The 57,369-nt window shown below is 66.8% G+C and carries 50 protein-coding genes and 1 riboswitch (2 of these 51 running past the window's edge); of the genes, 18 read left to right on the top strand and 32 right to left on the bottom strand.

The window, feature by feature from the left end; all coding sequences use genetic code 11:
• Positions 1-81: the 3' end of a phosphate ABC transporter permease PstA gene (pstA, locus tag CURSPS6_RS01845; protein ID WP_030013685.1), read on the top strand. Its footprint begins 1,032 nt before the window's first position; only the last 81 of its 1,113 coding nucleotides appear in the window; the start codon falls outside the window, past its left edge; its stop codon occupies positions 79-81.
• Between the two features lie 28 nt (positions 82-109).
• The gene (pstB, locus tag CURSPS6_RS01840; protein ID WP_030013683.1) at positions 110-889 is read left to right on the top strand and encodes a phosphate ABC transporter ATP-binding protein PstB; all 780 of its coding nucleotides are present in this window, start codon (positions 110-112) and stop codon (positions 887-889) included.
• Between the two features lie 125 nt (positions 890-1,014).
• On the opposite strand, the gene CURSPS6_RS01835 is transcribed toward pstB, so the two are convergent.
• The 3 genes from CURSPS6_RS01835 to CURSPS6_RS01825 form a co-directional block, all read right to left on the bottom strand.
• Positions 1,015-2,025 (bottom strand): inorganic phosphate transporter, encoded by a 1,011-nt coding sequence (locus tag CURSPS6_RS01835; RefSeq protein ID WP_051687519.1) that lies wholly within the window; start codon positions 2,023-2,025, stop codon positions 1,015-1,017.
• A 1-nt stretch (position 2,026) separates the two neighbouring features.
• Positions 2,027-2,644: a DUF47 domain-containing protein gene (locus CURSPS6_RS01830; RefSeq protein WP_030013680.1), complete on the bottom strand. Its 618-nt coding sequence runs from the start codon at positions 2,642-2,644 to the stop codon at positions 2,027-2,029.
• Between the two features lie 398 nt (positions 2,645-3,042).
• The gene (locus CURSPS6_RS01825; RefSeq protein WP_082469932.1) at positions 3,043-3,663 is read right to left on the bottom strand and encodes a hypothetical protein; all 621 of its coding nucleotides are present in this window, start codon (positions 3,661-3,663) and stop codon (positions 3,043-3,045) included.
• Between the two features lie 190 nt (positions 3,664-3,853).
• Between CURSPS6_RS01825 and CURSPS6_RS12255 the strand changes: the two genes are divergently transcribed.
• A complete protein-coding gene (locus tag CURSPS6_RS12255; protein WP_160319767.1) occupies positions 3,854-4,504 on the top strand; it encodes a DsbA family protein in 651 nt (216 codons plus the stop codon).
• A gap of 177 nt (positions 4,505-4,681) precedes the next feature.
• Here CURSPS6_RS12255 and CURSPS6_RS12610 read toward each other — a convergent pair whose 3' ends face one another.
• On the bottom strand, positions 4,682-5,293 hold the full coding sequence (locus CURSPS6_RS12610; protein WP_051687517.1) for a TetR/AcrR family transcriptional regulator: 612 nt from the start codon (positions 5,291-5,293) through the stop codon (positions 4,682-4,684).
• Between the two features lie 66 nt (positions 5,294-5,359).
• On the opposite strand from CURSPS6_RS12610, the gene CURSPS6_RS01810 reads away from it, so the two are divergent.
• The gene (locus tag CURSPS6_RS01810; RefSeq protein WP_152978025.1) at positions 5,360-6,592 is read left to right on the top strand and encodes an ABC transporter permease; all 1,233 of its coding nucleotides are present in this window, start codon (positions 5,360-5,362) and stop codon (positions 6,590-6,592) included.
• A 160-nt stretch (positions 6,593-6,752) separates the two neighbouring features.
• On the opposite strand, the gene CURSPS6_RS01805 is transcribed toward CURSPS6_RS01810, so the two are convergent.
• Positions 6,753-8,138, bottom strand: a complete 1,386-nt coding sequence (locus CURSPS6_RS01805) for an NAD-dependent succinate-semialdehyde dehydrogenase (RefSeq protein ID WP_030013669.1) — start codon at positions 8,136-8,138, stop codon at positions 6,753-6,755.
• Between the two features lie 33 nt (positions 8,139-8,171).
• The gene (gene thiE / locus CURSPS6_RS01800; RefSeq protein ID WP_051687515.1) at positions 8,172-8,936 is read right to left on the bottom strand and encodes a thiamine phosphate synthase; all 765 of its coding nucleotides are present in this window, start codon (positions 8,934-8,936) and stop codon (positions 8,172-8,174) included.
• 52 nt (positions 8,937-8,988) lie between these two features.
• Positions 8,989-9,095: riboswitch (TPP riboswitch) on the top strand.
• On the opposite strand from thiE, the gene thiO reads away from it, so the two are divergent.
• From thiO to CURSPS6_RS01780, 4 genes are all read left to right on the top strand, one after another.
• Positions 9,089-10,327 carry a glycine oxidase ThiO gene (thiO, locus tag CURSPS6_RS01795; RefSeq protein ID WP_051687514.1) on the top strand — a complete coding sequence of 413 codons (1,239 nt, stop codon included), beginning with the start codon at positions 9,089-9,091 and terminating at the stop codon, positions 10,325-10,327. (Overlaps the previous riboswitch by 7 nt.)
• On the top strand, positions 10,308-10,547 hold the full coding sequence (gene thiS / locus CURSPS6_RS01790; protein ID WP_030013664.1) for a sulfur carrier protein ThiS: 240 nt from the start codon (positions 10,308-10,310) through the stop codon (positions 10,545-10,547). The genes thiO and thiS overlap by 20 nt, the downstream gene beginning before the upstream one ends.
• An 11-nt stretch (positions 10,548-10,558) precedes the next feature.
• The gene (locus CURSPS6_RS01785; RefSeq protein WP_051687513.1) at positions 10,559-11,398 is read left to right on the top strand and encodes a thiazole synthase; all 840 of its coding nucleotides are present in this window, start codon (positions 10,559-10,561) and stop codon (positions 11,396-11,398) included.
• Positions 11,395-12,549: a ThiF family adenylyltransferase gene (locus tag CURSPS6_RS01780; protein WP_030013661.1), complete on the top strand. Its 1,155-nt coding sequence runs from the start codon at positions 11,395-11,397 to the stop codon at positions 12,547-12,549. The genes CURSPS6_RS01785 and CURSPS6_RS01780 overlap by 4 nt, the downstream gene beginning before the upstream one ends.
• On the opposite strand, the gene CURSPS6_RS01775 is transcribed toward CURSPS6_RS01780, so the two are convergent.
• Positions 12,533-14,236 carry a TIGR03767 family metallophosphoesterase gene (locus CURSPS6_RS01775; protein ID WP_030013660.1) on the bottom strand — a complete coding sequence of 568 codons (1,704 nt, stop codon included), beginning with the start codon at positions 14,234-14,236 and terminating at the stop codon, positions 12,533-12,535. The two genes, CURSPS6_RS01780 and CURSPS6_RS01775, sit on opposite strands and share 17 nt — an antisense overlap.
• 626 nt (positions 14,237-14,862) lie before the next feature.
• Here CURSPS6_RS01775 and CURSPS6_RS01770 point away from each other — a divergent pair.
• Positions 14,863-15,540 (top strand): hypothetical protein, encoded by a 678-nt coding sequence (locus CURSPS6_RS01770; RefSeq protein WP_030013658.1) that lies wholly within the window; start codon positions 14,863-14,865, stop codon positions 15,538-15,540.
• A 32-nt stretch (positions 15,541-15,572) separates the two neighbouring features.
• The gene (locus CURSPS6_RS01765; RefSeq protein ID WP_030013657.1) at positions 15,573-16,151 is read left to right on the top strand and encodes a hypothetical protein; all 579 of its coding nucleotides are present in this window, start codon (positions 15,573-15,575) and stop codon (positions 16,149-16,151) included.
• A 95-nt stretch (positions 16,152-16,246) separates the two neighbouring features.
• On the opposite strand, the gene CURSPS6_RS01760 is transcribed toward CURSPS6_RS01765, so the two are convergent.
• Complete coding sequence (locus CURSPS6_RS01760) at positions 16,247-16,456, bottom strand: hypothetical protein (protein ID WP_030013656.1); 210 nt, start codon at positions 16,454-16,456, stop codon at positions 16,247-16,249.
• 121 nt (positions 16,457-16,577) lie between these two features.
• Here CURSPS6_RS01760 and CURSPS6_RS01755 point away from each other — a divergent pair, with 121 nt between their 5' ends.
• On the top strand, positions 16,578-17,876 hold the full coding sequence (locus CURSPS6_RS01755; RefSeq protein WP_082469930.1) for an Nramp family divalent metal transporter: 1,299 nt from the start codon (positions 16,578-16,580) through the stop codon (positions 17,874-17,876).
• Positions 17,877-17,961: 85 nt separating this feature from the next.
• Positions 17,962-19,917: a DUF6541 family protein gene (locus CURSPS6_RS01750; RefSeq protein WP_152978023.1), complete on the top strand. Its 1,956-nt coding sequence runs from the start codon at positions 17,962-17,964 to the stop codon at positions 19,915-19,917.
• 29 nt (positions 19,918-19,946) lie between these two features.
• Here CURSPS6_RS01750 and CURSPS6_RS01745 read toward each other — a convergent pair whose 3' ends face one another.
• Together CURSPS6_RS01745 and CURSPS6_RS01740 are read right to left on the bottom strand one after the other, a co-directional pair.
• On the bottom strand, positions 19,947-20,495 hold the full coding sequence (locus tag CURSPS6_RS01745; RefSeq protein ID WP_051687512.1) for a CE1759 family FMN reductase: 549 nt from the start codon (positions 20,493-20,495) through the stop codon (positions 19,947-19,949).
• A 60-nt stretch (positions 20,496-20,555) separates the two neighbouring features.
• Positions 20,556-20,951 carry a VOC family protein gene (locus CURSPS6_RS01740; RefSeq protein ID WP_030013649.1) on the bottom strand — a complete coding sequence of 132 codons (396 nt, stop codon included), beginning with the start codon at positions 20,949-20,951 and terminating at the stop codon, positions 20,556-20,558.
• 155 nt (positions 20,952-21,106) lie between these two features.
• On the opposite strand from CURSPS6_RS01740, the gene CURSPS6_RS01735 reads away from it, so the two are divergent.
• A complete protein-coding gene (locus CURSPS6_RS01735) occupies positions 21,107-22,555 on the top strand; it encodes an APC family permease (protein WP_030013647.1) in 1,449 nt (482 codons plus the stop codon).
• 78 nt (positions 22,556-22,633) lie between these two features.
• On the opposite strand, the gene CURSPS6_RS01730 is transcribed toward CURSPS6_RS01735, so the two are convergent.
• Positions 22,634-23,443 (bottom strand): class F sortase, encoded by an 810-nt coding sequence (locus CURSPS6_RS01730; protein ID WP_030013646.1) that lies wholly within the window; start codon positions 23,441-23,443, stop codon positions 22,634-22,636.
• The gene (locus CURSPS6_RS01725) at positions 23,440-26,580 is read right to left on the bottom strand and encodes an LPXTG cell wall anchor domain-containing protein (protein WP_030013645.1); all 3,141 of its coding nucleotides are present in this window, start codon (positions 26,578-26,580) and stop codon (positions 23,440-23,442) included. Before CURSPS6_RS01725 ends, CURSPS6_RS01730 begins: the two co-directional genes overlap by 4 nt.
• A gap of 314 nt (positions 26,581-26,894) precedes the next feature.
• On the opposite strand from CURSPS6_RS01725, the gene CURSPS6_RS01720 reads away from it, so the two are divergent.
• Entirely contained in the window at positions 26,895-27,935 is a 1,041-nt protein-coding gene (locus CURSPS6_RS01720; protein ID WP_051687511.1) for an alpha/beta hydrolase family protein, read from the top strand.
• Between the two features lie 9 nt (positions 27,936-27,944).
• On the opposite strand, the gene CURSPS6_RS01715 is transcribed toward CURSPS6_RS01720, so the two are convergent.
• Positions 27,945-28,520 (bottom strand): GNAT family N-acetyltransferase, encoded by a 576-nt coding sequence (locus tag CURSPS6_RS01715; RefSeq protein WP_030013641.1) that lies wholly within the window; start codon positions 28,518-28,520, stop codon positions 27,945-27,947.
• A gap of 276 nt (positions 28,521-28,796) precedes the next feature.
• Here CURSPS6_RS01715 and CURSPS6_RS01710 point away from each other — a divergent pair, with 276 nt between their 5' ends.
• Both CURSPS6_RS01710 and CURSPS6_RS01705 read left to right on the top strand, forming a co-directional pair.
• A complete protein-coding gene (locus CURSPS6_RS01710; protein ID WP_030013640.1) occupies positions 28,797-30,353 on the top strand; it encodes a sulfatase-like hydrolase/transferase in 1,557 nt (518 codons plus the stop codon).
• A gap of 132 nt (positions 30,354-30,485) precedes the next feature.
• Positions 30,486-31,466, top strand: a complete 981-nt coding sequence (locus CURSPS6_RS01705; RefSeq protein ID WP_152978021.1) for an alpha/beta hydrolase — start codon at positions 30,486-30,488, stop codon at positions 31,464-31,466.
• A gap of 139 nt (positions 31,467-31,605) precedes the next feature.
• Here CURSPS6_RS01705 and CURSPS6_RS01700 read toward each other — a convergent pair whose 3' ends face one another.
• The 10 genes from CURSPS6_RS01700 to CURSPS6_RS01655 form a co-directional block, all read right to left on the bottom strand.
• A complete protein-coding gene (locus CURSPS6_RS01700; RefSeq protein ID WP_030013638.1) occupies positions 31,606-32,073 on the bottom strand; it encodes a peroxiredoxin in 468 nt (155 codons plus the stop codon).
• A gap of 59 nt (positions 32,074-32,132) precedes the next feature.
• Entirely contained in the window at positions 32,133-33,521 is a 1,389-nt protein-coding gene (gene allB / locus CURSPS6_RS01695) for an allantoinase AllB (RefSeq protein WP_051687539.1), read from the bottom strand.
• 394 nt (positions 33,522-33,915) lie between these two features.
• On the bottom strand, positions 33,916-35,082 hold the full coding sequence (locus CURSPS6_RS01690; protein ID WP_030013636.1) for a glycerate kinase: 1,167 nt from the start codon (positions 35,080-35,082) through the stop codon (positions 33,916-33,918).
• A gap of 88 nt (positions 35,083-35,170) precedes the next feature.
• A complete protein-coding gene (gene gcl, locus CURSPS6_RS01685) occupies positions 35,171-36,946 on the bottom strand; it encodes a glyoxylate carboligase (protein WP_030013635.1) in 1,776 nt (591 codons plus the stop codon).
• 41 nt (positions 36,947-36,987) lie between these two features.
• Positions 36,988-37,872, bottom strand: a complete 885-nt coding sequence (locus CURSPS6_RS01680; protein ID WP_030013633.1) for a 2-hydroxy-3-oxopropionate reductase — start codon at positions 37,870-37,872, stop codon at positions 36,988-36,990.
• A gap of 67 nt (positions 37,873-37,939) precedes the next feature.
• Entirely contained in the window at positions 37,940-38,725 is a 786-nt protein-coding gene (locus CURSPS6_RS01675) for a hydroxypyruvate isomerase family protein (RefSeq protein WP_030013631.1), read from the bottom strand.
• A 266-nt stretch (positions 38,726-38,991) separates the two neighbouring features.
• Entirely contained in the window at positions 38,992-39,834 is an 843-nt protein-coding gene (locus tag CURSPS6_RS01670; RefSeq protein ID WP_030013630.1) for a bifunctional allantoicase/(S)-ureidoglycine aminohydrolase, read from the bottom strand.
• Complete coding sequence (locus tag CURSPS6_RS01665; RefSeq protein ID WP_030013629.1) at positions 39,831-41,225, bottom strand: DUF6986 family protein; 1,395 nt, start codon at positions 41,223-41,225, stop codon at positions 39,831-39,833. Before CURSPS6_RS01665 ends, CURSPS6_RS01670 begins: the two co-directional genes overlap by 4 nt.
• On the bottom strand, positions 41,222-42,829 hold the full coding sequence (aceB, locus tag CURSPS6_RS01660) for a malate synthase A (RefSeq protein WP_030013627.1): 1,608 nt from the start codon (positions 42,827-42,829) through the stop codon (positions 41,222-41,224). Before aceB ends, CURSPS6_RS01665 begins: the two co-directional genes overlap by 4 nt.
• Positions 42,830-42,879: 50 nt before the next feature.
• Complete coding sequence (locus CURSPS6_RS01655) at positions 42,880-44,274, bottom strand: NAD-dependent malic enzyme (protein WP_030013625.1); 1,395 nt, start codon at positions 44,272-44,274, stop codon at positions 42,880-42,882.
• 263 nt (positions 44,275-44,537) lie between these two features.
• Here CURSPS6_RS01655 and CURSPS6_RS01650 point away from each other — a divergent pair, with 263 nt between their 5' ends.
• Positions 44,538-45,299, top strand: a complete 762-nt coding sequence (locus CURSPS6_RS01650) for an IclR family transcriptional regulator (protein WP_030013624.1) — start codon at positions 44,538-44,540, stop codon at positions 45,297-45,299.
• Positions 45,300-45,386: 87 nt separating this feature from the next.
• Here the strand turns inward: CURSPS6_RS01650 and pucL are convergent, their stop codons facing one another.
• The 6 genes from pucL to CURSPS6_RS01620 form a co-directional block, all read right to left on the bottom strand.
• Positions 45,387-46,271, bottom strand: coding sequence for a factor-independent urate hydroxylase (gene pucL, locus CURSPS6_RS01645; protein ID WP_030013621.1), 885 nt, complete (start codon positions 46,269-46,271; stop codon positions 45,387-45,389).
• Positions 46,272-46,349: 78 nt separating this feature from the next.
• Positions 46,350-46,676, bottom strand: coding sequence for a hydroxyisourate hydrolase (uraH, locus tag CURSPS6_RS01640; RefSeq protein WP_030013620.1), 327 nt, complete (start codon positions 46,674-46,676; stop codon positions 46,350-46,352).
• The gene (uraD, locus tag CURSPS6_RS01635) at positions 46,673-47,167 is read right to left on the bottom strand and encodes a 2-oxo-4-hydroxy-4-carboxy-5-ureidoimidazoline decarboxylase (RefSeq protein WP_030013619.1); all 495 of its coding nucleotides are present in this window, start codon (positions 47,165-47,167) and stop codon (positions 46,673-46,675) included. The genes uraH and uraD overlap by 4 nt, the downstream gene beginning before the upstream one ends.
• 204 nt (positions 47,168-47,371) lie before the next feature.
• Positions 47,372-49,066 carry an FAD-dependent oxidoreductase gene (locus CURSPS6_RS01630; protein ID WP_030013617.1) on the bottom strand — a complete coding sequence of 565 codons (1,695 nt, stop codon included), beginning with the start codon at positions 49,064-49,066 and terminating at the stop codon, positions 47,372-47,374.
• A 24-nt stretch (positions 49,067-49,090) separates the two neighbouring features.
• Positions 49,091-50,932: a Na+/H+ antiporter gene (locus CURSPS6_RS01625; protein ID WP_321164009.1), complete on the bottom strand. Its 1,842-nt coding sequence runs from the start codon at positions 50,930-50,932 to the stop codon at positions 49,091-49,093.
• A gap of 207 nt (positions 50,933-51,139) precedes the next feature.
• Entirely contained in the window at positions 51,140-52,222 is a 1,083-nt protein-coding gene (locus CURSPS6_RS01620; RefSeq protein WP_051687510.1) for an esterase-like activity of phytase family protein, read from the bottom strand.
• A 291-nt stretch (positions 52,223-52,513) separates the two neighbouring features.
• Between CURSPS6_RS01620 and CURSPS6_RS01615 the strand changes: the two genes are divergently transcribed.
• Positions 52,514-53,767 (top strand): MFS transporter, encoded by a 1,254-nt coding sequence (locus CURSPS6_RS01615; RefSeq protein ID WP_051687509.1) that lies wholly within the window; start codon positions 52,514-52,516, stop codon positions 53,765-53,767.
• Positions 53,768-53,865: 98 nt separating this feature from the next.
• Here the strand turns inward: CURSPS6_RS01615 and CURSPS6_RS01610 are convergent, their stop codons facing one another.
• The 3 genes from CURSPS6_RS01610 to CURSPS6_RS01600 all read right to left on the bottom strand — a co-directional run.
• Complete coding sequence (locus CURSPS6_RS01610; protein WP_051687508.1) at positions 53,866-55,338, bottom strand: esterase-like activity of phytase family protein; 1,473 nt, start codon at positions 55,336-55,338, stop codon at positions 53,866-53,868.
• A 147-nt stretch (positions 55,339-55,485) separates the two neighbouring features.
• Positions 55,486-56,637, bottom strand: a complete 1,152-nt coding sequence (locus CURSPS6_RS01605) for a M20 metallopeptidase family protein (RefSeq protein WP_030013611.1) — start codon at positions 56,635-56,637, stop codon at positions 55,486-55,488.
• Positions 56,634-57,369, bottom strand: the 3' portion of a protein-coding gene (locus CURSPS6_RS01600; RefSeq protein WP_030013610.1) for an amidohydrolase family protein. 401 nt of this gene lie beyond the right edge of the window; only the last 736 of its 1,137 coding nucleotides appear in the window; its start codon lies off the right edge, out of view; its stop codon occupies positions 56,634-56,636. The genes CURSPS6_RS01605 and CURSPS6_RS01600 overlap by 4 nt, the downstream gene beginning before the upstream one ends.

Raw genomic sequence — 57,369 nt, 5'->3', positions numbered from 1 at the left:
ATCCTGATCGTGATTGTGATGGTCTTGAACCTGATCGCACGCCTGATCTCCAAATTCTTTGCCCCCAAGACCGGCCGCTGAGCCCGTCGCCCCGAAGTAAAGGAAACTCATGTCCAAGCGCATCGACGTCGAGCATCTCAACGTCTACTACGGCGATTTCCTGGCCGTGGACGATATCTCCATCGCCATCGAGCCGCGATCCGTCACGGCGTTCATCGGCCCCTCGGGCTGTGGCAAATCGACGTTCCTCCGCACCCTCAACCGCATGCACGAGGTCATTCCCGGCGCCTATGTCGAGGGCAAGGTTAACCTCGACGGCGAGAACCTCTACGGAAAGAACGTGGATCCGGTCCGCGTCCGTTCGCAGATCGGCATGGTCTTCCAGCGGCCAAACCCGTTCCCCACGATGTCGATTCGCGACAACGTGCTCGCCGGGGTCAAGCTGAATTCCCGCCGCATCTCCAAGAGCGATGCGGATGACCTCGTGGAGTCCTCGTTGCGCGGGGCCAACCTGTGGGAAGAGGTCAAGGACCGGCTGGAGAAGCCGGGATCCGGTCTCTCCGGCGGCCAGCAGCAGCGTCTCTGCATCGCCCGCAGCATCGCGGTTCGCCCCGATGTGATCCTGATGGACGAGCCCTGCTCGGCTCTCGACCCGATCTCGACCCTGGCGGTCGAGGACCTGATCAACGAGCTCAAGGAGGAGTACACGGTCGTCATCGTGACGCACAATATGCAGCAGGCGGCCCGCGTCTCCGACAAGACCGCGTTCTTCAACATCGCCGGAACCGGCAAGCCCGGCAAGCTCATCGAGTACGCGCCGACGCAAGAGATCTTCAATAAGCCGCAGGAAAAGGCCACCGAGGATTACGTGTCCGGACGATTCGGCTAAACCCCTCGTCGTCACAAGGGCCCCCGGGCCTCACCCCCGCAAGGGTGAGGCCCGGGGGCCTTTCTTGCGTCGGGCTCCGGGGGAGTGGCGATCGCCACCGCCCGGTTCCGCCGGCAAACCTGAAATTACAAGATCGGCGAGAGCGCGAGGAAGAAGATCGCCGACCCGAGGGCCGATATCGGCAGGGTGAACACCCACGTGAGCACGAGGCGGGCGGCCATGTTGGCGCGAACGGCGTGGAATCGTTGATTCGATCCGGACCCCAGCACCGCGGAGGCGGTCAGATGGGAGGAAGAGAACGGGTCCTTCGCGACGGCCCCGGTCGCGAAAATCAGCAGGCCCGCGACCACTTGGGCGACCGCCCCGCGGAAGGGATCGAGCCGAACGAGCTGGTCGGTGATCGTATGGCCGATCCGCCAGCTACCGAGCAGGCTGCCGAGGACCATCATGATGCCGAGCACGATGCAGAACCAGAGAACGTGCGTTCCGGTGATGGTCTGACCGATCGACATGAACATCAGGGCGGCAATGACCACGACCCGGTGCCCGAAGTAGATGCCGTGGCCCAGGGAAATGACCGAGGCGCTCAGGGACAGCACGTAACGCGACTGGCGGTGAATGCTGTTGGGGCTGGTGTGTTGCAGAAGATGCACGAGCGGGATGACGAGCACCCACGCGAGCAGGAAGGCGATGAGGGGCGCGAGGACGAGGGGCAGGATCACCCGTCCGAGCATGTCCGCGGCCAGATCCAGGTAATTCCCCAGGTGGACGTGCTGAGTGGCCCAGAGGGCCCCGAAGACGGCTCCGACGAGGGCATTCGTCGAGGAGGACGGCATCCTGCGCCACCACGTGATCAGCTCCCACAGGATCACCATGAGCAGGGACGACGTCAGGACCCCCAGCCCCGTGGAATTGTGGGGGATCTTCAGCCACAGTTCGGTTGTCGAGCTCAGCGATACCGTGCCCACGACGAGGCCGAGAAGATTGAACAGGGCGTTGAGGAGCAACGCAACCCGCGGGGTCAACGACCGGGCCCGCACGGGTACCGCGATCGCGTTGGACGCGTCGTGGAAGCAGCCGATCACGGTGAATCCGAGAAGAAAAATCCCACACAGGGCGAACAGGGCGTAGGTCACCCTACGACTCCTGAACGAGGATGCGGCCGACGTCGGTCGCGACCTGGCGCACGCTCAGGGAGGCCGACTGGAGCTTTTCCGTGAACTGGGCCTCCTTGATATAGGAAGCGGGCTTGAGTCGATCCATCATGTCCGCCTGGTAGAGGTCGGTGGTGCGGATGGACTGCTTGGACATGCGCAACACCTCGACCCAGTACTCGTCCAGGCCTTCCAGGTCGGAGAGATGCCGCATCGCCTCGGTGGTCAGCGATGCCTGCCGCTGCAGAAGGTCGAGCAGGTCCGAGGCCCGGGAGGAGAAACGGTCCAGGCCGTGGATCTTGATGATATTGGTCGCGGAGGTCAGCGACTCGGTCGCCTGGTTCAGACGTTGGGCCAACTGGTAGAGGTCCGCACGGGGCAGGGGCAACACGAAGGCGCTGCGGACCGTGGTCATCAGGGCGAAGAAGTGGTCGGTCGAATGTCCCTCGATTTCCAGGGCCTGCTGAAACACTTCTTCGTGGTCCGAGACCGGAGAACCCATCATGCGGGAGGTGGCGGAGGTAGCGTCCACCACGAACTGGGCCATCTCGGCAAGGAGCTCGAGGGCCCTGTTCTCATGAGGGAATAGGCGAATTGCCACGCTTAGCCTTCCAAGGTATTCGTCGTGATCGTTCTTAAGATAACCGCCCATGGTTAACAAGTTCGTCACGGCGGCTTCATGACGTGCCGAATCGTCGACGGAATCCGGCCGCGCCGCGCGAAAAACGCCCCCGACGACAATCGGGGGCGTTCCACAGCGTAAGTAGGGGGCACTGGACCGGGTGCGCCTCTCGGCGGAAGGCCGCTCGTAGCGGCTAAATGATGGAGCCCGGGGCAACCTGCGGCCCAGTGCCTTGCCTCCAGTGTGAACCCCGCGTCGAGGCCGTGTCAACGAGCGCCTCGGCGGGGCCACCGAGCACTCAGGGCCGGATCCCCGTGGGATCCGGCCCTGAGTCTCGACTCGCGGCTAGCGTTGCCGCGCGAGCGGTGTGTGAGGCCTTAGCGTGCCTGCTGCTTGCCCTGGAGGGCGTTGAACCACGCGGCTCCCTCGCCCCGCCACAGCTGGATGGTCGCGACGACGACGAGGACCAGGGAGACGATTCCGGAGAAGTTGCCGCCGATCAGGCTGATGATGAAGATGACCAGCAACAGGATCGCGATGACGAGAATGGCCACCCGGCCCCAATTCTTGCCCTTGCGCACGGCCACGCCGGCGAAGATCAGGACGAGGCCGAGGACGAGCTCCAGGACGCCGAGGCCGATGAGGGCGCCCGGGGTCATGACGCCGCCGAGGGCTTCCTCTGCCTCTGAGGAAGAACTGGCGGCGAGGCCGCCCAAGAGCAGGAAGAGCGCGGCCAACGCGGTCAGGCCGCCGACGATGAAGACCAAAACGGACGCCGTCTTGACCGCCTTGGGGCGATCCAGGGCGTTGCGCTGACCGTAGTCATTGCCCTGGTACTGGGGCTGGCCGTAAGGCTGATTGCCGTTTTGGTACTGCGGGGCGCCGCCCTGCTGGCCGTAGGGCTGGTTGCCGCCCTGGTACTGCGGGGCACCCTGGTCGGAGTTTCCCCCGAACTGGGGAGGCTGGTTTCCGGTGGGGCCCTGCGGGTTGTCAGACATCATTACCTCTCGAGGTGCGAAAAATTGTTGTGTTTACTATGTAAACACGGAATTATCCCGGCCACAACGAATAATTCTCGGCCCCGTAACAGATTTTGACTATTCTGGTGGAAACGATTCGTGGACCAAATGGTTGAAACAGGCACGTGGGGGCGTCGTCGTGAAGATTGGTGGTTGGGGAATTTCGTGTGTGGCTGGGGCCGTTGCGCTCGGATGCGCAGCGTGCACCGCTGTCGAAGAGGTCGTGGTCGAGACGCCGAGCGCCTCGTCCCCGGAGCCCGTGCCCACCGCGGAGCCCCCGCGGGTCAACGAATGGCACCGCGGCGCTCCGACGGTCGTGTTGTACATCGACTATCAGAGCCGATACGCCGCCGATGCGTACGCCACGTTTCGGGCGGCCGGCGAGGAGCTGAAGGGGCGCATGAATCTCGAGGTGAAGAACTTCCCCCTGAATGTTCACGGCAGCTCCCGAGAGGTCGCGTACGCGATGGAGGCGGCGCAGCGGCTCGGGCGCTTCCCGGATATGGCCGCAACCGTCCTGGAGCATCGCTCGCGCTGGCGGGACCTTGAGGGCTCCGAGGAGGTCTCCGAACAACTGGTTCGGCTGGCGTCGTCGATCGGCATGGACCCGGACCTGTTTCGCTCCGAGATGCACCGCCCGGAGGTGCAGGGGGCGGTCGAACTGCAGCGGCAGGAGGCGGAGGCGCTGCACATCGCCAGCGCCCCGGCCTTTGCGGTCGACGGACGCCTGGTGCGGGACTTAGACGCGAGCAGCGACGTCGAACATATGGTTCAGAGATTTGAACAGATAGCGGGCCAAGGGTCGACGTTTTCTGGGTAATGTCCACTTTATTGGGAGTAACGTTTGACGAGTCGTGAATGTCGTTGAAGAAATATGCCATTCACGTGACTTGGCGGGGATTACGTTACCGATGAACTAATTTCCCCGGAAAATATCGGACGGCGCGTGAAAGTTACTTTTCGGTTGGAGCGGCGTGTGGCGTTCGGCCGGCCCGCGTCACGGAGCGTCGGGGACGATCGTCGCGACGTCGGCGGTGAGTTGCTGGATGTCCGCCTCCGGGTCCACGGCGGACCGGAGCAACACGCCGTGGAGGAAGAGCATCATGACGTTCGCCAGCCGGGCTGGGTCGGTGTAGGGCTCCGGGGTCGAGCCCGCGGGATGGTTCGCGGTGTGAGCCGCAACCCACGGGGCGAGCACCTCGGTGAGCAGCTCGCGGGCCCTGCGGAGGTTATCGCGCGCCACGATCGAGAGCTCCGGGTTGACCGTTGACTCGGCGATGAACTGGAGCAAAAGGGGGCCCAGGCCGTTGTCTCGGAGCGTGGTGGCGAGGAGCCGAACCAGGTCGGCCGGGCTCGGCACGGAGCCTTTGGTGCGCTGGAGGTTCGTCAGGTCGACGATCGCGGTGCGGAAGATGGCCTCCGCCGTGCCGCGCATGATGTCCGCCTTGCCGTCGAAGTGGGAATAGATGGATCCGGCGGACATGCCGGACTCCTCCACGATGTCGGCCATCGACGTGTTCGAGAAGCCATTGCGCCGAAAACACTCCCGCGCGGCCTCGATGATGCGGTCGCGGCGGAGGGTCTTCGTCGATTCGGTGAGTCTGGGCATGGAAAAAAGAATAGACGTTCTGTTACGCTGATGGCAACAAAACGAACGTTCCTTTTAGGAGGCATGATGAGTAGTACGCCATCGACGAGCGCCGCCTCGTCCACGCACCATGGCAGCCACCTCGGCAAGGTCCTCGGGGTATCCCTGATCGCCGCGATTGTGGTCTCGATTTTTGTGCTGGCTTTCAGCTGGCCCACCAAGACCAGTGAAACGCACAACCTGCCGGTCAGCGTGGCCGGTCCGCAACAGGCCGTCGACCAGTTCGAGTCCAAGATCAAGGAAAAGTCCGGAGATACCTTCGACTTCGTCGAGGCAGACTCCCGGGATCAGGCGGTCGACCAGATCAAGCACCGGGAAACCTATGGCGCCATCATCTTGGCCGAACAGCCCAAGACGCCGGAGGTCCTCACGGCACCGGCCGCCAACGCGACCGCCACACAGATCCTCAAGGGGATGGGCGACCAGCTGACCACGCAGATGCGGGGCCAGATCTCCGGGCAGGTCCAGCAGATGCAGGCCAAGTCCGGCGGAAACCTCTCGCCCGAGCAGGCCAAGCAGGCTCTCGCGATGGAGCAGAAGGCCGCGACCGCCGAGGTCCCGGTGACCGAGGTCGTCCCGCTCTCCGACGACGATCCCAACGGTGCCGGACTCACCGCCGCGGCGTTCCCGCTGGTCCTGGGCGGCATGATCGGCGGTGTGCTCATCACCTTCCTGGTCAAGGGAGTATGGCGGCGCCTGATCGCCTCGGTGGCCTACGGCGCCCTGGCGGGCCTGAGCCTCACGCTGATCCTGCACACCTGGTTCGGCTTCGTCGAAGGCAACTTCGGCCTGCTCTGGTTGGCCTTTGGGCTTTCCGCGATGGCCACGGCGACCTTCATCCTGGGCTGCACGGCGATCCTGGGTGCCCCCGGGATCGGCATCGGCGCCCTGGTGACGCTGCTGATCGGCAATCCGCTCTCCGGGGCCACCGCCGCGTGGCAATTCATGGCCGAACCGTGGGGCCACATCGGGCAGTTCCTGGTGCCGGGCGCCTCGAATACGCTCTTGCGCTCGGTCAGCTACTTCCCGGACGCGCCCACGGCGCAGCAGTGGTGGACGCTGATCGCGTGGGTCGCCCTCGGCGTCGTGCTCACCAGCATCGGGCATTTCCGGCACAACTCGATCAACGAGGACGAGCCGGCCTCCGAGCCGTCCGAGCATGACGGTCACGATGAGAACCGCGTGACCTCCGGCGATTATCACGCCCCTCGGCACCTGAAGACCTCGGAGAACGAACGGCCGAGCGGGGCGCAGGCGTAACGGGCCTTCGCTCCCGGTCAGGGGCGAGGCCACACAATAAGGGCTGGCCGGTGAACGAGTGGATACTCGATCACCGGCCAGCCCTTTGCATTAAGCGCCTCGGTCGACGGCTCGCCCGGACCGGCGGCCTCTCGGCCCCCCGACCCGGGCGGCCCGGCGGCTAAAGCTGCTGATTGCGCACGCGCACGGTGCGCTCATTGGTGAACTGCTGAAGCGCCCACTGGGCGTTCTCGCGGCCGTAGCCCGAGCGGTTGATGCCGCCGAACGGGAACTCCGGGCTCGAATCCATGTGGGTGTTCACGAAGGTCATGCCCGCGTTGATCTTTTCGGCGAACTCACGACCGTGCTCCGGGTTGTTGGTCCACACCGAGGCCATCAGGCCGTACTGGGTGTCGTTGGCCAACCGGAGCGCTTCGTCTTCGTCCTTGGCCTTGTAGATCATGACGGCGGGGCCAAACAGCTCGTTGCACCCGAGATCCGACTTCGGGTCGATGTCCGTCAGCAGCGCCGGGGACATGAACCAGCCATCGCGGTCGAGCTTCTTGCCGCCGGTGTGCAACGTCGCGCCGTCCTTGACGGCCTGGGCGATGCGCTCGACGACCTCGTCGCGGGCGCCCTCGGAGGAGAGCGGTCCCATGTCGGTGTTCGGGTCGTCATAGTTCCCGACGGTCACGTTCTCCACGGCCTTCTTGGCCTCGGCGACGAATTCGTCGTAGATGTCCTCCACGACGATGAACCGCTTGGGCGAGGTGCAGACCTGGCCCGCGTTGGCCACGCGAAGGGTCACGGCCTTCTGTGCGAGGGCCGGAACGTCGTCGGAGTCGAGGACGACCAGCGGGTCGTTGCCGCCGAGTTCCAGGACCGAGCGCTTGAAGTACTTCGCGGCGATCGCGGCCACGGAGGCGCCCGCGCCCTCGGACCCGGTCAGCGAGAAGCCCTTGACGCGGAAGTCCTTGAGGACCTCTTCGGCGTCGCCGCTGTCCAGGTAGATGTTCGTGTAGACGCCCTGCGGCAGTCCGGCATCTTCGAGCATGTCCTGGAAGGCCTGCGAGGACTTCGGGCAGATCGATGCCTGCTTCATGAGGATCGCGTTGCCGACCATGAGGTTCGGCAGGGCGAAACGGGCGATCTGGTTGTAGGGGAAGTTCCACGGCATGATGCCCAGCAGAACGCCCAGGGGGTCGTGCTTGACGTAGGTCTGAGCCGCGCCCTGGGCCTCGGAGAGGTCCGTGTTCTCCAGGAACTTCGCGGAATTCTGGGCGAACCAGCGAGCGGTGAAGGCGACCTTGGTGGCCTCGGACTTGCCCTGCTTCAGGGGCTTGCCCATCTCGCGGCCGATGATGTCGGCGAGCTCGTCGGTGCGCGACTCGACGATGTCGGCAAATTTCTCAAGGATCGCGGCCTTCTCGGCCAGCGGGGTGTCTTTCCAGGACTCGTGGGCCTGATGGGCCCGGTCGATGATCCCGGGGATCTGATCGGTGCTCAAGGAGTCGAAGGTTTCCTCGACGACGCCGGTATTGGGGTTAGTCACTGCGAAAGTACTCATGGGTACCAGCAAACTCTCGCAACCCCGCCACGTCTAGTGGATTTCGGTGGCGGCGGAATGTTTCTCGTGATGAAGCGGGCAAAGGCGCTCGCTGAGGGTCGCGGCGGCCTCCTGCGGATCGTCGGCCTCCGTGATCGCGCGCACCACGACGACGCGGCTGGCGCCCGCGGCGAGCACCTCGCCGAGATTCTCCGCGGTGATGCCTCCGATCGCGAAGAAGGGCTTGTTCGCATCGTGTCCCGCGGCGAAGGCCGGAAGCTCGAGGCCCACGGCCGCCCGGCCCGGTTTGGTCGGGGTCTCCCAGATGGGACCGGTGCAGTAGTAGTCGACGTCCGAATCCTCGAGCGCCGCCGTCACGTGGTCCGTGGTGTGGCACGAGCGACCGATCAGGATGTCGGGGCCCAGGACCTGCCGGGCCTGCCGCGGGGTCACGTCCGTCTGCCCGACGTGGAAGACGTCCACGCCGGCCAGGGCCGCGAGGTCCGCCCGGTCGTTCGCCGCCGCGAGGCCACCTTCGGCCCGGGCCACCGAGACCAGGATCCGCAGGGCGGCCAACTCGGTCTGGGCCGAGACCTTCTTGTCCCTGACCTGGATGATGTCCACGCCACCGCGGAAGCAGGCGCGAAAGAACTGCGTCAGGCGGGTCGAGCTCAGCTGCTCGGGGTCGAATTCGTGGGGCTTGCGATCGATGAATTCTTGCAGGCCCGTGCAGAGGTAGAGGGAAGCATCGTTCAGCCGTTCGAGGCGGGACGGATGCGCTGAGGTCTGGTCATGCGGCGACTCGTGCGTGTGTGTCACGCACAACAGGCTAGTACATGAGGCTTCTGCGGACCGTGGTCTTGGCCATAGACTAGGGGGACGTGGGAGACCGGGAGGGCCGGTCTGAGAGGGCAATTCCGCCGACCATTCGAACTCGATGCGGGTCATGCCGCCGTGAGGAGAAGAAACTCGTGCATATAGCGATCGCCGGCGCCGGGATCATCGGCCTGCAGACCGCGTGGCGCCTCAGGACGCGGGGTCATCGCATCACGATCCTGGACCCCGACCCGAGCGGCGGGGCCACCTTCGCTGCGGCGGGAATGCTCGCGCCGGTCAGCGAGGTGCAATTCGGCCAGGAACGCCTCTACCCCCTGCTGGTGGCCGCGCGCGAGGAATACCCGCGGCTCATCGACGAGCTGGGCAGAGCCACCGAGCGTCCCCTGGGCTTTCTCGACAACGGGACCTTGTTGATCGGCGGCGATCGCGCCGATCTCGACAGGGTTCGCGACCACGCGCGCGTGCACTCCGAATACGGGCTGAACATCCAGAAGCTCTCCACGCGGGATATCCGGGAGCGGGAACCTTTCCTCAACGCCAGGCTCGCCGGCGGTTTCGAAGCCCCGGACGACGCGCAGGTCGATCCGCGGGTCCTGTGCGCCGCCCTGAGGGACGCCCTCTCCGCGGCATTGGACCCCCAAGACTTTCCGAACGCGGGCCCGCCGGTCACGTGGGTGACCGAGCGGGTGACCAGCGTCGACGGCGACCCGTCCGGCCCGTACGCCGTGGCGTGCGATGGCGGGGAACGCCTCACCGCAGATCGGGTGGTGATCGCCTGCGGCACCGGTTGCGCCGCGGTCGCTGGGATTCCCCAGCGGACCCCTCTCGATGTCCGCCCGGTCTACGGCGACGTTCTGAGGCTTCGACCGCATCCGTCCGCGGCCTCGAAGCAGTTGCTTTCCTCGACGATTCGCGCGACCGTGCTCGGCCGCCAGGTCTACCTCGTGCCCCGCGCGGACGGGGAGATCGTGGTGGGGGCGAGCGTCCGGGAGGACGGCCTCGACGGCATCAGCGTCGGCGGCGTGCACGAATTGCTCGAGGACGCCCTGACGATTCTTCCGGCGATTCGCGATCTCGAAATCGCCGATATCACCGCGCGTGCGCGCCCCGCCTCGCCGGACGACATTCCCCTGCTCGGCCTCCTCCCGGACGCTCCCGGAATCCTCGTCTCCGCGGGGTATTCCCGGCACGGCATATTGCTCGCTCCCCTCGGGGCGCGGCTCGGGGCCGACCTGCTGACCGGCCGGGCCCCGGAGGCCGCCGACCGTGAAATGCTCCGGACGATGGACCTCGGGCGAGGCGGAGCACGCCGCGCCGCGCCCAGCGACACCCACAGATTGGAAGGTGCCTCGGATGGCAACAGTCACCGTTAATGATCGACAGCTCGAAGTCGCGGACGACGCGACGCTGGTCGACGTCGTGGCCCTGGCCACCGGCCGGAGCCTGACCCCGGATGGACGGCCGAGCGACGGGGGCCGGCTCGGCATCGCGATCTCCCTCGACGGGACCGTGGTCCCTCGGGCTTCGTGGTCCCAGCGGCGGGTCATCGACGGCGTCGCTCTGGAACTCGTGACCGCCGTACAGGGTGGTTAGAAAGGTAACCCATGGAGAATTCACCGAACACCGTGACCACCGACGCGCCCGCCGAGGGCACCGAAGGGTCGATTCCCGCGATCCGCATCGGCGACTACGAGCTGACGAGCCGACTCATCATGGGCACGGGCGGCGCGACCGACCTGGCCTCCCTGGAACGCGCGCTCGTGGCCTCGGGGACCGCCCTGACGACGGTCGCGGTCCGAAAATTCAATCCGGAGGGCCGTACCAGCGTCTTCGAGCTGTTGGAGCGACTGAACATTGACGTCTTGCCGAACACGGCCGGCAGCTTCACCGCCAAAGACGCCGTGCACACCGCCCAGCTCGCCCGGGAAGCGCTCGAAACGAACCTCGTCAAGGTCGAGGTGATCGCCGACGAGACGACCCTGCTTCCCGATGTCGTGGAGACCCTCCGGGCCACGGAAACCCTCGCGGACCAGGGCTTCGTGCCGTTCGTGTACACCACGGACGACCCGAGCATCGCGATCCGTCTGGAAGAGGCCGGGGCGGCGGCGGTCATGCCCTTAGGCTCGCCGATCGGCACCGGACTGGGAATCCTCAACCCCTTCAATATCGAGCTGATCGCCGCCCGGGCCTCGGTACCGGTGGTCGTCGACGCGGGGCTCGGAACCGCCTCGGAAGCGGCCCAGGCCATGGAGCTGGGGTGCGACGCCGTCTTGGCGGCCTCGGCCGTGACCCGTGCCCGAGATCCCCGGGCGATGGCCCGCGCGATGCGCGCCGGTACGGAAGCGGGCTACTGGGCCCGGAACGCCGGCCGCATTCCCCGCCGCGCGGACGCCGTCGCTTCCTCGCCCATGAGCGGGCGCGTACGAGCGGAGGACCGGCTGTGACGAGAGTCGAGGACCTGAACCCGAGCCAGATCGAACGCTTCCAGCGGCACCTGGGCCTGGTGGGCTTCGGTCCCGAGGCCCAGTGCGCGCTTCTCGACGCCCGGGTCGCGGTGATCGGCGCGGGCGGCCTCGGGGCACCGATCCTGCAATATCTCGGTGCGGCCGGGGTGGGCCATATCGACATCGTCGACGACGACGTCGTGGACCGATCCAACCTGCACCGGCAGGTCATCCACCGGGAGTCCGACATCGGGCGGCCCAAGGCATCGTCGGCCGCCGACGTCGTGCACGGCCTGCACCCCGAAGCCGAGGTCACCGAGAGGCGCATCCGCCTGACCAAAGACAACGCCCTGGACGTGCTCCGGGAGGCCGACCTCGTGCTCGACGGGTCGGATAACTTCCTGACCCGATACATCGTCTCGGACGCCGCCGAGATCCTCGGCAAGCCCGTGGTCTACGGGGCCATCCTGCGCTTCGAGGGGCAGATCAGTGTGTTCTGGTCCGGTCACGGACCCACGTACCGCGATCTCTTCCCCGAGCCACCGGCCCCGGGCGAGGTGCCCTCGTGCGCGGAGGCCGGGGTGATCGGCGTCCTCCCCGGCGTCGTCGGGACCCTCATGGCCACCGAGGCGATCAAGGTGCTGACGGGAATCGGCGAGCCGCTGCTCGGGCGAGTGCTCGTGTACGACGCGCTCGCCGCAAGTTTCCGCGAACTGAGGCTGAGCCCTGACTCCGGCCGTGAGCCGGTGACCAGCGTGGCACCGGACCTCCAGGACGAATCGGACGGGCCGTTGTGCGCGGTTCCTTCCGAAACCGCGGAGGCCGAAGCGATCAGCGCGGCCGAGCTTCGGGAGCTCCTGGAACGAGGCGAGGGGCTCACGATCCTCGACGTCCGGGAACCCTGGGAGCATCGTCTCGGAGCCATTCCGGGGGCCGTCAACATTCCCCTCGGGGAGATCGACGCGGATCCCGAGGGCGTTGCCGCGGCCTCCGTCCCGTCGGGTCGACCGACGGTCGTGTACTGCAAGGCGGGGGTCCGGTCCCGTCGGGCTCAGGACCTCCTCGTGGGAGTCCTGGGCGACGCGCAGATCCGGAGCCTGACCGGCGGCTACGACGCGTGGGACGTCGGGGCGCCTACTGCCGAGGGCTGACGAGCAAGAGCTCCGTGTTGTGGTCCTGGTCCCGCCCCATGAGGGAATCGTCGGCGTGGATGTCGTTGAAGGAATATTCGCGGTAGAGGGTCGCGGCCGAATCCCCGGAGTAGGGCGCCTCCGACTCCAGCACGGTCGTCAGCAGGGAGAGGGTCCCGTTGCCGTTGTCGACCACCTCGATCACGCGGGCGTGCTGCGGGTAGTGCACGTGGGATGCCGTGTTGATTTCCCAGTAGGAACGTTCAGGGACCCGGTCCTGCTTGAGGGTGATCTCATGGCGATGCGTGTGGCCGTTGACCCACGCCAGAACGTTCGGGAAACGACCCAAGAGGTTCTCCACGTCCCAACCCGCGTGCCGCAGCTCGGGATTTCCCGGTTCCAACAGCAGGTTATTCATCGAGGCCGGGGTGTGGTGGCTGAAGACGATGAAGTACGTGTCCTCCGCCTGCTGGGTCTTCCGGGCCCCGACGCCGTCGTACCAGTGGCTCGAACCCTCACGAAGGGTCTGTTCTAGCCAGCGGTATTGGGCCTCGCCGATGGAGCCGCCGGTGAAGCCCGCCCGGTTGGTCGAATCCAGCGCGATCCCGACCACGCCATCGGCGATGTCGAACGCGTAGTAGCCGATCTGCTGGGCCACGTGGTCCGGGGTGAACCCGTTCCCGAGGGGACCCGTCGGTGACGGCCGGTCCAGGTGGGCCTGCATGAATTCGGCCGGGGTGAACGGCCTGCGACGCGGATCCGGGGTCACGTGGAAGTCCTGCTTCGGCGTCTTGTCGGCCGTCACCGCGGGCGCGTCGTGGGACTGGGTCGTGTCGGTCGTGATCTGGCGTTCCAGCTGACGGTTCGCCGTCGCGTCCCGGAATCCCGTGAACTTGATCGATCCGGTGAACATGTCCCGGAAGGCCGCCCAGTCCGAGGGCAACGTGCCGCAGATGGAGTCGTCGTGGTTTCCGAAGACGCTGAACCACGGGAACTTCAATCCTGGGCTGCCGTGTTCGGCCATGGCACGCGCAAAGAAGTCGCTGACCACCGGAAATCCGGCGTCCTTATACCGGTCGCCCGCCGGATCCTCCGGCAACCAGTACAGGGGGTTGGACGAGCTCTGCACCCCTTCCCACCGGTCGGGTGCGCCAGAATTCGGGGTCAGCGATCCGCCGTTCATGATGGTCAGGAACCAGTCGAGTTCGAGGCCCTCGTGGTTGTCGGTGCTGTCTCCGGTCGTCACGACGCAGTCGAGCGGCCGCCCGGTCTGCGGCCCCTTGCCGAGGGAATTGACCTTCTCGATGAGGGAGACGGCCCCTTGGGTGCCGAGGGCCTCCTGCGGCCGGAACGCCGAGCCGGTGAGGTCGTGCAGGTACTCGAAGCGCATGGGGGACTGGGCGTCGACGACGTGCAGGTCCGTGAGTTGCACGAAGGAGGCCAGGGTGGTGCGCCGATCCGTGCCTTCCGCGGCGGGCGGCGTCGGTAATGCCTCGGAGCGCACTCGCACCGGGTACCCGGGTCCGGCGCCGAGTTGCCGGTAGCCGGTCGTGCCGATGGGGACCGCGGCTTTCTCGAGGGTCGTGCCGGCCGGGGAAGCGAGCCGATCCGCCGCCATCGCGGGCGTCAGGGTGGCCGGGAGGATGCTCGCTCCGGCCGCCGCGACGCCCGTGGCCAGGAAGAATGTTCTGCGTGAGTATCGGGGCATACCCCGCATTCGAGCACGCGCACTTGGACTCAAAGTAACGATCGACTGGCCTGCGGGTTGCCACCACGAGGCGGCGACAACAACCACCCGGACTCCAAAACGTCATTTTTCGTCATAAAACTTGCGCCCGAGATGCGCCCAACTGGTTGCGTTTGGTTGGGATTGAGTGAGACCGAGCGGGCGCGACTAGGCAAAAGTTGAAGCGTCATTGTACTGGCGAGTACGAAAAGGCGTCCGGGTCCGGAGGTGGCTTCCGCGAGGGGGCGGGCCTGGATGCTTCGGCTCGCTAAGTGATCGATTGTCGGAGTGTCACCAAATAAACGACAACCTTTCGTTTGGATTTCGGTGAAATTGCATGGGTTGCCGTTCGATCACCGAAATCTCGGGGATGAAGGTTTCGAAAAATCATCCGCTTCATTCTGTACTGGGCAGTAATCAACCGTCGGGAAGTTCTGTAATGTCCCATGTCAGATCTCGGCGAACGAGTCGGATCGCGGACCTGACCAGGGCCCTCGGTACCGGTTCGCTGACTCTCGAAGGCCTGAGCCGGACGAGAGTTCCTGGGGACGGCAGATACGGATCCGGTCGTCGAGATCTCTCGGAACCGGTATGAACGAGGAGCACCTATGAAGCTGACAGGAAAGCTGGTCGGAATCTTGGGAGGCAGCGCGCTGATGCTCGGCGTCGCCGCGATGCCCGCCAACGCGACCACCATCGAGAATCACTACCCTGAAACGCCCGCCCTTAACCCGACGTTGCCGATCGTGAACACGTACCACAAGTCGGATCACATCAAGCCGAACGCCCTGAACCCGCACCCGGTGTGCAACGCCCTCGAGGATAAGCGCACGGTGGTCTACAAGGTCCAGGATCATTTCTCCCCGGTGGGAACCGTCTCGACCACCAACCACACCAACGCGAACATCCCGCTGACGCAGGAGACCTCCAAGTCTCAGACCATCAGCATCAGCGCCAACGGTGAGCAGGGCAGCAGCACCACGATCAACGGCGGCGTGTCCAAGGAAGGCAGCAACCTCGGCATCGCCCAGGAGTTCTCCAAGAAGATGGGCTTCGAGGCGTCGTACCAGTTGTCCTGGAACGTCGGCCAGACCATCGGCCCCTACGATGTTCCCCCGGGATACACCGGTGAGGCCACCTACGGCTTCCGCACGGTGACTATGTCCGGTACGCAGCAGATCTGCGGCGCCAACGGAACCTGGACTAACCCGACCGCGTGGAACGCCTTCGTTCCGATGAAGAACGAGGTCGCCGTCAAGCTCTACAACAACCCGGCCGACTCCTAAGTCGCTGCACTACCGAACGGAGAACGAACACCATGAAGCACAAGTTCATCGGACGCGCGGCGGCCGCCGCATTGGTGCTCGGTCTGGGCGCCAGCACCTTTTCGGCCGGAGCGGCCAACGCCGCCGAGGCCAAGCCGGCCCACGACCTGAGCGTCAACTACACCGTCTCGAGCGCCAAGGCCAAGGGGTACGCCGGGCTGGTCGCGATTCACGCCAAGAACGAGGGATCACAGCGTTACTACTCGGACTTCCCGGCGATCAGTTTCCGCATCGACGTGAAAACCGACAAGGGGCCCGAAGGGGTGGACCGTGTCATCACCCCGGGGTGGTTCAACGGTGCGTACACCCAGGACCTCGGATTCGACGAGAAGACCTCGACCCGCTCCTTTATGGTCACGTTGTCGAATCCCGTCAACGTGGGTGAGAACCAGCTCATCGCCAATCTGAACTTCGGCGACGGCCTGACCAAGGAGGGACGACTGAATAACTACATTCAGGTGACCCAGGTTGGACGCCTCGATGACGACACGACCACGGACAACGACCAGAACGTGGATTCGCGCCAGCACACCCTGAGCGACTTTGGAAAGCCCATCGACGGGGTTTTCTAAAGCGTTTGACCGTGGAACGCCCTAGAACGTGAGGGCTCACGTGGCCGGGAGGGAATGTACCCTCCCGGCCACGTGCGTCTTTAAGGGTCTCGGCCCTAACTCCAGAACGATGAATTCTCGGAGCGGTCGTCTTCCTTGAGGCTGTCCAGGTGCCGCTTGAGGGGGATGAACAAGAGGGGTAGCCCGCAGACGATGAGCGCCCATCCCGTGATCTGGGTCCACGGGGTGACGAATTGGAGCAGTATCCCGCCGCACGCGATGAAGAGGGCGCGGACCTGGAAAAGACGGCGGGAAGTCACATTCATGCCTCCGAGGGTAGCAAGCGCCGGGGTTACCAAAGATCGTGGCGACTTCGTGAGGAACTACGCCTCGGCGTACAATGGGCTTTCACTATCACGCAGGTCGACGAGTGAGGAGAGCCCGGAGATGAGGTCCCCGACGCCCACGGTTCCCTGGGCCACGGAAGAGGGCACCGGCGAGCCCGAGGGGCGTCGCTTCGGCCGCTCCCGCTCCCGGGGTCGGTGGATCGGCCTCCTGGGGCCGGCCTTCGTGGCGTCGATCGCCTACGTCGACCCGGGCAATGTGGCCTCCAATCTCTCGTCGGGTGCCGAGTACGGATATTTGCTGGTCTGGGTCCTGGTGCTGGCGAATCTGATGGCCGTCCTGGTGCAGTATCAGTCGGCCAAGCTAGGCCTCGTGACCGGGCAGAGCCTTCCGGATATCCTCGGCACCTCCATGCGGCGCGGTCCACGCCTCGCGTTCTGGGCGCAGGCCGAAATCGTGGCCGCCGCGACGGACCTCGCGGAAATCATCGGCGGTGCGCTCGCCCTCCACATCCTCTTCGGTGTCCCCCTTCTCTGGGGCGGCGTGATCGTCGGGCTGTTGTCGATGGTTCTGCTGATGACTCAAGGACCCGGCAGCCAGCACCGCTTCGAGGGGTTCGTGATCGGGCTCTTGGTGATCATCACGATCGGGTTCATGGTCGGCCTGTTCGTGAGCCCGGTTGATTGGCCGGAGGCAGCCCGGGGGATCGTGCCGCGGTTCCAGGACTCGCAGTCGGTCCTCTTGGCGGCGAGCATGCTCGGGGCCACCGTGATGCCGCACGCGATCTACCTGCATTCCGCGCTGGTCCGCGACCGGCACGGGACGCCGACGGGCCGTAGCGAAGAGACCACGCGGCGCCTGGTGGTCGCGACCCGATGGGACGTGTTCTTGGGCCTTCTCATCGCCGGTTCGGTGAATATCGGGATGCTTCTCATGGCCGCGGCGGCCCTGCCGGGGGTCTCCGGGACCGACACGATCGAGGGCGCGGCGGCGGCGATCTCGGAGCACCTGGGTCCGGCGATCGGCGTGATCTTCGCGGTGGGGCTCCTGGCCTCCGGCCTGGCCTCGACGTCGGTCGGTTGTTACGCGGGCTCGATCATCATGAACGGCCTGTTGCGCGTCCGGGTTCCCCTGCTGGCGAGGCGGCTCGTGACCATGATTCCCGCCCTGCTGATCCTGGCCATCGGTTGGGACCCGACGTGGAGCCTCGTGATCAGCCAGGTGGTGCTATCCCTCGGAATTCCCTTCGCCCTGATTCCCCTCGCGGTGTTGACCAGCCGAAAAAGGCTGATGGGACGCTGGGCCAACCCGGCCTGGGTCAAGGTCTTATCCGTGGTGGTGACCCTGGCGATTGTCAGCCTCAATATTTTGCTGGTCGTTCTGACGATCGCCGAACTGTAGCACCCGGACCGAGAAGGTCGGCCGCGCTCGCCGCGGCGGCGGACTCCCGCACGAGAAACTCGAAGGATCACGTAAAATCGAGCCGATGACTTGGATTGACGTAACCATGCCCGCGCTCGTGGGGCTCGCGGCGGTGTTTTTCCCCGGATTCTTCATGGGGATGGCCCTGAGACTGCCCCTCCGTTACTGCCTGACCCTGGCGCCCATTCTGTCCGTCGGGTCGATGGTGGTTGCCGCCGTGGTGGCCGGAAAAGCGGGCTGGAGCTGGGGATTTGCCCCATATCTCGTGCTGAGCCTGGTGTTCATCCTGGTGATGGCCGCGGTGAGTTTTCTCCTGAGGAAGCGTCGTTCACCCTATCTGCGGATCGCGTCCCGATGGACCGTGCCGGGCGCCGGAATGCTCGGTGTCGCGCTGGCGGCCTTCGTGATCGTCGCGCAGCTCAAGAAGAGCATCATCCACCCCGAAGCGATCTCCCAGAGCTTCGACAATATTTTCCACCTCAACGCGATTCGCTGGATCCAGCAGACGGGGGACGCGTCAAGCCTGTCCCTCGGCGCGATGACCACGTCCGACGGCTCCGACGCCTTTTACCCGGCGGGCTGGCACGATCTGGTCTCCCTGGTTTTCTCGGTCTTCCCCGACTCCGTGCCGTTGGCGGTCAACGCCACCACCATCGTGGTCGGCGCATTCGTCTGGCCGATGTCGGTCCTCGCCCTCGCCCTGACGCTGAAGCCCGGAGACCGCATCTTCGCCGCGGCGGCCGGCGGGCTGTCCGGGGCCATGGTCGCCTTCCCCGGACTGTTGCTGAAGTGGGGCATTCTCTACCCGAATCTCTTGGGATACGCGGTGCTGCCGGCGTTCCTCGCCGTATTGATGTGGACGATTCGCATGATCGCCCGCCGCGACGGGAAGGCCTGGTGGCCGGTCGTGCCTGCGTTGCTGGTGGCCACGGCGGGCATCGTTCTGGCCCACCCCAACGCGTTGACCTCCGCCGCGCTGCTGATCCTTCCGCTGGTCCTCGCGCAGCTCGTGCGAACCCTCGCCGGGCGGGCCGCAACGCCGCGGCTGGTGCCGGCCATCTTGCTGGCGCTCGCCGCGCTGGCCTGCGTGGGCATCTGGTGGAAGGTGCGTCCCGCGCCGGAAACCTCCACGTGGGCGCCCAAATACTCGGCCATCGACGCGATCGGCCAGTTCGCCTCGAACGGATTCAACCTCAACGTCCCCGAATGGGCCCTGAGCGGGCTGGTCCTCGCCGGCATCTTCTGGGCGCTACGCACCAAGAGCCATCGCTGGATCGTGATCTCGTGGCTGTTGCTCGGCTGGATCTGGGTCATCGTCGCCTCCCAGCCGATCGGCCCCTACCGTCTGCTCATGGTCGGTCCGTGGTACGCGGACGACATCAGGCTCGCGGCGTTGACCGCGATCCCGGTGATCGCGCTGGCCGCCTTTGGCGTCTCCTACCTCGTGCGCATCGCGGTCTTCGCCCTGCGCCACTTGGGCGTTCCCCAGCGCGGGCTGATCCGGGCCATGACGGCCGCCGGTCTGGTCATCGCCTTGGCCTCCGCTGTGACGCTCGGGAAGGCCGAGCCGATGGCGAAGGCGGCGGACTCGACGGCGCACGAATTCACAGTCGACGATGGATCGATTCTGATCACCAGCGACGAGCAGAAGGTGCTCGACCACCTCGACGCCTACGTTCCGAAGGACGAGACCATCATCGTCAATCCGTGGGAAGGCTCGGCGGTCGCCTACGCGTTGGAGGATCGCAACGTCACGACCAAGCATTCGCTGAGCGCCCAGCCGGAACAGTACGACACCATCCTGCAACATCTGAATGAGGCGAAGACCGACCCGAAGGTCTGCCAAGAGGTCCGCGACCAGAAGGCGCTGTGGTACCTGAAATTCGACGACACCTTGGATCTTGGCGCGGGGAGCAAGGGCATGTACAAGGGCCTCGACGACGTCGAGGGTCGGGGCATCGTGACGCCGGTGTACACGTCCGGCCCGGTCGGCCTGTACAAGGTCACCGCCTGTAGCTGAGGGCCTCGGTCACCGGGGTAGTTCGTCGATCATCTCGGTCCGCGGGCCTGCGCCCGATCGAGAAATTCTCGGGCCGCCGCGGAGACCCGTTCTCGCAGGGTCTCCGCGGCCGAAAGATCCGTGGGGGTCGCGTAGACGCCGGTGGGAACAACATCCGCGTGCAGGAACGTGAACAACGGCCGCATCGCGTAGTCCAGCACCATGGATTGGCGGGCGGAACCGCCCGTCGCGCCCAGCATCAGGGGCGTCCCGGTCAGGTCGTCCGTCGAGACCAGGTCCCAGAAAGATTTGAACAGTCCTGAATAGCTGGCCTGGAACGTGGGGGAGACCGTGATGATGCCGTCCGCGCCCTGCACCTCGGCCAGGAGCGCCTCGAGCTCGCCCTCGGGATATCCGTTGGAGATGAAGTCGGCGATCTCGTAGCAATACTGGCTGAGGTGGTGCGTCCGGATCGAAACGTCCACCCCGCGGTGGGAACCTTCGGCCTTGACGGCGTCCTTGAACCGATCCGCGAGTTGCGCCGAAGACGAGTGAAGGGCCAGTCCGCCGGTGATGATCGAGACGTTCATGGTGCTCATGGGGTCCTCCTCGCGGCGGGAAAGCGGGCGAGGCGCAGAGGGCGCGGCCTCACCCGCGGGTCATCCCCAGCATATGCAGAAGGGATGCCCGGCCGGATCCGCGAAGACATGAAATCCGTGGCGAACATCGGGATCGGGGGCCATGCGCAGGGGCTTCGCCCCGAGGTCTCGGACCTCGGCGACGGCGGCCCCCACGTCGTCGCGCGCCACGGAGAGGTCGTAGTGCATCTGTTGGCCTTGCTCCTGGTCTCCCTCCGGCGGCCACACGGGGACGCGGTGATCGGGGGCGTGCTGGACGGCCACGACGACCTCGCCGTCGACCAGCACGTCACGCCAGGTGCCCGGATCGTAATTCTCGACGTTGTCGACGGTTCCGACGAGCACGGCCGCCCAGAACGACGCTTCGGCATCGATATCGGGGGCGTCGAAGACGACATATTTCCGGAGGATTCTCATGGCTTCTCCTGTTGGGGCGGGTGCTCGGAAGGATCCTGGGACCCCGGAACCGAGACCTCGCCGCGGATTCATGATTTAATCAGATATTTGAATGGTAGGTCACACAACCACGTGACGTGCCAGACATTCGCACCATCTACGAGGGGACTCTCGTCATGAGCAGTCAAACCGCCCCGGCGGAGACCAGATCACCGGAGCTCAAACAGGTCATCGGCCCGAAACTGCTGCTATTGCTGATCGTCGGCGACATCATTGGAGCCGGAATCTTCGCGATTACCGGTCCGGTCTCCGCGCAGGTCGGCGGCCTCGCCTGGCTCCCGTTCCTGATCGCATTCGTCGTCGCGACCTTCACCGCGTTCTCTTACCTGGAGCTGGTGACGAAATACCCGCAGGCCGCGGGGGCGGCCCTGTACATCCACAAGGCCTTCGGCGTTCACTTCGTGACGTTCATCGTGGCCTTTGCCGTGGCGTGTTCGGGCATTACGAGCGCGGCGACCTCGTCGACCCTCGTCGGAAAGAACCTGCTGATCGGCTTCGGGGAGTTCATCCCCGGGCTTCCGTCCGGACCGACGGCCTCGATGTTCATGGCCATCGCGATCATCGTGATCCTGGGGCTCATTAACCTCCGCGGCATCGGCGAGAGCGTCAAGTTCAACGTGCTTCTGACCCTGGTGACGATCCTGGTCATGGGCATCATCATCGCCATCGGCTTCGCCGCGATCCTCAGCGGACACGGGGACCTGGGACGCATCGTCATCTTCGAAAACCACAGCGATCGCAACATGTTCGCGGCCGTCACGATGGCGACGTCGATCGCGTTCTTCGCGATGGTGGGCTTCGAGGATTCCGTCAACCTGGTCGAGGAGTGCAAAAACCCGAAGAAGGATATGCCCCGCATCATGCTCACGGGGCTCGGGATCTGCGTGCTGATCTACGTGCTGGTGGCCATCACGGTGACCGTGGTGATCCCGCCCGGAGACATCGCCAACCCGAAGAATCCCGATGCCGGCGTGCTGCTCGACGTCGTGCGCGTGGGCGCCCCCGGCATCCCGATCGACCTGATCTTCCCCTTCCTGACCGTGTTCGCCGTGGTCAACACCGCCCTGATCAACATGCTGATGGCCAGCCGTCTCATGTACGGGCTCGCCAAACAGCACGTCCTGCCGAAGCCGTTGGCCACGGTCCTGCCGAAGCGGCGGACGCCGTGGGTCGCCATCGTGTTCAGCACCTTACTTGCGATCGGCCTGATCGTGTTCGTGAACGTGAGCGGGGCCAAGAGCATCGTGAGCGCCCTCGGCGGAACGACGGCCCTCCTGCTGCTGTGCGTGTTCGCCGTCGTGAACGTGTCCGTGCTGATCCTTCGGCGCGACAAGACTCCCGCGGGCGCCTTCCGCGCCCCGACGGTCCTGCCCGTGTTGGGGGTCCTGACCTGCCTCTTCCTGGCCGGGCCGTGGGCCCGATCCGCCGAGGACCTGATCCAGTACCAGATCGCCGGGGCCCTGCTGGTCATCGGCATCGTTCTGGGAGTGGTGAATTGGTTCTTCGTGCATCGCGGAGGCCAGAAGGTCGAGGCCTTCGACGACATCGAGAACCTCGAGGACTAACCCCGGGAGGCGGTGGCCCGCGAGGGCTTCTGAGGCGGGGCGAGAACGATCCATCGGGTCGTTCCCGCCCCGCCTGATTCATATCGAGCCCTCCGCGCGAGGCGCGTTCGGTTGAGGTGCGGGCTGGGCGACGACGATCAGATTGTCCTGATACTGGAAGAGGCCGGGCGAGACCCCGGGGGTCTCCGGGCCCGCGCAGGTCACCAGGTACAGCCGCGGCGGCCCGGCCCGGTCCGTCAGCTCCGGGTGATCGGGTAATTCTCGCTGCGGAACGATGTAGAGGTCGGTGACCAGATACGCGTGCGGTTTCCCGGCGGGATCGGTGGCCGTGATCCGGGAGCACTCCCGGATGCGGTGGAGCTTGCCCCACGGCGAAAGCCGGCCGTCCGGGTAATTGACGTGCCCGGCCAGGAGCGTGGCCCCGGCCTCGGAGCCGATGGGCCCGGTGGCGTCGTCCCACACGCCGTCCGGGGCATCGACGAGCGGAATGACGCCGTCCTGCCTCACCGTGGTGGAACGCACGACCGACTCGGCGTGGATCGACGGTGCCCGCCAGGAGGACGCGCGCGGCGGGGAGGTCTCCTGGTCGTGGGGGACCGTTGCGGCGTCGCAGGTCGCGTGGCGAAATTGCCGGGCCGGTCGTGGGGCGTACTGACCGCCGGAGGTGAGATCGATCGAGGTCATGGTCTCGCCGCGGGCGAGGAGGTCGTGCCCCTCGTCGGAGCGCAGGCGTTGGGCCGCGAGCAACGTGGGATCGTTCAGGTAGAAGCGCCAGCTTCCCGCGGCATCCCGGGCCGCCAGCAGCGTCAGAAGCAGCAGAATGGCCCCCGCGACGAGGGACGTCGCGCCCGCGATGCGGCGAAACCTGTCCCTCCTTCGTGTCCTCATGAGCGGCCGCCTGCGCGATGGCGTCCCCTGTAGAGGCCGGCACCGGCCAGCAGCGCCGATGTTCCGACCGCCCCGGCCACCCAGGGGGAAGCCACCGGGAGCCCGGTCGCGCCGGTGTGGGCGGTTCGCCCGACCGGGGGCCGGGCCGGGGACGGTGCCGGCGACGAGGGCAGAGGGGAGGGGACCGGGCCGGGTACTTCGGGGGCGTGGCTCTCGGGTGGTGAGGGGGTGGCCGCGTCGGGGGCCGGGGTATGGGTCGTGACCGCATTGGACGGCAGCCAGTACCCGTCGAGGGACTCGGTCATGACGTTCTCGACGTCTCCGGCGGCGGTGCGGGTCATCGGGATTCGGGCGACCCATCCCTGGTCGGCGTCCTTGTTCTCGGGAAGATTGATGAGGTCGAGGAATTCCTGCCGAGCCGCGACCGTCAGGGAGCCTTGGGCCTCATCGACGGTGGTCGCGAAAAATCCGGTGATGTCGGAGCCGGCATCGAGCCTGGCCCCGTTGGCCAGGGTCAGCGGGAATCGCGTCGTGACGGTGACGGGTCCGGTCAGGGAATCGTGTCCCTCGTCGAAATCGTCCGCAACGGTCCACTCGGAGGTCTCCGAGGCGACGTGGGCGGGCCGGGTCGAGGATTCCAGCTCGTACGAGAACCGGGAATTCATGGCGATGACGGTGTCATCGAGCCTCTCGTGGCCCGCCGAGTCGGCGACGGCGTGTTTGTGCGGGGCACGGGCGCGGAGCGGATTGACGACCGTCTCCGTGGGGGTGCGCGTCTCGTCGACGATCTGCCACGCGGCGTTCTTGACCTCGCCGTCGGAATTGTCCGTCACCTCGTACGGAATCTCGACGAGAAACCGCCCGCCAAGCTGCGGCACCAGACTTTGGGCCCCCGACCGCGCCATGACGGACAGGCCGTCGGACCCGTGATCGGTCACGGTGAACTGGTCGGTGACCTCCCGCGCCCCGGCCGCGGCGAGGCCGGCGAGTTCCCGCGGTGACGAGGCGTCCGCGGTGGGCGGGATGTCCATGACCCGCACGCGATCCGCCAGGATGCGTCCGTGAGCGTCGTCGTAGTGGTCGATCAGCCCGAGTCGCGAGACGGGTGTGACGGTCCGGTCCAGCTCCGATGCGTCAAGGACCAGGAGGTACGTCAACGTCTCGCCCACGGTGGTGGCGCGGCCGTCGGCGGGCGAGGCCTGGGCCCCTGCGGTGGCGAATTTATGGGGGTGGAGCGACGGCTCGGGATAGGAGTGGGGATCGGTGTAGTCCATGTCCTCGTTGACGATCGCGAAACCGATGTCGGTTTCTTCATCCGAGACGCCGTCATCCAGCGCGGTTTGCTCTACGTGGAGCGTGTACTCCGTGGCGGCCGGAAGGGACCGCGGGGACGTTGCCTCGGCCCGGACCTGGAGCACTTTTCGGTCCTTGAAGACCGCCTCCTCGATGCGCACGCGGAACTCGTCCGTGACGTCAACATCGCCCGACGTCACGTGCACGGCGGCGGGGTCAACCGAGACGGGAAAACGACCGTCCTCGGTCGCGAGGATGTTGTCGCCCAGGACAAAAGCGTCCAGAGGCCGGAACCCGGTCCCTTGGGTCACCGCATGATGGGTCTTCTGACCGGGGAGAACGAATCCGCCCTCGCCCTCGGCGACCTTGCGCGTGGGGCGGAAGGGAGTCTCGAGCCGGTGGTAATGCACGGTGGTGTGCACGGGCTCCGGGGGATCCGGGATGTTCTTCTCGGGTTCGCTGGGCGGCGTGGGGGCGATCGGTGCCTGCGCCGTGGGGGCCACTGTGTCGGCGGAGAGCATCACGTGGTTGTACGTGGCGGTGACGCTGCCGACGTCCTCGGGCTCGTGCCCCGGGGATCCGCCCGAGGTGCCCACCCAGAAGGAGGAACCGTTGTGGGCCAGAAACGTCACGCCGAGCCGGCGCATGATGTCGGGCTCGGTGTCCCCGATGTCCCTCGACTGACCCGAGCCGTGGGGCAGCATGAACGCCCGGACCGAGCCGTTGCCGCCGGTCCCGTAGACCTCTTGGGATCGGCGGGCGATCTCGGAGACCGGATTCAGAAAAGTCGCGATCACGCCGCGATCCGCCTCGGCGTACTCGCCCTGGGCGAATTCATAGCGGGAGGCCTCCGAGGTGTACTGCCCGTTGAGGGAACCGAAGGAGACGTAATACCGGTCGGAATACGGCGAGCCGTCGTCCGCGTAGGTGTACGTGAGCGTCTGTTTGGCCGCGGTCACGTTGTAGAGGGCGATGTTGTCGGAGAAGTTGGAGAACACCTCGATCAAGGGTGGCCCCGGGTTGATCGCGGACACCACCACGTCCGAGACGCGCAACTGAGCGTTGAGGGCGCGACCGGTGGCCTTGTCGACGGCGACGTTGCGATAGAACGCCGTGAAGGATGACCCGTTGCCGGGGTGAACGTGGGTCACTGAGTCCGAGTTGTAGTTGTTGTGCGCGTCGTAGGTATTGGTTTGGCCAGGTTCGTTGTCTATCCCCTCCACGCGGACCAGGCCGTTACGGTCCGGGGAGATCGTGAACGGTTGTTCGTACACGAGCCGTTCCGGCGTGAGGGCCGCGTCGGGGTCGGCGTGCGTTATTTGCTCGTCCACGAGGCGCTCGTAGTCGGCGCGCGACCGAAGATATTCCTGGCGCCGAGATTCATAGTTGGCGCGGTCGCGGCGGTATTGCTCCATGGCGGAGTCGTAGGCGGACTGGGCCACATCGCGACGGCGTTCCCACTCCGCGTGCTCCTGCCGATAGCGATCGGTGAGGGCCTGAAGGTCCGCGGCCTGGCGCGCGATGGACGCCGAGAGCCTCGCTCGGGCCGCCCCGACGGCCCCCGCCGGAACGGACTCCGGGGGATCCTGGCGGCTCTCGACGCTGATCCCGGCCTCCTCGGCTCGGTGGACGGCGTTCTCCAGGGCCGAGTGATCGAGCGGGACCTGCTCGGTGAGTCCGGCGGCCTCCTGCGCGGAGTGCACGCGCGGAACCTCGGTCTCGACCGCCGCCGCGGCACCCGTTCCGAGGAGGGCCGAGATCATGAGACCGCTGAACGTGGTGGCACCCAGGGGCAACGGACGAGAGATACCGCGCGACCGACGCGGCGGGGCACAGAGGGACATGACGAGATTCCTTTCCGTCGCAGGGCGGAAGCCCCGATGCTGTTGGCGATGCGCACAGGCTAGATCGGAAATTCCGCGTCGACGCCGCGGCGAGGCAACTGTGGATGAAGCCCGGATCGCGCGGCCCGACCGTGGGGCCTCGCGCCGTCGATCCCCGTTCCGAGGCGCCACAGACCGCGGGTCATACAGGGGATGGGGACTGACATCGAGACGGGTGACACGATATGTTGACCTGACGCTGGCCATCCCGGGTGCCGTCGACGGTGACGGAGCCGTCATCGATGGGAGCCACGACCGAAAGGTGCTGAGTCGTCATGCTGAACCCCGGAAAGAATCGCACGTGGACGAGCCGGCTGCGCGGGCCGGCCCTTGCGGCCGTCGCCTTGCTCTTCCTGGCGTCCTGCTCCTCCGGGCAATCCGGTGCGGGGACCGCTTCATCGTCCTCGTCGACGGCCCCGTCGGCTGGTCCCTCGGCGTCATCGTCGGAGGCCGAGGGGGAGCACGCGGAAGCGGTCGTCGAGCGCGACGAACCCCACGTTTCCCGCGTCCAATACCCCGTCCAGGGGGAGGGGGATCCGGAACAGAACTGGGGCGACCTTTATCTTCCGGCCGGAAAACACGAGCCCAAGACCGTTCCCCTGGTGGTGCTGATCCACGGCGGTGCGTGGAAGGGCGGAACGGGCGCGGAAGACTTCAGCGATTACGCGGAAGCGCTCGTCGACCGTGGCATGGCCGTCTACAACGTCGAATATCGCCGGGTCGGCACGGGCGGGGGATGGCCCACGACCTTCACCGACGTGGCGGCGGCCATGGACCACGTGCCCCAGATGAGCAAGGAACACCCGGAGTTCACGACCGACGACGAAACCGTGGTGGGACACAGCGCCGGCGCCCAGCTGGCCATGTGGGCCGGAACCCGCGACTCGAAGGAGGAACACGAGCTGGGAGCACACCCGAAATTCGTTCCCACCCGCGTCGTCTCGCTCGCCGGACCCTTGGACATGACCTTTGCGGCCGACCACGGCGATACGGCCATCGTCGATGCCCTGGGCGGCATGCCCGCTCAACGGCCGGATCGGTACAGCGACGTGGACCCGATCCAGAACATCGATACGACGGTTCCGGTGGTGGCCATCCACGGAACCAGCGACACGGTGGTCTCACCCGAGAACTCCCGGCGCTACATCGACGCCGTCCAGCAGGCCGGAGGCCGGGGGAAACTTTCACTGATGGACGGCGACACTCACGGGTCGATCATTCAGGCCGAGAGCGCGCACTTCGAGGAAATTCTGGGCATCATCACCCGCGTGACGAATAAGCCCGTGGATGCGGTGGGAGAAACGAAGTCCGCCTGATTTCCCGGGCTACCGCATGATGGCCGCGAGCTGGCGGTCGGTCAGGTCGCGATCCGCGTAGACCACCCGTACGGCCTCGGGGTCGGGATTGCCCGCATCCGGCCCCCGAAACCGCTGCGTGAGCCCGGTCTTCCGCGCGACCGCGGCCGACGCGGCGTTGTGCTCGAGAAGGTAAGCCACCACGGGAACCTCCGGGCGGAGTTGCCGGGCGCGCTGGACGGCTCGGGCGGAGAGCTCCGAGGCGAATCCGTGGCCCTGAGCCTCGGGTGCAAAGCGGTAGCCCAGATTCCAGAAGCCGCCGTCCCTCAACGCGCACCCCCCGTGGCCGACCATCCGCCCGGCGTGGTGCGCGACCCACGCGCCCAGCCCGGAGGCCCACGAGGATTCCCAGATGCTCAGCTGCTCGAGGGTCTGCTCGAAGGTCTCGAACCGGCCCGAGGGCAGGTGACGCCACGTCCGCTCGTCCGAGTACAGGCGATGAAGATCCTCCGTGTCGAGCCCGGTCGGCTTGTACAGCTCGAGCCTTTCCGTGCGGTCTTCGGGAACGCGGGAGACGGCTGGCGAGGGCCCGTGAGAAGTGGTCATGTGGCGAGCATTTCATGCCCGCCGCTCTGGGCCCAGGGGTATCGGGCTCGGGAGGCCTTTGGGAGGGTCGACGCAACACGGCGGGCGTGACCTTAAAAAGGCGGGATTCTCCGGGCCAGGCGGCGCGGGTGGTCATGAATTCCGCCACGTAGACGAACATCAGGTAAACGCGTGGTGTACCGTGGTGGGGATTAAGTTAATCACTGCAGAATTCAGACAGGAAGCTTCGGGCGGGTGCGATCGGGCACGAAAGGCTCGGAATCGTGAGGTAGAAGCATGTCCAGCCGGACCAAGCACGGGATCAAGCGCGCCAGCATCATCCTGGGAACCGTCGTGGTGTACCTGCTGATCTGGGCCGGACTCACCTTCCTGATCGCCGCGCTCGGCATCCGCCATTTCTGGGGCAAGATCTCCGTGTCGCAGATGCTGACCAACCTCGTGTCGGTGCAGACCGACGGCGGCGGTGGGGCCCTCGTGTGGATGGGTATCGGCTTCGTGGGCGTTCTGCCCATCGTCCTGACCATCGGCATCGCGCTTTTCCGTCGCTACCTTCGCCGCAGGCGTGCCCGGCGGGACACCGAATCGCGGCCGCGGCGCTCGCCGTGGATCGGTCGTTCGGTCTCCGCGGTCATGGTTCTGGCCCTGACCATCGGCGGCACGTCGTCGTTCGCGACGACGGTCGGCATGGGTGACTACATCCGCTCGGCCAGTTCCCCCTATGACATGGCCGATTACTACAAGGATCCGAAGGTCACCGGGGATTCACACAAGAACAACATCGTGACCATTTACCTGGAATCCGGGGAACAGACCCTCGCGGACGATCAGCTGTTCGAGAAGAACGCCTTCGAGTCTCTGCAGCAGGCCACTCCGGAGTCCGAGGGATGGCAGAGCGTGGACTCCCTGCAGCAGTACAACGGCGGCGGCTGGACCATGGCCGGGCTGACCTCGACGCAGTGCGGCGTCCCCCTCAAGGGATCCAGCTCGGTGCTCAGCAGCGCGGGCTCCTCCGACTCCGACGGGCAGGGGGCCAACTACCTGGGTGGTTTGAACTGCGTCGGCGACGTCCTCGGCAAGCACGGGTACAAGAACGCATTCCTCGGCGGCGCCAACGGTTCGTTCGCCGGCAAGGACAAATTCCTCGGCGGGCACGGCTACACCGAGGAAAAGGACCTCTCGACCTGGCGCAACATGGGCGAGCCCGAGAAGAATTTCCGGAGCGACTGGGGCCTGAGCGACCAGCGACTCATGGAGCACGCCAAGGAAGAGATCGACCAGCTGCACGCCGAGTCGGAAAAGACCGGCCAGCCGTTCAACCTGTCGATGCTGACCTTGGATACCCACGAGCCCGTCCACGTCTACGACTACTGCAACGTGGACACCAAGTCCGACGTCACCTCGGTCTACGCCTGCTCGATGCAACAGGTCGCCGGCTACGTGGACTACATGAAGGAGAAGGGCTACCTCGACGACACCGCGGTGGTCATCATGGGTGATCACCTCAAGCACATGAGCGCGGGCGACGCCTTCCACGAGGAGCTCGACAATAACCCGAACCGTTCGATCTTCAACCGGGTATGGGTCCCGGGGGATAAGAACAGCGCTCCGTTGCGCCCGCGGGTTGATCAGCTGAACATGTTCCCGACCCTCTTGGAGGCCGCGGGCCTGGAGCTCGAGAACCACGAGGCCGGACTCGGCGTTTCGGCGTTCTCGCCGACGGTTCCGGAAGGCTCGGCCCAGAGCCTCTCGCCCGATGCCTACTCCGGGCTGCTGGATTCGCTGTCCAGCAAGTTCTACGCCCGAGCCTGGTCGGGGACGAAGCCCGAGGACTGACGGTCGCGCCGTCCGCGTGATTGCTCACATTTGTAGTAAACCCCTTGAACTCAGTGACCATTGTGGCAAGGTGTGGTGAGGAATTCCCACGTGCGACCGTGGAGCCGTGACGGAGAGCGAACGGGAGAGAGCGTGGGCGACCCAGCAAATCGTGGACACTCCGGGGTCCACGCAAAGTCCATCTGCGTGATGGCCCTCTTGGTTCTCGTGACCTCGTGCTCTCTGAATAAACCCGAGGAAAACAGCAAGCCGCTGGCGGTGAACGATTCGACCATCGCCGCGTTCGAGCAGAATGTCTCCCAACGCCCCATGTCGAGCATTCAGCGGGTGGGGTATCCGGTGCAGGGCGTGGGGGATCCCGCCCAGAATTGGGGCGACCTCTACCTCCCGGCCGGAACCCACAAGGCGCAGTCCGTGCCCATGGTGGTCCTCATCCACGGTGGCGGCTGGCGGAACTCCGTGGGCGCCGGAGACTTTGCCTATTACGCCCAGGCCCTCGCGGATCGAGGTGTCGCGGTGTACAACATCGAATATCGGCGCGTCGGCTCGGGCGGTGGCTGGCCCACGACGTTCACCGACGTCGCCTCGGCCCTCGACCACGTGCCCCAGATCGCCCAAGACCACCCCGAATTGCGGCCGGATGCCCAGGTGGTGGGGCACAGCGCGGGGGCCCAATTGGCCCTGTGGGCGGGGACCCGCGAGATGCATCGCAACGATCCCTTGACCCCTGACCCCAAATTCCGGCCATCGCGGATCGTCGCCCTTTCGGGGCCCTTGGATATGCATTTTGCGGCGGGAACCGGCGACCAAGGCTTGGTCAACGTCATCGGTGGCCAACCGGCGATCCTGGCCAAGCGCTACTCCAACGTCGACCCGATCCAGAATTTGGATCCCAAGATCCCGGTCGTGGCGGTCCACGGAACAGCGGACAAGACCGTCTCCTACCTGAACTCTCAGCGCTACATCCAGGCCCTTCACCGAGCCGGCGGCGCGGGTACGCTCCGGCTGTTGCCCGGGGATAACCACGGCAGCCTGATCCGGCCCGGCACCCCGAACTACGATTCCGTTCTGGACCTGATCGCCAGCGGGCCGGTCGTGCCCGGCGCGGGCTAGGACGACGTCGCCCTCCGGAAGGGCACGGGCCGCGGGGACGGCCGCTGGGCCTTGGCCGGCACGGGCATGCGAAAACCGTCCCCCGGCGCGTGCACCACGCGCCGGGGGACGGCGACCAACAAGCCTTCGGGTTTTCCCTCTAGCCCTTGAGCTCCGAGACGAGCCTCGCGACGTGCCCCTCGGCGTCCACGCGGTACTCCGCGTGCGCCAGGGTTCCGTCAGGGTCGACGACGAACGTCGACCGCAGGGGACCCTCGGAGGTCTCCCCGTTGATGGTGCGTTCTCCCCACGCGCCCCAGGCCTTCGCGGCGGCGTGATCGGGATCGGAGAGCAGGGTGTAGGGCAGGCTGTATTCTTCGGCGAATGCGGCCAGGTCTTGGGTGCTGTCCCCCGAGACCCCGTAGACGTCGTAGCCTTGGCCGGTCAGCGCCGCGAGGTTGTCGCGGAAGTCGCAGGCTTCGCTCGTGCACCCTGGGGTGAAGGCCTTGGGGAAGAAGTACACCACGGCGCTGCGTTCGCGGGGCGCCGCGAGGTCGAAGGCTTTGCCGTCGTGTGCGGTCAGGGTCAGTTCCGGGGCTTTCTGCCCGGTGGTGAGTTCGTATGACATGAATTCTCCTGTCGTTGCTGTGGTGTCATGGTCTGCGGTCGTGGCGGGCCGCGGTGGTCTCAGGCGGCGCCGCGGTTGAGCAGGCGACCGGTGGGCGTCTCGTAGTCCACCAGCCTGCCGCCGACGAAGGTCTTGCGGATCTTTCCGGCGAGAACCTTGCCCTGATAGGGCGTGATGGGGTTCTTGTGGTTGAGTTTGGTCGCGTCGACCACGTAGCTTTCGTCGGCCGCGAAGATCGCGAAGTCGGCGTCGTAGCCCAGGGAGATCCTGCCCTTGGAACGCAGGCCTACGCGCTCGGCCGGGCGCCGGGACATCCACTCCAAGACCTTGGCCAGCTCAATACCGCGGCGGCGCGCCTCGGTCCAGATCAGGGAGAGACCCAGCTGGAGGGAGGAAACCCCGCCCCAGGCGACGCCGAAGTCGCCGTTGCCGAGGTCCTTGAGCGCGAGCGTCGAGGGCGAATGGTCCGAGACGATGAAGTCGATGGTTCCGTCGATGAGCCCTTCCCAGAGCTTTTCCCGGTTATCGACCTCGCGCACGGGCGGGCAGCATTTGAAGGCCGTCGCGCCGTTGGGGATCTCCTCGGACAGCAAGGTCAGGTAGTGCGGGCAGGTCTCGACCGTGATGTCCAGGCCGTCACGCTTGGCGGAGGCGATCATCGGCAACGCGTCCGAGGACGAAACGTGCAGGATGTGCGAGCGCGCCCCGGTCCAGCGCGTGCGCTCGATGACCTCGGCGATCGCGATGTTTTCGGCGCCGCGGGGCCGGGACTTCAGGAAACGGTCGTAGACGTCGCCATTGGGGCTCGGGGCCTTGTCGATGGTGCGCGAGTCCTCGGCGTGGACGATCATCAGCGAGTCGAAGGTCTTGGTTTCGGCCATCGCCTCTTCCATCTCGTCGGCTTCGAGGTGGGGGAACTCGTCGACGCCGGAGTGCAGGAGGAAGCATTTGAAGCCGAAGACGCCCTCGTCGTGCAGGGGGCGCAGGTCTTTTTGGTTTCCGGGGATGGCGCCGCCCCAGAAGCCGACGTCGACGAAGACGTGATCTTTGGCGAAGAGCCGCTTGTACTCCAGCGCCGGGGCGTTGACCGTGGCCGGCACGGAGTTCAGGGGCATATCCACGATGGTCGTGACGCCGCCGGCGGCCGCGGCGCGGGTCGCGCTCGCGAAGCCCTCCCACTCGGTTCGGCCGGGCTCGTTGACGTGAACGTGCGTGTCCACGAGGCCTGGGATCAGGGTCTCGTCATCCGCGAGCTCGATGACGCGGGCCGCCTCGAGCCCCGATCCGAGGGGTTCGATCGCGACGATCTTGCCGTCTCGGACGGCGACCTCGCGCGGGGCGAAGTGGTCACCGCAGGAGACCTGCCGGCCGCGGACGACCAGGTCGTAGTGGCCGCGGGGGCGTTCGGGGGAATCGGTCTCGGCGTCCGGCTCGTCCGCCGGGCTCAGGCCGTGCTCGGCCGCGTAGGAGCGGATCAGCTCGCGAATGCGTTCGGGGCTGTTCGCGCGGTTGGCCAGGGCGATTTGCTCGGCGCGGGCCTCGTCGAGGCTCGTGTGCCGACCCTCGGTGACCGAACGTTGGGAATTGTCCTGCGCGATCTCGTGCGGGGAATCCTGGGGTTCGGGTCGGGCGGCCGCGGCCTCGACCTTCTCGCGCACGGTCCTTACCGCCTTCTCGGCGTTTTCCTCGGCGGTCGTGGCCCAGTCCTTGGCGTCCCGCGGGGTGTGCTCCGAGGTGGCTTCGGCGGGCTCCGAGGCGGCACGCCCCTTCTTGCGGCCATTGCCGCGGGGAGCGGTCGACTTATTCTGTGCGTTCATCGTGAAATCCTTCCCTGCCGCCGTTCTAGCGGCGAGAGTGCTCGGTGTCGGCGGCGGCGTGGTCGGTCGCGATCGTGTGGCCGATGCCGCGCAGGAGCCGTGGCGCCTCGCGCATCGAGGTCGTGGGGTCGGGGGCGAGGGCCGTGAGCGTGTGGACCGCCTGGAACCCGGTCTGGTGGAGGACGCTCCCCGGAAGGGTCGTGCGGCCGCACACGGCCACGACGGGCACGTCGTGCGCCTGTCCGACCTTGAGGACGCCGATCGGTGTCTTTCCGCCCAGGCTCTGCTCGTCGAGGCTGCCTTCGCCGGTGATCAAGAGGTCCGCGCCGGCCACCGCGTCGTCGAGGCAGACCAGGTCGAGCACGACGTCGATCCCGGGGCGTCGCTCGGCCCGGAGGACGGCTAGTGCCGCGTATCCCACGCCACCGGCGGCTCCCGCCCCCGGCGCGCCGGCGGCGGTGTGGGCCGGTTCCCCGAGGACGTCGGCGAGCCGGTCCCGAAAGGTGGCCAGGGCGGCGTCGAGGTCCGCGACGTCGTTCTCCGAGGCGCCCTTTTGCGGGCCGAAGACCGACGCGGCCCCGTTCGAGCCGGTCAGGGGGTTGTCGACGTCGGCCGCCAGGACAAAGCGTGCCTCGTCGAGTCGGGGGTGAAGCCCCGAGAGGTCGACGCGGGACAGGCGTGCGAGGGCGGCCCCGCCGTCGGGCAGGTCGTCCCCGTTGGAGTCCAGGAGCCGAGCCCCGAGCCCGGCGAGCATTCCGGCCCCGCCGTCGGTCGAGGCGCTGCCGCCCACGGCCACGACGATCGTGGTGCACCCGGCGTCTAGGGCCGCGGCGATCAGTTCTCCGGTGCCTCGGCTGGTTGCGTCCCGGGCGGCCAAGATCGGCTCGCCGTCTTCACCGTGGGGAAGGGCCGCGAGCCCGGAGGCGAGGGACATCTCGACGACGGCCTCATCGCCGCGGCGGGCCCATGCGGCCGGGACGGGCTCGCCGATGGGCCCGGTCACGGTGAGATCCCTCCATTCGTACCCGGATTCGAGGGCGGCGTCGAGGGTCCCCTCACCGCCGTCGGCGACGGGCAGGATGACCAGATCGGCATCCGGTCGGGCGTCTCGAATTCCCCGCGCCAGCTGATCGGCGGCTTCTCGAGCCGACACCGATCCCTTGAACTTGTCGGGTGCCACCACGATGCGCACCGCTACCTCCCTGAAATCTGTGGTGAGCCGCGGTCTGTGCGGGGCGTGCCCGTGACCGCGGCTCACCGGGTGTTGTGACGATCGAGCGCTAGTCCATGACCGAGATGGCCGTGGGCGCATCCGCGCCGGATTCTGCCAGGTCCTCGAACTCTGTCACATTGTCCAGTTCGGTGCCCATGGAGACGTTGGTGATTTTCTCCAGGATGGCCTCGACCACGACGGGAACCTGATGCTCCTCGGCCAGCGATTTCGCGGTCGCGAAGGCCTCGTTGAGCTTCTCCGGGTCGGTCACGCGGATGGCCTTGCACCCGAGGCCTTCGACGACCTTGAGGTGGTCGACTCCGTAACCCTGCGTCTCGGGGGAGTTGATGTTCTCGAAGGCCAGGGAGACATTCTGTTCCATCTTGAACCCGCGCTGGGCCTGACGGATCAGGCCGAGGTAGGAGTTGTTGACCACCACGTGGACGTACGGGAGGTTGAACTGCGCGCCGACCGCGAGCTCCTCGATCATGAACTGGAAGTCGTAGTCACCGGACAGGGCGACGACGGTCTTCCCCGGCTGTCCCCGAACCACACCGAGGGCGGCGGGGCAGGTCCAGCCGAGCGGGCCCGCCTGGCCGGCGTTGATCCACCGGCGCGGACCGTAGACGTGCATGAACTGGCCGCCGGCGATCTGGGAGAGCCCGATCGTCGAGACGTAGGTGACGTCCTTACCGAAGGCCGAGTTCATCTCCTGGTACACGCGCTGCGGCTTGATCGGGGTCTCGGTGAAGTGGGTCTTGCGCTGCATGCTGGACTTGCGCAGGGCGCACTCCTTGGCCCAGACGCCGTAGTCCGGGACCGAGAACTTCTCGGAACGCTCGCGGGCGACCTCGAGGAGGGCATCCAGCGCATCGCCGGCGTCCGAGGCGATGCCCAGGTCCGGGGAGAACACCCTGCCGATCTGGGTCGGGTCCACGTCGATGTGCACGAACGTGCGGCCCTCGGTGTACTTGTCGATCGATCCCGTGTGGCGATTGGCCCAGCGGTTGCCGATGCCCATCACGAAGTCCGACTCCATGAAGGTCGCGTTGGCGTACCGGTGCGAGATTTGGATGCCGACCATGCCGGCCATGAGTGGGTGGTCGTCGGGCATGGTTCCCCAGCCCATGAGGGTCGGGATCACCGGGACGCTCAGCAGCTCGGCGAGCTCGATGAGCTTGTCGGAGGCGTTGGCGTTGATGATCCCGCCGCCGGCGACGATCACGGGGTGTTCGGCAGCGAAGAGCATGTCCAAGGCCTTCTCGGCCTGCGCGCGGCTCGCCTTCGGCTTGGAGGGCTCGAGCGGCTCGTAGAGATCGATGTCGAATTCGATCTCGGCCTGCTGCACGTCCACGGGAAGATCCAGCAGCACCGGGCCGGGACGACCCGAGCGCATCAGGTAAAACGCCTTCTGGAAGGCGCCGGGGATTTGGCCGGGCTCGAGAACCGTCATGGCCATCTTGGTCACCGGTTCGGCGATCGATGCGATGTCGACGGCCTGGAAGTCCTCCTTGTGGAGTTTCGCGACCGGGGCCTGGCCGGTGATGCAGAGGATCGGGATCGAATCGGCGGAGGCCGAGTAGAGTCCCGTGACCATGTCGGTCCCGGCCGGACCCGAGGTCCCCACGCAGATGCCGATATTGCCCGGCGCGGCACGGGTGTACCCCTCGGCCATGTGCGAGGCACCCTCGACGTGGCGGGCCAGGGTGTGTCGAATGCCGCCGTGGGCGCGCATCGCCGAATAGAGGGGGTTGATCGCGGCGCCGGGCAGGCCGAAGGCCTCGGTCGCGTTCTCTTTCTCGAGGATCGCCACAATGGCGTCCACCGTACGCATCTTGCTCATGATGTTCTCCTTGACGTCTGGTGCGGACCCGCCGAACGGGTCTACTTCTTCTCGCGGCCCGAAAGCTCGTTGGCCAGGGCGAAGAGGCCGGAGTGGTCGAGGCCGCCGTCGCCGCGGGCGACCATCGCCGAGACCAGCTGGGCAACCAGACCGCCGAGGGGAATGGTCACGCCGGCCTCGCGGGCCGCGGCGGTCACGATCCCCATGTCCTTGTTGTGCAGGGCCAAGCGGAATCCGGGATCGAAATTGCGGTCCAGCATCTTCTGGCCCTTCTGATCCAGGACCTTGGAACCGGCCAGGCCGCCGCCCAGGACCGTGAGCGCGGCGTCGGTGTCGACGCCGTAGGCCTCGAGGAACACCACGGCTTCGGCGAGGAGTTCGATGTTGCCGGCCACGATCAGCTGGTTGGCCGCCTTGACGGTCTGGCCGGAGCCGGACGGGCCGACGTGCACGATGGTTTTCCCCACCGCGTTGAGGGTCTCCTGCGCGGCGTCGAAGTCCTCGTCCTCGCCGCCGACCATGATCGACAGCACGCCGTCGATCGCGCCCTGCTCGCCGCCGGAGACCGGGGCGTCCAGTGGACGGAGGCCGGCCTCGCGGGCGGCGGAGGCCAGCTCACCGGCGACGTCGGGGCGGATGGTCGAGGCATCGATCCACAGGGCACCCTGGGACGCGTTGGCGAAGACGCCGTCGTCGCCTTCGACGACGCCCTGGACGTCCGGCGAATCCGGGAGCATCGTGATGATGACCTCGGCGTCCTTGACGGCCTCGGCCACCGAGCCCGCGGCGGTTCCGCCGGCCTGGGCCAGCGCCTGAGCCTTCTCGGGCGAGCGGTTGTAGCCGGTCACGTCGTGTCCGGCGGCGACGAGATTCTTGGCCATGGGCAGACCCATGATTCCCAATCCGATGACTGCAATGGTGGTCATGTCGTTCTCCTGACGAAGTGGTGGGGTGTGTGGTGTTTCGGGTCCGGGTCGGCGACCCGGGGATGCGTTAGGCGCGGCGCTCGCGGGGCAACCAAGCGAAGGGGTCCGCCTGGGAGGCCTTGTATTCCAGGCCGATGACGCCGTCAAAGCCGAGCTCGTAGGAACGATCGATCCATCGTTCGAGGGGGAGCTCCCCGGTTCCGGGCTCGTTGCGTCCCGGGTGATCGGCGATCTGGATGTGGCCGAAGTCCGCGGCGTGGTCCTCGATCACGGACGCGACGTCGTCGCCGTTGGCGGCCAGGTGATAGAAGTCGGCGAGCAGCTTGACGTTGGGGCGATCGACCTTCTCGATGATCGCCAGGGCGTCCGCCGCGGTCTTGAGCGGATAGGCGGGCGTACCGGAGACGGGCTCCAGGAGCACGACGCCGTCGATCGCGGCCACGGCGTCGGCGGCCTTCCGAAGGCTTTCGACGCCCTCCCGGTCCTGGGCGGCCGGGTTCTCGCCGTCCACGCGGTTGCCGTACAGCGCGTTGAACGCCTTGCACCCGGTGGCCCGGGCGATCGCGAGGACGGGGTCGATGTTGGCGCGGAACTCTTCCGCGCGGCCGGGCTGGGAGAGGACGCCGCGTTCACCGCCGGGCATATCGCCGGCGTAGAAATTCAAGCCGGTCAGTTGCACGCCGGCGCGGTCCAGGGCGGCCACGAACTCGTCGATCTCGGCGTCGGTGGGCGTGGGGGTGGGGAAGGGCCACCAGAACTCGGCGCGGGAGAAGCCCGCGTCGGCAACCGCTTGGGGCCGGTCGTTGACGGGCAGGTCTGTCAGCAAGATCGAGGCGTTGACGGTGTAGCTCACGGTGCTCCTCCTGTGGTGGGCTCATCGGAACCCTGGATTTCATAATGCGGAAGCAAACTTCTGTTGTATGAAAACAATAGGTGAGCTTGTGACGTGGGTCAACACGATGAGGCACAATTTCCGGGTTTTCCCGAGGGTTCGGAATGCGTGGAGATCCGGGTCCCACGAGCGCCGGGCACGCACGACGCCGCCGCGGGCGGCAGGAAGCTGCGGCCCACGGCGGCGTGCGGTGGTGCGAGATGATTCCGGGCGAACCCGTCGAGGCGTCAGCGCCCCGCGTGGCCCCCGAGGGTCAGCGGCGCGTGGCGGTTGACGTCCTTGTAGAGCAAATACCGGAAAGGCTTGGCACCCCCGGCGTAGCAGGCCTGCGGGCAGAAGGCCCGCAACCACATGAAGTCGCCCTCCTGGACCTCGACCCAGTCCTCGTTGAGGCGGTAGACGGCCTGCCCTTCGAGCACGTAGAGCCCGTGTTCCATCACGTGCGTCTCGGCGAACGGAATGATGCCGCCGGGTTGGAAGGTCACGATGGTCACGTGCATGTCGTGCCGCATGTCGGCGGGGTCCACGAACCTGCTCGTCGCCCAGCGCCCCTCGGTCCCGGGCATGGGGGTCGGCTCGATCTGCTGGTCGCTCGTGACGAAGGAGTCCGGCCGGTCGATGCCCTCGACGTGCTGGTATCGCTTGCGGACCCACATGAACCGGACGGGTTCCGCGCCGCGCTGGTGCGCGGTCCACCGCTCGCCGGGAGCGATGAAGGCGTATCCGCCGGGTTCGAGCTGGTGGGCGTCGTCGCCGATGGTCAGGCTCAGGCCTCCTTCGAGGACGAAGAGCACGGATTCCGCGAGGGGGTCCTCTTCGGGGCGGTCCGAGCCGCCGCCGGGGGAGACCTCGACCAGGTATTGGGCAAAGGTCTCGGCGAATCCCGTGAGCGGCCGGGCCAGGACCCAGAGGCGCGTGGACTCCCAGAACGGCAACGCCGAGGTCACGATGTCCCGCTGGGTGCCCCGCGGAATGACGGCGTAGGCCTCGCGGAACATCGCGCGGTCGGTCAACAGGTCGGTCTGCGGGGGATGTCCGCCGTGGGTGGCCCAATAGGTGCGTTCGGTCATCGTGCGTCTCCTGTCTGAACGGCCGGAGTCGGCCTGGATGGGGCGGCGGTCCCGGGAATGGCCACTTCGCGGATGGTGTCCGGGGTGAGGCCGGCCGCGCGGATCTCCGCCTCGGTCACGGCGCCGCACAGCATCCCGCGGAGCAGGTAGACCGCCAGGGCGCGGGCCGTGGCCGGCTCGTCGGCGACGTCGGCCGCCTCGATGCCGGGCACCGAGCGACCGGCGTAGGTCACCAACCGGCGCGCGGCGTCGGCGAAGGCATCCCGGTAGAAGCCGTAGGTGGTGATGAATCGCGTGGGTAACTGGTGGGCGTGCAGGTCCCAACCCTGGTAGAAGCCGCGCTCCAGGGAGCGACGGACCAGGCGGGAGTGCAGGGCCCAGCTCTCGCGACGCTGTTCGGCATCGCCCACGGGCAGCTGATTGGTCGAGCCGTCCGATAGCTGCACGCCGGTTCCCGCGACGGCGACCTGCATGATCGACTTCGCGTGGTCAGCGGCCGGGTGTTCCAGGGACTGGAACTTCCCGGCGATCCCGAGGGACGCGGAATAGTCGTAGGTCCCGTAGTGCAGGGAGGTCACCCTGCCCTCGCCGGCTCGCAGCATCGCCGGGATCGGGCTCGTCCCCTCGGAGCCGAGGATCATCGGCGCGGTCTCCATCTGGATTTCGAAGCGCAGGCGGCCGTCGGGCAGACCGAGGGAATCCTCCAGCGCGCGGCAGGCCTCGACCATCACGCGCACCTGGTCCACCGAGGAGACCTTGGGCAACGTGAGGATCAACCCGTCCGGGAGACCGTTCGATCCGACGCCGGCCTCGGCGAGGCCTCCCTCGCGAACCAGGGTCGTCACGAAGATATCCAAGGAGCGCAGCCCGCGGTGGCGTGTCGGGGCCTCGAAGCACTTGAAACGGATTCCGGCAAAGGCCGGGGCGGGGGACGAGCCGCGGTGTCGGTTCACGGCGAAGCGGGCGACCGTGCGCGCGGCCTCGGCCGCCGCGGCGTCCTCTTCCGCGTCGGGGCGATCGCCGTAGCCGTCCTCGAGGTCCAGGCGGAGGTCCTCGATCGGTTCCTCCCGGAGCTTGGCGGCCACGCGCGTGATCAGCTCGTCGCTGTCCTCGGGGGCGACGCCGGCCAGCCCGGCCAGAACCTTCAGCCCGCCGGCCTCTTCGGCCGCCTCCAGCCCGGCGCGGCCCCACTCGGCGGGGGTGTCCTCGCCCACGAGGTCCGCCGGGATATAGCAGGTGTGCACCGGCTGGCGGGTCCCGGAGTCCCCCGGGTACGTCAGGGCCAGCTCGGCATCACAGCCGGCCAGGAGCCGGTCGGCCCGGGCCGTGAAGCCGTCCGGTAGGCTCCTGGCGGCCGTTGCGGTCCGGGTCTGCGCGGCCGACTGGGTCACTGCGCACCTTCCATCTGGGCGTAGGCCGGCAACGTCAGGAAATCGGGGTAGTCGTCGCGCAGGACCATGTCCGAGATGAGGTGACCGGCGGGAACGAACCACTTCTGGAAATTCTCATCGTCGATCTCGTCCCGCAGGACCTCCATCTGGGCGTCCAGCGTCGAGGAGACGAGTTCCCGGGTGGCCGTGTTGCCCGTGTCGGTGTAGACCACGCCGTTCTTGATCTGTTGCCAGACCTGCGAGCGGGAGATCTCCGCGGTGGCGGCGTCCTCCATGAGGTTGTGGATCGCGACGGCGCCGTTGCCGGACAGCCACACGGCGATGTACTTGATGGCCACGTAGAGGTTGTCGGCGAGCTCGGCCTCGGTGCGCTGGTCGCCCGCGGACGGGACGTCCAGGAGCTGGTCGGAGGTCACCCGAACGTCGGGGCGCTGGCGGTCGACCTGGTTGGGCTTGTCGCCCAGGACGCCGTCGAAGACCTCGCCGCACACGGGCACCAGGTCCGGGTGGGCCACCCAGGAGCCGTCGAAGCCGTCGTTGGCCTCGCGGGTCTTGTCGTTACGGACCTTCTCGAAGGCCGCGCGGTTGACCTCCTCGTCCTTGCGGGACGGGATGAACGCGGCCATGCCGCCCATCGCGAAGGCCCCGCGTTTGTGACAGGTCTGCACGAGCAGGTCGGTGTAGGCGCGCATCAGGGGCGCGGTCATCGTGACGGCGGAACGGTCGGCCAGGATGAACTTTTCCCCGGCATCCCGGAAGTACTTGATGATCGAGAACAGGTAATCCCAGCGTCCGGCGTTGAGGCCGGAGGCGTGTTCGCGCAGTTCGTAGAGGATCTCGTCCATCTGGAAGGCCGCCGGGATGGTTTCGATGAGCACCGTCGCGCGGATCGTGCCGTGATCGATGCCCAGGTACTGCTCGGCGAAGGTGAAGACGTCGTTCCAGAGGCGGGCCTCGAGGTGCGATTCCATCTTCGGCAGGTAGTAGTAAGGCCCGTGACCGTTCTCGAGCAGCTGCCGTGCCGTGTGGAAGAAGTGCAGGCCGAAGTCGGTCAGGGAACCCGAGCCGTGCTTGCCGTTGACGGTGATGTTGACCTCCGGCAGGTGCCAGCCTCGGGGGCGCATCACGACGACCGCGCGCGGCGCATCCTCGCGCAGCGCGTAGTGCTTGCCCTCGGGGGAGGTGAAGCTCAGGGTTCCGAGCGCGGCGTCGCGAAGGTTCGCGATCGAATCGATCTGGTTGTACCAGCTCGGGCTCGCGGCGTCTTCCATGTCGGCGAGCCAGACCTTGGCGCCCGAATTCAGGGCGTTGATCGCCATCTTGGCGGGGCTCGCCGGGCCGGTCATCTCGACCCGGCGATCCTGCAGGGCCTCGGGTGCGGGGGCGACCTTCCAGTCACCGTCGCGCACCTCACGGGTCTCGGGCAGGAAGTCCAGGGTCTTCTCGGCCAGGACCTTCTCGCGGGCGGTGACCCGGGCTCCCAGGAGTTCCTCCCTGCGGTCCGCGAACTTCTCGTGCAGGGCCTCGACGAACGCCAGGGCCTCGTCGGTGAGGATCTCCGGTGCGGTCGCCAGGTTGTCCGGTGTGTTGTGCGTGATGGTCATGATTGCCTCCTGGGCTTTCGAGGTGAGGTGTCGTGAGGTGCGCGGGTCGATTACTGCTTGGCGGCGCCCCGCGCGGCGTTTTCGACGGCTTCGGCCACGGCCGAGGCCACGTTCGGGTCGAATACGCTCGGGACGATGAAGTTGGCGTTGCGCTCGTGATCTGCCACGCAGTCCGCGATGGCCTGGGCGGCGGCGACCAACATGTCCTGGGTAATGTCCTTGGCGCCGGCGTCGAGCAGCCCGCGGAACAGTCCCGGGAACGCCAGAACGTTGTTGATCTGGTTCGGGAAGTCGCTGCGGCCGGTGGCGACGACCGCGGCGTGCCGGGCGGCCTCGGCCGGATCCACCTCGGGATCGGGGTTGGCCATCGCGAAGACGATGGCCTTGTCGGCCATCGTGGCGATGTCGTCGCCCGTCAGCAGGTTCGGTGCCGAGACGCCGATGAAGACGTCGGCATCCGCGACCGCCTCGCGGAGGGAACCGCTGAAGGCGTTCTTATTGGTGTTCTCGGCCAACCACTGGCGGTGCGGATCCGTGTAGGTTTCCCCGGAGTGGATCGCGCCGTTGCGCGAGCAGGCGATGACGTTGGCCACTCCGTTGGCGAGCAGCAACTGGATGATCGCGTTGCCCGCGGCGCCGACCCCCGAGACCACGACCTTGATGTCCTCGACCTTCTTGTCGACCTCGCGCAGCGCGTTGTAGAGGGCGGCCAGGGTCACGATCGCGGTGCCGTGCTGGTCGTCGTGGAATACGGGGATGTCGAGCTCCTCGCGGAGGCGGGCCTCGATCTCGAAGCAGCGCGGCGCCGCGATGTCTTCGAGGTTCACGCCGCCGTAGACCGGGGCCATCGCCTTGACGATGCTGATGATCTCCTCGGTGTCTTTGGTGTCCAGGCAGACGGGCCAGGCGTCGACCTCGGCGAAGGCCTTGAATAGGGCGGCCTTGCCCTCCATGACCGGCAGCGCGGCCGCGGGCCCGATGTCTCCCAGGCCGAGAACCGCGGTGCCGTCGGTGACCACGGCGACGGTGTTGCGCTTGATCGTCAGGCGCCGGGCGTCCTCGGGGTTCTCGTGGATGGCCGTGCAGACCCTGGCCACGCCGGGGGTGTAGGCCCGGGAGAGGTCGTCGCGGTTGCGCAGCGACACGCGGGGTGTCACCTCGATTTTTCCGCCCAGGTGAATCAGGAAGGTGCGGTCGGAAATGTGGTGGACCGTGACGCCGTCGAGCGCGTTGATCGCGTCACGCACCTCGTCGCGGTGCTCGCCGTTCGAGACATTGCAGCTGATGTCCAGGATCACGCTGTCCGGGTGGGACTCGACGATGTCGAGCGCCGTGACCTGGGCTCCCGCGGCGGAGGCGGCGGTGGTGATCTCGCTGGTCGACGTGAACGACGCCGGTGCCTCGATGCGGAGAACCATGGAATATCCGGGGCTGGGAGCTGCCATAGTACGTGTTTCCTTCCGGTGGTGCGTGGGACGAGCGTCCCACCATATATCCGTATGATGGAAATATTATTCCATTACGTGAATGGTAAGGGTAGTGTGTCCCACATGACAAGGCTTCGGTGAAATATGATTCTCGGTATTGCCAAGCCGTGACGCCTGACGTGCACGGTTCGGCCTACTGCCATCGATGCCTGATGGGGGCCCGCGCGGGCCCCACCGGGCGAACCACGACGGTGCGCGGTCACAACGACGAGGAGGCACTCATGACAGAAGCTAAGAGCGCGGGGGGTGTGCAGTCGGTCGAGCGAGTCTTCGACCTGCTGAACATCATCACCAGCGCGGGCGGGGAGTCCTCGCTGAGCGAGCTCGCCGCCAAGGCGGAACTGCCGTTGCCCACGATTCACAGGCTTCTGCGGACCTTGGTCTACCTGGGATACGTCCGGCAACTGCCCAACCGTAGCTACGCGCTGGGCCCCGGGCTGATCCGGCTGGGGTACACCGCGAGCCTTCAGATGGGGGCCTTCGCCCAGCCGGTCCTCAAGAGGCTCGCGGACCGCCTCGGCGAGTCGGCCAATATGGCCATGCTGGACGGCCACATGGTCGTCTACGTCGGCCAGGCCCAATCCACGCACTCGATGCGGATGTTTACCGAGGTCGGCCGCCGCGCCCACACGCACGACACCGGCGTCGGCAAGGCGATCCTGGCGACCCTTCCCGAGCCGCAGGTCATCTCGATCGTGTCCTCGATGGGCATGCCCACGCCGACGAGCAAGAGCATCGGCAGCATGGATGCGTTGCTCGCGGACCTCGAGACGATCCGCGAGCGCGGTTACGCGATCGACGACGAGGAGCAGGAGATCGGCGTGCGGTGTTTCTCGATGGCCGTGCCGAACGCCCCGACGCCGACCGCTATTTCGGTCTCCGGGCCGGTGTCCAGAGTGGATTGGGACTTCGGCGACCGCGCGGTTCCCCTCATGAGGGAGGCCGCCACGGAGCTGTCGACGCAGTTCATGCCCGGTTCCTGACCGGAAGGCATTTCTCGCCTCACGACGCAGTGGGCCCGCACCTCGGTGCGGGCCCACTGTTCGATGTGGCGGGACGAGGTCCGTGGCTTAGCAGAAGCCGGCGATGCCAGCCCAGGCGGCTTCGGCGTCGGCGGCGCCTTCGCGCTGGATCGTGGCCTCGATCAGGCCGTAGGGACGATCGGCGGCGTGGTGCGTCTCGTTGTTGTTCTCGAGGCCGCAGAACGCCAGGTTGTAGACGAAGTGGTGCTTATTCGGGCACGAGAACTTGATCTCGTCGATCTCCGGGTGCGCCTCGATCACGGCCTTGCCCATGAGGTACAGGGTCTCCTGGAGCGCGCGCGAGTAGTGGTCGGTGAACTTGGCCAACATGATTTTCTTGACGTCCTCGTAGACGGCGTCGTAGTCGACCTTGTCCGTGTTGTAGCGCCAGCGGGTCGCGATGTCCGTGGAGAGGACGCGGTCCTGGGTCTCCGGGAGGGTCGTGAACTCGTCCTTGGGGTAGCCCTCGAAGCCGGATTCGGTGGACTTGAGCACGGTCAGGTCGCGGAAGCCCGCGATCACGGTGCGCTGTGACCCGTCGGCGACCACGACGGCGGTGCGGATCTCGTCCTTATTCGCCACGAAGGAGTGGTCGTTGTCGTTGATCCGGTTCCAGTGGTGTTCCTCCGCGGCCCAGCGGCCACCGTCGACCCAGTCGAAGCTCGAGGTGAAGTGGTCGGCGAGCGTGAGGAGGAATTCTTCGGGGCTGGCGATGTCGTGCTTCTGGGCCATCGCGAACACGGTGTTCTTTTGGGTGTCCGTGGCGACGCAGTGCGCGTTATCGCCCGTGGTGTGCACGTCCTGGAAATCGCCTCGCAATTGTGAGGTGACCACGAGGTCGCGCAGGGTGTGGCGGTCTGTGTCGCGATTGACGCGCACGACGTGGTTTTCGGCTTTGCCGTACTGGTTTTTTCCGAGAATGACGTTAGTCATGGTGTTTTCTCCTGCTCGCAAGCATTTTCGGGTGTCTAGGTGGATCGGCAATCGTCGACGTTGGGGTCGGCTCCTGGGTCAACTGCCGCGGTATGTGGAATACGCAAACGGGCTGAGCAACAGCGGCACGTGGTAGTGCCCCTGTTCCTCGCGCACCGTAAAATCCACCGCGACGAACGGGTAGAACGTCTCCAGGTGGTGCCTGGAGAAGTACGATTCGGTCGCGAAAATGATCCGGTAATGGCCGGATTCCAGGGTCTCTGGGCCGAGGTCTGTGACTCGGCCGTCCTCGTTGGTGACGGACTCGGCGATCTTCTCGCCGGAGCCGTGGAGGAGCGTCACGTCGATTCCTTCGGCCGGGCGGCCGTGGACGGAATCGAGCACGTGGGCGGAAATGAAACTCATGAGAGCATCCCTTCGATGCGTAGGACGGCGATCTCGCGCAACTGCTCGGCGACTTCGGACCGCTCCGTCTGGGGGTCATTGCTCATGCGGCGGGTCAGCTCCGAGAGGATCTCGGCGTGTGAGCGTCCCGCGGCGCGGATCAGGAAAACGTGGCCGAACCGGTCCTCGTACTCGCGGTTGCCGCGTTCGAGCTGTTCGGCCGCCGATTCGGAAGCCTCGCCCAGGCCGGCCTGTTCTCCCCGGGAGAGCTGGGCCTCGGCGGACTCGCTGTGGGCTCGCTCGCCGATCTTGGGGTGATGAGCCAGGGCCCGGTCGATCTCCTCGTCGGTCAGCGGGCGGGCCGCGGTGCGGGCGACGTCGGCGATCTGGCCGACGGATCCGAAGGGGCGCGCCTCGACGATGGCCTCGAGCCAGCGGGGGATGTCCAGCGCGGGACGGATGGCCGCCACCGCGTCGTCGTGGTTCAGGTTGTTGAAGTCCGAGAGATTCACACCCACTCCGTCCGCTTTCATATTGTGAAAGTTGTTTTCCGTTAATAGACAGTGAACTGGATCACTGGGGTGAAGTCAAGCGGCGCGTGGTTGTTGAGTAGCCCGGGCACGATGCGAGGCCATCGGTGCCCGGGCCCGGAATGGGGCGTCGGCTCGCTCCTGGGCTGAGCCGGGCGCGCCGGTTCGGTCCGGGGCAGGGGGAGGTTACCCGTCCGCGGGGCCCCGGTTCTGGAGGCGGCCGATCCAGTCGTGCACCAGGGAGACCACCCCGGCGCCCTCGCCCGTGGCCGAGGCCACGCGCTTCATCGACCCGGAGCGAACGTCCCCGGCGCAGAAGATTCCCGGAACCGCGGTCGCCAGCTCCGCGGGCGGCAGCCCGTTGGACCAGAACGCCGAGGGGACATCGCGGCCCGTCAGCACGAACCCGCGGTCGTCGCGGCAAACCTCCTCGGGCAGCCACTCACAGTGCGGATCGGCCCCCAGGAGGAGGAACAAGCCTTGGGCCGCCACCCGCTCACGGTGCTCGGTCCGCACATCGGTGAGCTCCAGCCAGGCCAGTTGTCCCTCGGCGGCGCCCCCGTCCGAAACGCGTGTGCCCGATCGGACCGTGATGCGAGGGTTCGCCTCCACCTCGGTGATCAGGTAGGCGGACATCGTCTCTCGCAGCGACGGCCGCCGAATCACGATGGTCACGGACCGGGCGAACCGAGCGAGATGAACCGCGGCCTGACCGGCGCTATTGCCGCCACCGACCACCACGACGTCGCCACCGGCGACCTCCCGGGCCTGCGACATCGCCGCCCCGTAATTCACCCCGCGCCCCACGAGCTCCTCGATGCGCTCGACGCCGAGCCGCCGATACGAGATGCCGCTGGCAATGATCACGGCCCGGGCGTGCAGCGTGCCCGCATCGGTCAGGACCCGATGAGGTTGCCCCTCGCGGCCGGGCACCAGCCCGGTGACCTCCCAGCCGGTGAAAAACCGCGTACCGAATCGTGTGGCCTGGCTCCGAGCCCGGAACGCGAGCCTCATCCCCGAGATCCCGTGGGGGAAGCCCAGGTAATTGCGGATCATCGAACTTGTTCCCGCCTGGCCGCCCACGGCCTCGGCCTCCAGGGCGACGGTGCTCAGGCCCTCGCTCGAGGCGTACACGCAGGCGGCCAGCCCGGCGGGGCCCGCGCCGATGACCACGACGTCGAGCACCTCCGAGACCTCGCCCAGCGTCGTCGTATCCGGCCGACCGTGCAGGCGCCGGGCCAGATCGCGAACCTCCGGACAGTGCTCCGCAGGAGCTCCCGCGACGGCCACGAGGGGCCATCGGGCCTCCTTGCCCTCGTGGTCCTCGAGGATGCGGCGGCCGATCTCTGAGTCGGGGGCGTGCAGGCCGTGGGGAATGCCGGTCCGGTGCAGATAATCGCGCAGCCGCCAGGCCCCGGGGTGACCCGTGGGCGCGATGACCTGAACGGTCTCCACCTGCGAGGTGCCCACCGTGGCCGCCCAGTCGTTCAGCAGATCCACGATCACCGAGTGAAACTCCTCGTCCCGGGTGCCCCGGGGCATCAGCAGATGCGCGTCGAAGTAGCCCATGGCGACCTTCCGGCGCAGGTGCGTCGCATGCTCCCGAAAGTCGGTCCAGGGCGTCACCGCGATGCGGCGCGCCGTCGGAACCAGGGAGCGGAAGTCCGTCAGCAATCCCTTGAAGGTTTCCATGCCCACGGTGGTGTCGGCGACGAGCAGAACGATCGGCACATCGCGGGCCCGGAGGTCCTCGATGCACGCTCGGGCGGCGACCGCGGAGGAGACCACCAGCACCGAGTATTCCCGCCCGTAGCGGTCGAATTGCGAGGTCATCACGTCGCCGTGTTCGGCGGTGAGGCACACGATGGCGGGTGCGGACATGGGGGCTCCTGTTCCGGTAATGACTTAGGCCGTGATGCGGTGCACGTAGCACCAGCGCCAGGACTCGCCGGGCTCGGCGGATTGCATGACGGGATGGCCCGTTCGGTGGAAGTGTTCGGTCGCGTGCCTGCCGACCGAGCTGTCGCAGCAGCCGATCTCGCCGCACTCCAGGCACATGCGGAGCGCGACGGTGTGGGTCCCCTCATCGACGCATCGCTGACACACCGGGGCCTCGGGGGAGGGCTGGGACGGATAAGCGGTGAGCTCCTCGCAGAATCCGCCCTCGCGCGAACCGATCGCCGCGAACGGTTCGGCCGAGGACTCCACGGGCGGCTCGAGCATCGATTCCTCGTAGTCCAGCGTGTTCAGCACGTCCTGGACCACGTGAGACGGGAATTTGCCCTTCCCGCGGATCGCGATCACGCGGGCGCGTTCGGCCGCGATCATCCGGCGGCGGATGCGCGCGTAGGCGTCGCTGGGCGCCTCGTGGCCCGGCGTCGTGGAGAGCCGTTCCCACGCGGCGAAGGACCGCTCCTCGATGCGCTCGCGGATCGCCTCGCGTACGCCCGGGGGCTCCTGGGCGGCGCATTCCCCCAATTCCTTCATCCCGGCCTCCCCGGCCTGGTGGATGAGGGTGGCACGGGCGAGTGCGTCTTCGGCCGGGTCCGCGGGCTTGACCTTGAGCAACCGCGTGAGCAGCGGCAGAGTCAGCCCTTGCACGTACAGCGTGCCAAGCACCACGGTCAGCGCGGCGAGCACCAAGATGTCGTAGTGGGGAACCGACGGAGGGATCACAAACACCGCCGCGATGGTCACGACGCCGCGCATGCCGGCCCACGAGGTGACGATCGCGTGCGACCACGGCTGCCGCTCCGTGTGCGGAACCCGCAGGTTGCGGATGAACTGCCGCGCGCAGACCCACAGCACGCGCACCAGAATGACCGTGGCGAGCACGGCGGCGCAAAATCCGATCACCGCGCCCAGGGACATGTCGTCGTTGACCCCGGCGACGATCGTCGCCGCCTGCAGGCCGATCAACAGGAAGACCGCGTGTTCCAGGAGGAACGCGGCGGTGGCCCAGGTCAGGCGCTCGGTGATGCGGGAACCGGAGGTCTGCACCACGGGCGCCTTATGCCCGATCAGCAACCCCGCGACGACCACCGCGATCACGCCGGAGGCCTCGAACGACTCGGCGATCAGGTACGCGGCGAACGGCACCACGAAGGAAATGCCCATGTCGATCAGGGTGTCGTGGATGAGCGGCCGGACCTTGACCACCACAAAGGCCACCGCGAGCCCCACGAGGACGCCGCCGCCGGCCGCGATGAGAAATTCCAGGCCGATCCCGCCGGCGGTCACGGCGCCGCCGATCGCCGCGGTCGCGGCGCGGAGGGCCACCAGCGCGGTCGCGTCGTTGAGGAGCGATTCGCCTTCCAGAACGGTCACGATCTGCCGAGGTAGACCGATCCGGCGGGCGACGGCGCTGGCCGAGACGGCGTCGGGCGGGGCCACGACCGCCCCGAGGGCGAGCGCCACGGGCCAGCCAATGTCCGGCGCGATAACGTGCACGATCGCCCCGACGGCCAGCGTGGTGGCGACGACGAGGGCCACCGAAAGGGAAGCCACCGAACCGATGTTGGCCCGAATGTCGATGATCGAGGTCTGGATCGCCGTCGAATAGAGCAGGGGAGGCAACAGTCCGAACAGGACGATCTCCGGGGACAGCTCGATGTCCGGGACGAAGGGCAAGAACGAGGCGAGGGCGCCCAGAACGATCAGAACCATGGGTGCGGGCAATCGAAGGCGCTCGCTCAGGGCGGCGCCCGCGAGAACCGCGACGACAAGACAGACAAGGAGAAGGACCACGTGCACGAGTTGATCTTCGCACGTGGGAGGCCGTGGGACGCAGCGTGGCCCGGGGTGGGACCAGGAATTGTGGATAACGGAAGCGCCGCCGAGGATCCGGGCCGCCACCGCGTCGCCATTGAGGCCACGGTGACGGTGGGCTAGGTGGGGCGCGGTCCTGCTGGTGGTCAGTATTTTTGAGGCAAAAGGCAGGGATGAATCCCCGAATTAACCCGGCAGCGACGCCTTGACGGAGACGATGCGGGTGATCTGGTTCGGGTTGAAGTTGTCGTCGCTGATCAGGTTAATGTCGTAAACGCCGTGCTGACCGCCCGTCACGGCCATCCCCTCGTAGTTATCCATGAGGGGGTTGGTCTGTGTCTGATGAGCCGGGGCGCCCTGCGACGGTAAGGCCGTCACGTCCACCGCCCGCGACTTCGTCAGGAAGAAGCACCCCGGGGCCTTGGCGAGGTTCGGCACCGCCGTGACGTCGGGGGCGGTGTCGAGGTTGGTCACGGCGTAGAGCTCGGCGGTATTGCCGCGGTCGGCGGACCACGCGGCTTCCTCCACGAGGAGATTATCCTTCCCGTAGAACTGGACCTCGGGGATGCGGTTTCCCGGCTGCGTGCGGTATCCGACCTGCTTCTCCAGGTTCCAGGTTTGGCCGTGCTTGCGATAGACCAGAAGTCGATGGGCCGTCGTGTCGTTGGCGGTGACGTCGCCGCTGAGGGGGCCTTCCATCGAGGCGACCAGCGTCTGTCCGTTGGGGCTCAGCGTGAGTCCCTCCAGCGTCGCATTGTCGGTGGCTTGCCCCCGGGCGGACTTGCCCGTCACGCCAAAGTTCCCGGGTACCGGCAGGGAGGCCTTTTCGACGCCGTCGCGCCCGAAGACCCGAATGGTCGGCTCGGTTTCGGAGCTGACGAGGTAATCTCCCTGGGGCGTGATCGCCAGACCTTCGTTGTCGGCGGTCTTGCCGGTGTACGGGGTGCCGTCCGGTTTTCTCAGGACCAGGGGATCTCCCGTGATATGGGGGTTCTGAGGGGTCGAGTAAAACCAGATCCGCGCCGGGTCGTCCGCGTGATTGTCCACCGTGGAGGCCCACACGTGCCGATGCTTGTCGTACGCCATGGATGAGAGGCCGCCGACCTCCGCGCCGTCGGCGGTCGCCTTGTCGAGGGCGTCGGAATAGCCGGTCACCTGCGGTGAAGCGGCCGTTCCATCATGCGGGTTCGCCTGGGCGGCCGTGGCACCCAGGCCGAGGAGGAGCGTTCCGGTCAGGATGGCGACGGCGCGTTGCGTGGGGCGATGCATGGAAAACTCCGGAGTCGTGAGGGGTGCAGCCGCGAACGGCGGCGAGGGTGACAGTCACCGTCGAGAATGGACGGTCGCGGTGTCGCCCGCGTGACGGCCGGGCGAACACGTCACGAACGTTGGCGCGACGCCGATCCCGCCGATCCCGCCGGCCACGGGACGGCGCGGGACAGATCGCGGCAGGTCACACGAGAAAATATTTTCTCAACCGAAATATTTTCCACGAGCATTAGGTTAAATCCGAAGTTGCCCGCGACTGGGCGATCATCGTGAACGAGGAAGGGAGGGATCATGTCGGAAAAGCGGCTGTTCACCATGGAGAAGAGCTCGTCCCACGTGGGGCTCGTGACATTTTGGCTGGCGGCGGGCACGTTTGCCTTTGGCGCCGGCGAATTCGCCTCGATGAGCCTGCTTCCCTCGATCGCTTCCGGACTCGGGGCGAGCGAGGGCGAGGTTGGCCACATCATCACCGCCTACGCGGTCGGCGTGGTGCTGGGCGCACCCGTGATCGCGGTCTTCGGCGCTCGATGGCCGCGCAAGCCCCTCCTGGTGGCGTTACTTGCCGTGCTGACCTTGGGAAATATCTTCGCCGCGGTTTCGCCCTCGGTGCTCGTGCTCAATATCGCCCGCTTCGTCTCGGGAATTCCCCACGGGGCATTCATCGGATTGGCGACCCTCGTGGCGGTCGAGTTGGCCCTGCCATCGAAGAAAGCCCGCGCGGTCAGTTCGGTGGGCCTGGGCATTCCGGTGGCGACCATCATCGGCGTGCCGGTCTTCACGATCTTGGGCCAGGCCATGGGCTGGCGTGCCAGCTACCTGCTGATGGCCCTGATTTCAGCGGTCGCGTTGGTCGCCCTGTGGGCCACCGCGCCGAACGCCGCGGGTAACAAGGCCACGAGCCCCAAGCTCGAGTTGGCCGCCATGAAAAACCCCAAGGTCCTCATGACCTTGGTGACAGCCGCGATCGGATTCGGCGGAATCTTCGCGGTCTATTCGTTCTTCACGTCGGCCTATGAGAGCACCGACGCCGGGCCGATCTGGGCCATGTCCTTCATCCTCATGCTGTACGGGTTCGGCTCGACGATCGGCAACTGGGTCGCCGGATTCGCCACGGAACGATTCCTGCTGGGAGCGGCCATCATCTTCCAGATCTTGCTCGGGCTGTCCGCGGCCGTCTACGCCCTGGGCATGGGCAACGTGTGGATCATGGGCATCGCCATGGTTCTCATCGGCACCAGCTGCGGCCTCGTCGTGCCCATGCAGACCAGGCTCATGGTCGCCGCGGGAGACGCGCGAACCCTGGCCGCGGCCATGAATCACGTGGCGTTCAACCTGGCCAACGCGATCGGCCCGCTCGTGGCCGGGGCCGCGATGACCGCGGGTGGGGGATGGGCCTCCACCGGGTGGGTCGCGGTGGCGCTGGCCGCCGGCGGGCTGATCCTGCTGCTGATCAACGTGCTCAGCGACCGCAAGACCCCCGTCACGCACCACGCGATCCGCTTCGACCCCCATACGGGCACGATCCAGATCGTGGATCGGGGCTAAGGCCGGGACGCCCCCCTGAAAAACACGACGGCCCCGCGGTCACCTCGGTGACCGCGGGGCCTTCGTATGTTCGGGGCCTCGTCGTTCGACGCTAGGGCCTAGTGATGTCCGTTGCCATGGCCGTGATCATGTCCGTGCCCACCGTCATGTCCATGACCGTGCCCGTTGTCATGCCCGTGGTGCGACCCGCCGGATGCCGCCGGGGTGTAGCCCGGGCCCTGGGCGTCCACGGGGATCGAATCCATGTTCACGTGCAGGAACTCTCCGTCGTCCTGGTCGCCGTTGGGCAGGAGCTTCGGGTCCAGGCCGTAGGGCGGCTTGTCGCCCGTCGAGCCCGCGAGACCGTAGTCGCTGTCGTTGGAGATCCATAGATCCCGCCCACCGTTGAGGGCCGCCACGCCCTCAATCTTGTCGTGCGCGAAGTAGCCGCCGGTCGGGTCGATGCCCCAGGCCAGCTTGGTCACGTCGAGGTACATCTGACTGGGCGCCGGGGTGATTCCCGCGTCCTGAAGGGCCTTGGCCGCATCCTTTTCCCCGGATTTCCCGGTCATGCCCTCGATGCTCTTGCCGCCCACGAGCAGGCCGCCCTTGGCGGCGTCGTAGGTGCTGTTCGGCACGTGGCCATTCCGCGAGACGTCCGTGGCCTTCGACGTGTCGATCTTTTGGAGCTTCTTATAGGAGTTCGCGCCCATATCGCCGTCGCGCTCGTCGACGAGGAATTCGTGATCGGACAACGCGGTGATCTCGCTGATATTGGTGGCCGCCGAGTCCAGGTGGCGCATGTAGAGGTACTCGTGGGACTTCCCGGTGGCGATGTCGACGGTCACGATGCGCGTGGGGACCACGTTCTTGGGCTTGCCTTTCAGATCCGGGGTCACGAGGGCGGACTGCATCGCGCCCACGAGCGTCTTGCCGTCGGGCGTGACCGTGAGCCCCTCCATGCCCTTATTCGGGTCGCGCATCGACAGCTCGCCCGGGAGGCTGCCGTCGAAGGGGGAAAAGCGCTTGATTTCGCGTCCGTGAACGTCGAAGTGCGTCACGTACGGTCCGTATTCGTCGCTGACCCAGAACGACCCGTCCGGCATGGCCACCAGCCCCTCGCTGTCGTAACCGTGGTCGGATTTCGGCAATACGGTGCCGTTGAGGTCCTGGATTTCCTCGCCCGTATCGGCCTCGGGGGAGACCTGGCCGTTGAACGGCTTCCCGTCGGTGCCCCGGAGCTCGACGACGCGGTTCAGCTTGGCCTTGCCGTTGACCATGCGAAACTCACCGATCTGCGGCGCGTAGTCCGGGTACGGCTCGAGCTTGACGCCGTCCGGGCCGTCCACATTGGGGCCGCGGTCGGTGAGGCCGTAGAACACGTTGGGGTCGCCGGGCTTCGGCGCGAGCGAAGAGCCGTAGGCGGAGCCCTTGACGTCCACGCCACCCACGGAGCCGAGATCCTTGATATCGGTCGAGTACACCTCGGTCCCGGGCGCCTTCTGCGGTGGGTGCGCGGAGGCCGGAACGGCCGGAACCATCAGGATTCCAGCGGCGGCGGTTGCGAGCAGGAGGTTGCGCTTCCTCGTCATGAGTCGGTCCTTCATTCGATGCTGAGTGACCGGTCGAGTACATCAGGCGCAGATGACGAGCCGGGGAGCAACGGGTGACGAGAACACGACCAGCCCGTGGACCGCGGCCGGGCCGGCCGGGCCGCGACGAAAGCGGCCCGGCCCGTTTTAGCCCGTGGCGTCGGCGAGCGCGAGGTAGCCGGCCATCATGGCCCGGGCGACCCGATACACGTCGTCGTCGTTCGGAAGGAACGTCGAGGAATGCAGCCCGGCCGAGGTCTCGGTGCCCACGAAGAGCATGAGCGAGGGGATCTTCTCGGCGAAAAAGGAGAAGTCGTCGGCGCCCAGGGAACGCAGGGTGCCGTTGACCTCGAACCCCTGCTCCGCGAGCGTGGCCGCGGTGGCTTCGGTCAACGTCGGGTCGTTGTACAGCACGGGCTCGCCGGCCGTGATGGTGACCTCCGCGGTGCAACCGTGGGCCGCCGAGGTCTCGACCGCGATCTGACGGACCTGGTCACGCACGACGGCCCGGGTTTCTTCGTCGAGCGCTCGCAGGGTTCCGGAAATCGTGGCGTGCTCGGGGACCACGTTCGCGGCCTCGCCCGCGTGGAAGGAGGAGACCCCGACCACGGCCGAGCGCATGGGGTCCACGACGCGGCCGACCACGGACTGGAGCGCCCCGACGATCTGGGTGCCCGCGTAGAGCGGATCGCGGGTCGTGTGCGGATACGCGGCGTGCCCGGGGCGGCCGCTGACGTCGATGTGGAATTCGTCCGCGGCGGCGTTGACGCCTTCCGGCGTGCACGAGACCACGTCGGGGCCCAGCGTGGGTTGAACGTGTGCCCCCAACATCGCCGCGCACTCTTCGCGACCCAGGATCCCGGAGGCGACGATATCTTCCGCGCCCGAGGGGTAGGTCTCTTCCCGCGGTTGAAGGACCGCGAGCAACGGCATCGGGGCCTGGGTCGAGGCGACCGCGTGCACCACGGCCGTCAGGGCGGCCAGATGCACGTCGTGACCGCAGGCGTGCATGACCCCCGGGTTCTCCGAGGCCCACTCCACCCCGGTTTCTTCGCGGATCGGCAGGGCATCCAGCTCGCCGCGAATCCCGATGGCCGGGCCCGGCCCGCCGCACCGCACGACGGCGCCCGCCTCGGCCACCGACGTGCTCGGTAGCCCCTCCGGCAGGTGCGCGATCACCAGGTCTCGCGTCTCGGTCTCGCTCCCGGACGGGCGCGGATTCCGGTGCAGCAGCGCCCGTATGGCACGGGCGCGTGGCATCTCGGCGTCGAGCGCCGACCACAATTCTTCGTAACTCATGAGCTCACCCCGTAGACGCGCAGTGCGTTGTCCCTGCCGATCATGCGGGCCACGCGGGCCGCCTCGGCCGGGCTCCATTCGTCGTCGTCGATCCATCGTTGGAGCACGCGCTCGGTTCCGCGGCGCCACAGAATCGAACCGAGATAGTGCAGTTCGGGCGGCCCCCACGCGTCGGAGGAGTAGAGAATCTTGCCGAAGGGGGCGAGCTCCATGCTCTCGGCGATGACCCGCGTCGCCGCGGCGCCCGTGTAGTTGATGGCCAGCCCGACGTCCATGTAGACGTGCGGGAACACGTGGGCCAGGTACCCGGCCATCCGATGGTACGGGTAGCAATGCAGGAGCATGATGCGTGCGCCGGTTGGCTCGATGAGCTTGAGCCAGTCGGTCAGCAGGGCGGGGTTGCACCGGTGCATGTCCACGTCGGCGTCGCCGAAGCCCACGTGGAGCTGCAGGGGCTTGCCCGTCGCGCAGGCCGCGTGCAACAGAAAGCGTAGGAGCACCGGATGCTCGACCCTCGGCGCGACACCTGGGCGGAAGCCTCCCATCCACTCGCGGGCGGCCTCGCGAATCTCGGCGCTACTGGGACGCGCGGGGTCAAAGTCGAAACCGTAGCGGTAAGCGACGATGGACTTCCACCCCGCGGCCCGCCCCGATGCCTCGGCCAAGGCCTGCTCGACGTCCGCCTCCAGGTCCTCCGGGGTGGAGTTCGGGGCGATGGCCTCGAGGGTCGAT

Origin of the sequence: Curtobacterium sp. S6 (assembly GCF_000710345.2) — a bacterium.
Taxonomy (GTDB): domain Bacteria; phylum Actinomycetota; class Actinomycetes; order Actinomycetales; family Micrococcaceae; genus Rothia.
The sequence above is the reverse complement of the archived record's forward strand: the minus strand, read 5'-3'. Positions and strand labels throughout refer to the sequence as shown.

Bases quoted from the DNA above. Each gene is read 5' to 3' on its own strand.
- CURSPS6_RS01775 (WP_030013660.1), bottom strand. From the start codon at position 14,236: ATGCCCCGATACTCACGCAGAACATTCTTCCTGGCCACGGGCGTCGCG.
- CURSPS6_RS01760 (WP_030013656.1), bottom strand. From the start codon at position 16,456: ATGAATGTGACTTCCCGCCGTCTTTTCCAGGTCCGCGCCCTCTTCATC.
- CURSPS6_RS01825 (WP_082469932.1), bottom strand. From the start codon at position 3,663: ATGTCTGACAACCCGCAGGGCCCCACCGGAAACCAGCCTCCCCAGTTC.
- gcl (WP_030013635.1), bottom strand. From the start codon at position 36,946: ATGAGCAAGATGCGTACGGTGGACGCCATTGTGGCGATCCTCGAGAAA.
- thiS (WP_030013664.1), top strand. From the start codon at position 10,308: ATGGCAACAGTCACCGTTAATGATCGACAGCTCGAAGTCGCGGACGAC.
- CURSPS6_RS01720 (WP_051687511.1), top strand. From the start codon at position 26,895: ATGCTGAACCCCGGAAAGAATCGCACGTGGACGAGCCGGCTGCGCGGG.
- CURSPS6_RS01750 (WP_152978023.1), top strand. From the start codon at position 17,962: ATGACTTGGATTGACGTAACCATGCCCGCGCTCGTGGGGCTCGCGGCG.
- CURSPS6_RS01680 (WP_030013633.1), bottom strand. From the start codon at position 37,872: ATGACCACCATTGCAGTCATCGGATTGGGAATCATGGGTCTGCCCATG.
- CURSPS6_RS01610 (WP_051687508.1), bottom strand. From the start codon at position 55,338: ATGACGAGGAAGCGCAACCTCCTGCTCGCAACCGCCGCCGCTGGAATC.
- CURSPS6_RS01620 (WP_051687510.1), bottom strand. From the start codon at position 52,222: ATGCATCGCCCCACGCAACGCGCCGTCGCCATCCTGACCGGAACGCTC.
- CURSPS6_RS01700 (WP_030013638.1), bottom strand. From the start codon at position 32,073: ATGTCATACGAACTCACCACCGGGCAGAAAGCCCCGGAACTGACCCTG.
- CURSPS6_RS01630 (WP_030013617.1), bottom strand. From the start codon at position 49,066: ATGTCCGCACCCGCCATCGTGTGCCTCACCGCCGAACACGGCGACGTG.
- CURSPS6_RS01805 (WP_030013669.1), bottom strand. From the start codon at position 8,138: ATGAGTACTTTCGCAGTGACTAACCCCAATACCGGCGTCGTCGAGGAA.
- CURSPS6_RS01655 (WP_030013625.1), bottom strand. From the start codon at position 44,274: ATGGCAGCTCCCAGCCCCGGATATTCCATGGTTCTCCGCATCGAGGCA.
- CURSPS6_RS01710 (WP_030013640.1), top strand. From the start codon at position 28,797: ATGTCCAGCCGGACCAAGCACGGGATCAAGCGCGCCAGCATCATCCTG.
- CURSPS6_RS01725 (WP_030013645.1), bottom strand. From the start codon at position 26,580: ATGTCCCTCTGTGCCCCGCCGCGTCGGTCGCGCGGTATCTCTCGTCCG.
- CURSPS6_RS01670 (WP_030013630.1), bottom strand. From the start codon at position 39,834: ATGACCGAACGCACCTATTGGGCCACCCACGGCGGACATCCCCCGCAG.
- CURSPS6_RS01745 (WP_051687512.1), bottom strand. From the start codon at position 20,495: ATGAGCACCATGAACGTCTCGATCATCACCGGCGGACTGGCCCTTCAC.
- CURSPS6_RS01740 (WP_030013649.1), bottom strand. From the start codon at position 20,951: ATGAGAATCCTCCGGAAATATGTCGTCTTCGACGCCCCCGATATCGAT.
- uraH (WP_030013620.1), bottom strand. From the start codon at position 46,676: ATGAGTTTCATTTCCGCCCACGTGCTCGATTCCGTCCACGGCCGCCCG.
- CURSPS6_RS01730 (WP_030013646.1), bottom strand. From the start codon at position 23,443: ATGAGGACACGAAGGAGGGACAGGTTTCGCCGCATCGCGGGCGCGACG.
- CURSPS6_RS01615 (WP_051687509.1), top strand. From the start codon at position 52,514: ATGTCGGAAAAGCGGCTGTTCACCATGGAGAAGAGCTCGTCCCACGTG.
- CURSPS6_RS01715 (WP_030013641.1), bottom strand. From the start codon at position 28,520: ATGACCACTTCTCACGGGCCCTCGCCAGCCGTCTCCCGCGTTCCCGAA.
- pucL (WP_030013621.1), bottom strand. From the start codon at position 46,271: ATGACTAACGTCATTCTCGGAAAAAACCAGTACGGCAAAGCCGAAAAC.
- CURSPS6_RS01735 (WP_030013647.1), top strand. From the start codon at position 21,107: ATGAGCAGTCAAACCGCCCCGGCGGAGACCAGATCACCGGAGCTCAAA.
- CURSPS6_RS01810 (WP_152978025.1), top strand. From the start codon at position 5,360: ATGAGTAGTACGCCATCGACGAGCGCCGCCTCGTCCACGCACCATGGC.
- pstB (WP_030013683.1), top strand. From the start codon at position 110: ATGTCCAAGCGCATCGACGTCGAGCATCTCAACGTCTACTACGGCGAT.
- CURSPS6_RS01605 (WP_030013611.1), bottom strand. From the start codon at position 56,637: ATGAGTTACGAAGAATTGTGGTCGGCGCTCGACGCCGAGATGCCACGC.
- aceB (WP_030013627.1), bottom strand. From the start codon at position 42,829: ATGACCATCACGCACAACACACCGGACAACCTGGCGACCGCACCGGAG.
- CURSPS6_RS01755 (WP_082469930.1), top strand. From the start codon at position 16,578: ATGAGGTCCCCGACGCCCACGGTTCCCTGGGCCACGGAAGAGGGCACC.
- CURSPS6_RS01785 (WP_051687513.1), top strand. From the start codon at position 10,559: ATGGAGAATTCACCGAACACCGTGACCACCGACGCGCCCGCCGAGGGC.
- CURSPS6_RS01650 (WP_030013624.1), top strand. From the start codon at position 44,538: ATGACAGAAGCTAAGAGCGCGGGGGGTGTGCAGTCGGTCGAGCGAGTC.
- CURSPS6_RS12610 (WP_051687517.1), bottom strand. From the start codon at position 5,293: ATGCCCAGACTCACCGAATCGACGAAGACCCTCCGCCGCGACCGCATC.
- CURSPS6_RS01765 (WP_030013657.1), top strand. From the start codon at position 15,573: ATGAAGCACAAGTTCATCGGACGCGCGGCGGCCGCCGCATTGGTGCTC.
- CURSPS6_RS01770 (WP_030013658.1), top strand. From the start codon at position 14,863: ATGAAGCTGACAGGAAAGCTGGTCGGAATCTTGGGAGGCAGCGCGCTG.